This is a genomic window from Planomonospora sp. ID67723 (genome assembly GCF_015711605.1).
Lineage (GTDB): Bacteria > Actinomycetota > Actinomycetes > Streptosporangiales > Streptosporangiaceae > Planomonospora_A.
The window spans coordinates 1-54,733 of record NZ_JABTEZ010000004.1 but is presented as its reverse complement, the minus strand read 5'-3'; the positions used below and the strand labels follow the sequence as shown (position 1 = coordinate 54,733).

Here is a 54,733-nt window from a genome sequence, read left to right as displayed (position 1 = left end):
TTCCGGCGATCCCGGTGGCGCGGACATCGCGCTCCACGATCCCCAGCGCCTGCTCCAGCGTCGCCCACAGGCCCGGTTCGAGGGCGAAGGTCGGCTCGAACCCGATGTCGTCCAGAAGACGTTCACCCAGCCGGGCCAGGTCGGCCGCCGTCAGATCAGGAGCGGGGCGTTCGAGGACTTCCTGTACGGCGGCGGTGCGCCGGCCCCACTCCTCCACCAGGCAGGCCAACTCCACGACAGAGTCCGCATCGAGGTCGCCGGAGCGCAATGCCGCGTAGACGCGGCCGCCCACCTCGTCGAAGACCTGCCCGGGCTGCTCACAGGAGTGCATGGTGCAGTGTCGCCCACTGCCGGAAGCCGATTCAAACGGGAAACCCCACCCGGCGGCGATGACATCCCCGTGCTCATGAGCTGCGCGGTCAGACAGCGGCAGCGGAAGGAGACCGCGATCAGCCCGAACGTCCGCGTGGCCTCGTTCGAAGACATCAGCACCTTGCCGGACGAGCGCGAGGAGGGATGACGTCCCTATAGAGGTCGCATGATTGACACGGAGGACGCCGGCTTACGCGCTGCCCTTGCCGGGAGCTGCGGCCCGAACCGCCTCGTCTGCGCTGTCGTGGATCTCGAAGGCCCGGCGCAGACCGGTGGCCGTCAGGAACCGCGCCAGGGTGCCGTGTACACCGCTGAGCAGGAACCGCTTGCCCGCGGCCTGGCAGGTCTTCATGACCCCGATGATCCCGTTGACGCCCATCGAGTCGCAGAACGGCACCCCGGCCGTATCCAGCACCACCGCGGTCAGATCGCTCCGCTCCCACAGGGGCCGCAGGCTCTCGCGCAGGGTCGGCACGGTGCTGGGGTCCAGTTCGCCGGTGACGTGCGCGACCATCACGGCGCCGTGCTGGGCCAGGGAGACGGAGAAGGCGGAGCCGAAGCGTGTGCTCATCGCGGACTGCGTGCAGGGGACAGGGCAGGCATGCCCCCATTCCTACCAGTGATCCCCTGCTCTCATGCGCCTCGCAGTCGACGGCAGAGCCGTTGGACTGCGACATGTCTTCTGCTGTTGCCTCCGCCGGCGGAGATGACCGATCCCATCCATACGGCCGATGCCGACCGGCCGGGTCCGGCATGGGCGCGGGCGGGCGGTCAGCGGAGGCGTCGGCTCCACGCCGCGGCCGCCGCCTGGGTGGTGGGGTAGGTAACCAGGACCTTGTCCAGGCCGACCATGCGGAAGACCCGCGTGAGCCAGGCGGGCAGCGCGGCCAACGCGATCGTCGCATCCGCGGCCAGGGCGTGGTTGCGGGCGGCGACGAGGCTGGCGATGCCGCTGGAGTCGCAGAAGCTCAGGCGGGACAGGTCGACGACGAGCTGCTGGCCGGCCGTCAAGGTGATGCGCTTGAGCGTTTCCAGGACGCGGGGAGCGGTGTGGTGGTCCAGCTCACCGCTCAGCTGAAGCACCACACCGTGCTCGATGGGCCGGGTGGTGAGGGTCAAGCCGGTCACGGGGTCGTCGGCTCGTCGGCGGGCGGGTGCGCGGGCACGCTGAGCGCCAGGGCGGCGGTGTCGTCGTCGAGGCCGTCGCCGAAGCCGGTGAGCAACTCGGCCAGCGCGGCGATGGTCTCGGTCGCGGTGGTGGGCGCGAGCTTGACGGCGAAGGTGTGCAGGGCTTGGTCTCCGTAGCGGCCATCGACGGTGCCGGTGGTGGCGGTGTGGGCCTCGATCAGCCCGTCGGTGTACAGCAGGAGCGTGTCGCCGGCTGACAGCCGGATCGTCGTGGCGGTGAAGGTGGCATCGGCCAGCATGCCGATCAGCATGCCGTCGGGGGTGGGCTGGAAGTCGGCCGTGCCGTCGGCGCGCAGCAGCAGGCACGGAGGGTGGCCGCCGCCGGCCAGCGTGATGGCGAAACCGTCGCCGTCAGGGGTGAGAATGCCGAAGAGGGCGGTGCAGTACCGGGGGTTGTCGCCCCGGTACTCCTGGTGCAGGGCGGTGTTGAGGGTGTCCAGGATGGTCACCGGATCGGGGTCGTAGACCGCCGCCGCGCGCAGGGTGTAGCGGATCAGCGAGGTCATCGCCGCGGCGCCGGCGCCTTTGCCGCAGACGTCACCCAGGAAGAAGCCCCACCGCTCGCGACTCAGCGGGAACAGGTCGTAGAAGTCGCCGCTGACCTCATCACGGGAGGCGATGTGGTAGTAGGCGGCGGCCTCCAGACCGGGGACCTTCGGCAGCGAGGACGGCAGCAGGCTGTGTTGCAAGGTGGTGACCAGCCGCTGGAGCCGTTCCCGTTCCCGATCGGCCTCCTGGCGGGCGCGCAGCAGTTCGCGTTCGTAGGCGCGGCGGTCGGAGGCGTCGAAGATCGTGGTGCGGATCAGCCGCGGTTGGCCGTCGGCGCTGGTCTTGACCGTGGAGGTGACCAGCACCGGCAGCCGGCTGCCGTCGGCGGCCCGCAGTTCCAGGGCCACGCCGCCGATCTCACCCTGCATGTTCAGCAGCGGCGCGAAATGGGTCTCGTAGTAGAGCCTGCCGCCGACGGTGAGCAGGTCGGAAAAGGTCCGGCGGCCGACGAGGTCCTCGCGGGTGTAACCGAGCCAGCGCAGCAGCGTGGCGTTGACCTTGGCGATCTGGCCGTCCGGCAGCGTGGACAGGTAGCCGCAGGGCGCGTTGTCGTACAGGTCCTCGGCGCTGTCCTCCAGCAGCGTCGAGAACATCGCCGCCTCGGCGTGCGGGTCGTCCTCGGGAAAGGGTTGACCGGCTTCCCGCCCGGCCGCGCTCATCACCGCAGATCGGCGGGTTCGGCGGCGAAGGGGGCGATCGCCGCGGCGGCCTGCGGGGCGATCAGCGGGCCGGTGCGGCAGACACCGTTGGCCGGTTTCCGGCTCGGCTCGGGACGGCCCGGATCGCCCATGATCACTGGCACGGCCGCCGTAGACCAGCCCGGGTGGTTGCTGTCCATCGACCCCGGCAGCTCCTCGATGTCGGCCCGGCTGAACCCGCCCCCGTAGCTCTCATCGTCAATGTAACGCGGCGAGGAGACCGGCAGCACCGGCTCGACCGCCAGGTGTTCTGATCACAGCCGAACCCGTGGGCCGGCCTCGCCGTCGGCGCATCCGCCTGGCCGCTCACCGCCACGTTATGCCCGACACTCGCTCCCGCATTGCCCATGATCGCTCATCCTTGCATCCTCGCAGCAGGCGGAGCGCATCTATTCGATATCGAGGGGGATTCTTCACACCGCTCGGCGCCGGTGCTTCGGCAGGTACAGGACCGCAGGCACCGTCGGCGGCCGTAGCCTGCGCCTCCGGGTAGCCGCGGCGGTCGCGCGCTCGCGGAGCCGGTTCGGTGTCGGCTACGGTCCGTCACGCCCGAGCCGCCTTCGCGGCGTGTGAGGAACCGCTGTCCGTGATCGGGAGTCGTCAGGTTCGGGCTGTGGCTGCGTCGCCGTCCGAGCGGCGAGGCCGACCGCTTCCCGTTCTTCGTCGGCCTCGCCGCCGTGTTCACCTACTGTGCCCGTCCCGCGAGGTGGGATGACCCCCCGTCAGGTTCACTCCGCGGGGCGGTCCGCGAGCCCACGGTCGATCAGTTCCTCCAGCTGGGTGACCGCGGACCGCCAGTCGGCCGGTAGTTCATGGCATCGGGTGGCCTGCCGGCCGCGGTAGCTCAGCCTGTAGGCGAAATGGTCGGCGACCTCACAGCCCTTCGATGAAGAGCGCCAGGCCGATATGGCGTCCAGCTTGCGGCGCAGGGAGCGGAGTTCGTCGGCGGCGGCCTGGAAGCGGCCGGTTCTCATGGTGTCGCTGACGCGCACTTCACCGTCGCGGGTGACGGTGATTTCCCGATTGATTCCGGCGAAACCGCCGGACTTCTCATATGAGATCTGCGTCGCGGCGAGGCCGGTCGCGGTCGGCGCCGAAGTGTCGGCCCACGCCGTCGCGGACCCGGCCGTCATCGCCGCCAGGACGGTGGCGAGGAGCAGCTTCCTCACTCTTCTTTCTCCTTTCAGGGGAGGGATTCCCGGATTTCCTACCACGCGTTCCGTGAATTGTCGTCCGCGCGTCAAGAAAAAGGGCGTGCGTCATCGATGCGGTGAACAGCCGTCCGCCGCATCGATGACACCGGGATTATCGAGAGGCGCTCCGCTTCCGGAGCGGCTGCTCAGAAGGCGAAAAGGACGCCGCCGGTGGCGCGCACCGCCATACAGTGATTCGAATAAGTCTGCGTGTATCGCCGCTGCTGGCCCTTCCAGGTCCCGACGGCGGTGACGCGGACAGGGGCGTATTCCTTCGTGCACGGACCGGGGTCTTCGGGGATGGCGGCCACCTTGCCCCTGGCCCGGCGCAGCTGGTCGCAGGCGGTTGCGGCGGTGGTGTGCGTACCGCCGTCAGGTGCGCAGGTCAGGGTCGCGGACCTGGCCACGCCCAGCCCTTTTTCGGGCTCCACGGTCAGCAGGTAGGAGCCGGTGGGGCTACTCGGGGCAGCGGGTGCGGCCGTGGCCGGCGCAGCCCACAGCAGCGGCGCCGCCATCGCCGCGGTGAGCAGCGAGAGCCGCCCCAGGCGGGTGTTAACGGATCGTTCAATTCGCATCGGTGCCTCCAGTTGGTTCTGCCGCGGTCGCGGTCCCCGTTACGGCGGGGCGACGGGAGGATGAATTGTCGCCCTGCTCTTCGGAGGGAATATTTAAGGATCCATCGCCGGTAGGCGGAGATCCTTTCGGTTGGAGATGTTAGGACGGATGCATCTATCGGGCAACTCGACCGCTGTCCGAAAACGGCCAACTAGTTGATGTCTCAATGAAAAGGCACCCCATCATGCCCGGACATCCGGTCACCGGCGCTTGGCCATCGACAGCGGAACGCCCCCTGCGCTCACCGGGATCGCCCAGGTTGCACCTTCTATGAAAACTGGTAATCACGATCGACGGATTTCCACGACAGGGTTTTCCTCACCGCCCGCTTACCGCGTAAGTGAGATGGGTCACATTGCGCCGGAAGCATCGGATGCGCCGACCGGAACGGCCTCCCGCTACGGCGCGATCACAGAACTCACGATCACGCTGCGGCCGCCCAGTCACCATCGACAAGATGAAAAGACAGCATTTGTCGCTATTCGCAGGCGAGAGGACATCGATCTCGCGTCGGGCGATCCGGCTGCCGCGGGGTCCTGCGTCGCGCGGCCGGGAGCGATCGGTCCAACCCCTTCACCGGAGATCCTTACATGAGACGGCGTCCGTGCAGGTCGCGTCTGCCCACCCGTCAGATCGGGAGTCGCCGGTGGAGGGCCCCTATCGGGCGGAGGATCGGCTTTGGTCCACCCCCGCGCGGCGCTCATAGCGCGAGCGTGCGAGGCGATAGGCCGTGGACAGCAGCTCACGGGTCGCCGCCTCGGTACGCGAGCCCGGGTTCACCACGGCCAGCCAGCCGGCGGTGCCGTAAACGGGGTGCGCGATCACGGTGTCGGCGGCGCTGGGGTCGGCCCCGGTGGCGGCCGGTTCGCGTGGCGCGTGACCGGTCCACCGGATGAACGCCTCCTTCCCTGCGGAGATGTTCACGCGGAAGGTGTCCGGCCGGTCCAGCCTCGACGCCTCGTCGCCGGGGTAGTTCTTGGTCACGACCGTCGCGAAGGGCTGGGTCGTTGCCGGGATGACGCCGTCAGGCGAGTAGTAGAAGAACGTGTCACCCCAGCTGATCTCCGGCGAGCCGTCGCCGGGTGCCGGGCTGACGATCAGGACGCCGTCGAGGCCGTCTACGAAGCCGATGATCTCGTCTATGGTCATGTGCTCCAGCGTTGCATTAAGGTCCTTGTGGAGGCTTTGAGGCGAAGACTGAGGGGCTTCAGGGTGTCAGGTCTCAAATCAGGGGACATGCGTACCATCGATGTCGCGCGGCGTTCCGGATACTCCGTTCAGCAGGTGCGCAACCTCGAGCGCGACGGTGTGCTGCCGCCGGCGACGCGCACGGCCACGGGCTACCGGATCTACGGAGAGATGCATCTGCAGTCCGCGCTGGCCTACCGGGCCCTCGCAGCGGGCGCGGGTCCGATCGAGGCCAAGAAGATCGTTCGGGCCGTCCACCGATTCCCCGTCTCACAGGTCCTCGCCCTTCTCGACGCGGCGCACGCCCGGCTCGACGCAGAGCGCACGGAATTGAGGCAGGCCGAGGAGGCCACCCGGGCGATCTCCAGCGAGCCGATCGAAGACGTACGCGCATCGGACTCGATGAGCGTCTCCGAACTCGCCGCCGCCCTCGGCGTGCGCCCTTCGACCTTGCGGCACTGGGATGCGGAGAATCTTGTCGTCCCCGACCGCGACCCCGTGCGAGGAACGCGACGATATACGCCAGCCCAGGTGCGGGATGCACGGATCGTTCACCAACTGCGCAGGGCCGGTTACCGCATCGCACCCCTTCGGGCTCTCATGCCGGAGCTACGGCGCGCCCGCCGACTGGCGGATGTCGCCTCCGCGCTGGCTGCCAGAGACGCCGGCATCACGGCTCGCTCCAAAGCCCTCCTCGACGGTGCCGCCGCGCTCAGTGCCGTGCTCTCGCCGGCCATCTCAACACCCCGCGACCCCGCCGACGCGGGGTCCGCGTAGGCGCATCCCAGGCTCCTGGAGCGGAGGACTTCGTCGTGGTCGCCGTCCGCACCGTGTGAGTTCCGTGTGAGTTCCCTGTGAGCTTCGGCGCCGCCGGGGCCCGGCGCGGCCCGGCCACCGTCTCGGCGCCACCCCGCGGACCGGGCGGCTCACAGGAGACTCACAGACCCTCCCCGAGATCGCGCAGCCGCCTGTTCCAGGATCCGTCCCATGATTGAGTTACGGCGGTTGACCAAGCGCCACGGCCATGTCACGGCGGTGGGCGACCTGAGCTTCGACGTCAGGCCGGGCGTGGTCACCGGTTTCCTCGGCCCGAACGGCGCAGGCAAGACGACCACGATGCGGGCGATCCTGGGGCTCGACGCTCCGACGAGCGGCACGGCGACGATCCGCGGACGCCGCTACGCCGACCTTCCCGTGCCGATGCGGGAAGTGGGCGCGCTGCTGGACGCCCGCGCGGTGCATCCGCGCAGGAGCGTCTTCGACCACCTGCTGTGCCTGGCCCAGAGCAACGGCATCGCCCGCAGCCGGGTCGACGAGGTCCTCGGCCTCGTCGGCCTCGTCCAGGCCGCCGGCCGGCGTGCGGGCGGGCTGTCCCTCGGTATGGGCCAGCGGCTCGGCCTCGCCGCGGCCCTGCTCGGGGATCCGGCGGTGCTGATACTCGACGAGCCGGTCAACGGGCTCGACCCGGAGGGCATCGTGTGGATCCGCACCCTCATGCGCGACCTCGCCGCCGAGGGCCGGACGGTGCTGGTCTCCAGCCATCTGATGAGCGAGACGGCGCTGACCGCCGACCGCCTGGTCATCATCGGCCGCGGCCGGCTGCTCGCCGACACCGGGCTGGAGGCGTTCATGCGCTCCCACGCGCGGGAGAGCGTCCTGGTGCGCACCCCGGACGCGGAGGAGCTCGCCCACCGGCTGCGCGACGCCGGTGCGACCGTACGGCCGGGCGCGGAGGGCGCGCTGGCGGTGACGGGGATGGAGAGCGCGGCGATCGGAAAGGTCGCGATGGTCCACGGAGTGGTGCTGCACGAGCTGACCCCGCACCGGACCTCCCTGGAGGAGGCGTACATGGAGCTCACCCGGGACAGCATGGAGTTCGGCGCCTCCGAAGGAGGCGGGCGGTGACCGCGTCCGCCGCCGGTGTCCTGCGCTCGGAGTGGACCAAGTTCCGCACCATCCGCGCCACCGGATGCACGCTGGCCGGCGCCTTCGTGATCGCTCTCTGCTACGGCTATCTCTTCGGCACCGCGAACGGCAGAGCCTACCTGGGTGACTCTCCCGCGGAGCAGACGTCCTTCGATCCCCTGGACACCGCGTTCCGCGGCCTCGCGCTCGTGCAGCTGCTCGTCGGCGCCGTGGGCGTGCTGGCCGTCACCTCCGAGTACGCCTCGGGGATGATGCCCACCAGCGTGACGGCCGTGCCCCGGCGGGGGCGTCTCCTCGCGGGCAAGGCGGCCGTCGTCGCCGTGCTCCTGCTCCCCTGCGGAACGCTCATCGCGCTGGGATCCTTCGTGGTCAGCCAGGCGATGCTCACCGCTCAGGGTGCCCCGGGCGCCGCTCTGACGGATCCGGGCGTGCCGGGGGCGATCGCCGGCGCCGGCCTGTACCTGACCCTGATCGCCCTGTACGGCGTCGCCATGGGCTTCCTGCTCCGCAGGACGGCGGGAGCGATCGCTCTCGGATCCTTCCTGCTGATACTGCCCGCGATGTCATCGCTCCTGCCCGAGTCCCTGGCCAGGGCGATGCTGACCTACTGGCCGACCAGTGCGGGAATGCGCCTGTTCGCGGAGGCGCCGATCCCCGACGCCCTCCCGCCCCACGCGGGGCTCGCCGTGCTCGCCGTGACCGTGCTCGCCCTGCTGTCGGCCGCGTTCGCCCTCTTCCGCTCACGGGACGTCTGATGTCCGCGCGGGGTGCGCTCCGGGCGCATGCGCGGCGCACTCGGTCCTATCCTCGGAAAGGAACACGCCCGTCCTGAGGGAACCCGTCCTGAGGGAACCCGCCCTGAGGGAACCCGCCCTGAGGGAACCCGCCCTGAGGGAACCCGCCCTGAGGGAACCCGCCCTGAGGGAACCCGCCCTGAGGGAACCCGCCCGCAAGAGCATCGGCCGTCGGGGAGGAGTCGCATGGACGGACACCGGTTGCTGGTGGTCGACGACGAGCCCGTGGTGCGGGAACTACTCTCGGCCACCCTGCGCTTCGCCGGTTACACCGTCAGCTCCGCCGGCACCGGCTCCGAAGCCCTGGAAGCCGCCCGGCACGAGGCCCCCGATCTGGTGCTGCTGGACGTGATGCTTCCGGACCTGGACGGCTTCGAGGTCATCCGCCGCCTCAGGGAACTCCCCAGGCCGCTGAGCGCCGGCCGTCCGGGCCAGATCCCCGTGCTGTTCCTCACCGCGCGCGACGCCGCGGCAGACAAGATCAACGGATTGCGGCTCGGCGGCGACGACTACGTGACCAAGCCGTTCGACCTGGAGGAGCTGCTCGCCCGGATCCAGGCCGTGCTCCGCCGCACGGGGCTCGCGCCCGACGACCGGACGTTGAGGGTGGGCGACCTGGAGGTCGACCCCGACGGCCATCAGGTGTTCAGGACCGGCCGTCCGGTACGGCTGTCGCCCACCGAGTTCCGGCTGCTGCACTACCTGGTCCTGAACGCGGGGAGAGTGGTCTCCAAGACCCAGATCCTGGATCATGTCTGGCAGTACGATTTCGCGGGCGACTCCAGCATCGTCGACACCTACGTGAGCTACCTGCGGCGCAAGGTCGACACCGTCGAGCCCAAGCTCATCCACACCGTGCACGGCGTGGGATACGTGATACGCAGCCCCCGGGCACGGCAGTGAGCACGGCAGTGAGCACGGCCGTGCCGACGGGCGCCAGGAGGACGGAGCGGCGGCCCGGAGGACTCTCGCTCCGCGGCCGCCTCCTGCTGATCACGACGGTCCTGCTGGCGGCCGGACTGGCGATCAGCAGCACGGTTGCGATCGCCACCCTCCGATCCCACCTGGTCAGCCGGGTGGACGGGCAACTGGAGCCGCTCGCGGCGCTGCTGGCGCGCCTCTCCCCCGAGCTGGTCCGGCCGCAGCCGTCCCAGGAAGGCAGGCAGGCGCTGCGGCTGCTCCCCGGCACGGACCTCATCGATGAGGTCCATGTCACCTACCTCGCCCCGGACGGAACCGTTCAGGAACAGGTGAACACGGTGTCGCGGGATCCGGGGCGGGGCCCGCGGCTCCCGCGGCTCGACGCCGGGGCCGTCGCCAGGCTCGGCGGACGTCCCTTCGACGCCCCGGGAAAGGCGGACGCCGCGAACTGGCGGGTGATCGTGATGCCACGGGTCGCGCGGCGGCTGCCGCCGGGAGGCGTACTTCCCTCAGAGAGCGGCAACGTCGCCGTGGCCGCGTCACTGGGCGGGGTGAGGTCGACCCTCGCCAGGCTGGTCCTGGTCTGCCTGATCACGTCGGTCGCGCTGCTGGTCCTGCTGGCGGTCGTCGGCTGGTTCGCCGTGCGCGCAGGGCTGCGGCCGCTGCGCGGGATCGAGGAGGCCGCGGCCGCCATCGCCGGAGGCGACCTGTCCCGGCGGGTCCCCGGCCTGGCGCCGCGCACCGAAGTGGGACGCCTGTCGGCCGCGCTCAACGGCATGCTCGGCCAGATCGAGGCGGCCTTCGCCGCCAGGGAGGCGTCGGAGGCCCGGATGCGGCGCTTCGTCGCGGACGCCAGCCACGAGCTGCGTACACCGCTGTTCGGCATCAAGGGCTTCTCCGAACTGCACCGGATGGGCGGCCTGCCCGACACCGACTGGACCATGAGCCGCATCGAGAGCGAGGCGGGACGTCTGGCGCGGTTGATCGAGGACCTGCTCCTGCTGGCGCGCCTGGACGAGGGGGAGAGCGCCCTTCCGATGGACCTCTCCCTGATGGATCTCCGTACCCTCGCCGCCGACGCCCACCACGACCTGCAGGGGTTGGATCCCGCCCGCCGGATCACCTTGACCGGCCCGGACGGCGGTCCTCCCCAGGAGGCTCCGGTCCGCGGTGACGAGGCCAGACTGCGGCAGGTGACGGCCAATCTCGTCGGCAACGCCGTCGCCCACACCCCGCCGGGCACCCCGGTGCGGATAGGCGTCGGCACGGCCGGGGGCGAGGCCGTGCTCGTGATCGAGGACACGGGCCCCGGGATGACCGCCGACCAGGCGGCCCGCGCGTTCGACCGCTTCTACCGCGCGGACGACTCACGCAGCCGCGCCGCGGGGGGCGGCGCAGGTCTGGGGCTGGCCATCGTCCGGTCCATCGTCTCCGCCCACGGGGGGCGCGTGGAGGTGCGTACCGCTCCCGCCCGGGGCTCCGCCTTCCGGGTGGTCCTTCCCGCCGCCCCGGAGCCCGTCCGGTGGCGCGGGCCGGGACGGCCTGCCGCTGGGTGACGCGCTCGCGCATCGCCTCGGTGCCGCCGCCCCGGGCGCAGCGCCGGTGAAATCCTCAGGTCACTGCGTGTCCGGCCGATCGGCCACGGCATCACCCCCACCGCATGACGGGAGAGGCAATGGCAGGACGACCGTTGTTGATCCTGCTGTTCGCTCTGTCGGCGATCGTGGCCGCCATGGTCGCCGTCGTCGGCTGGCGGCGCCGGCACGCGGCCCCGGCGGTCGGCGCGCTGGCGTTCCTGGCCGCGGGGATCGCCGGATGGTCGGCAGCGGACGCACTGTTGACCCTGACCGCCGGCGCCGAGATCGCCCGGGTGCTGCAGGCGGTCAAGTTCCTGGCCATCGGCGCGGTTCCGGCGGGCCTGTGCTGCCTGTCGCTGGCCGTGGTCGACCGGCGCTGGCGCCCTTCGCGGCGCACCATCGTGCTGCTGGGCATCGAACCGGTGCTCCTGCTGGCCGCGATCGTCACCAACCCATGGCACTACCGGTTCTTCCTGGCCACCGACTGGGCCGATCCCTACGGCACCTCCACTCCCCAGGTGGGACCGCTGTTCTGGGCGCACACCTCCTACAGCTACCTGCTGCTGGCCGCCGCCGTGGTCCGGCTGATGCAAGCGTGGATCAAAGGCCCGCGTGCCCAGCGGGGACTGTACGGTGCCATCCTGGCCGGGGCTTTCGCCCCCATCGCGGCCAACGTCGCCAGCCTGGCCGGGCTGGTGCAGGTCACCGGACTGACCTCGGTGGGCTTTTGCGTCACGGCGGTCATCATCTACTGGACGCTGGTGCGCCGCTCCCTGCCCGAGCTGGTGCCGGTGGCCCGTGAACGTGTCTTCGACATGATCGGCGACGTGGTCGCCACCATCGACGCCTCGGGCCGGATCCTGGATCTCAACGCCGCGGCCGAGCGCATGCTGCGGCAGCTGGCGCACGATCTTCCCGATCGGCTCATCGGGCTGTCGCTGGCCGACATGTTCGGCGGTCTGCCCCCGGCCGGCGGCGGGGAGACGGAGGTGTCCCTCACCGACGGCGCGGGGCGCGAGGTGGATCTGAACGTGCGCGCCAGCGTGCTGCACGACCGCCGGGGCGGCCACGCCGGCTGGGCCGTCCTGGCCCGTGACGTCACCGTGCTCAACCGGCAGCGCCGCGACCTGGAACACGCCAACGCCCAGCTGCTCCAGCAGCGCACCGAGCTGGAGCAGAGCAACACCCGGCTGCACGACAAGCAGCAGGAACTGGAAGCGGTCAACGGGCGGCTGCACGACAAGCAACGCCAGCTGGAGCAGAGCAACACCCAGCTGCACGAAAAGTTGCGCACCATCGAGCTGCTCCGCGCCGACCTGGTCGAACAGGCCACTCGCGATGCGCTGACCGGACTGCACAACCGCCGTCACCTGATGGAGGGACTGCGGCAGACGATGGCCGCCGCCGTCGCGGGCGACCAGCCGCTGAGCCTGGCCCTGCTGGACATCGATCACTTCAAGCAGGTCAACGACCGCTACGGCCACCGCGCCGGCGACGAGGTGCTGATCGCTTTCGCCCGGCTGCTCGGTGGCGAGGTGCGCCGCAGCGACATCGTGGCCCGCTACGGCGGCGAGGAGTTCGTCGTGGTGTTTCCCGGCGCCAGCGCCGACCAGGCCCGAGCCCGCGTCAACGCGCTACGGGAGCGGGTCGCGGGCGAGAGCGTCCACGCCGACGGGCGTCTTCTGCAGGTCACTTTCAGCGCCGGCGTGGCCGCCCTGGCGCCCGGCCACAGTCCCGACGACCTGCTGCAGGCCGCCGACCAGGCGTTGTACGCGGCCAAGCACGGCGGCCGCAACCAGGTCCGCGTGGCTGGAGAGCCGGAGGCCGGAGCACCCCCCAGCGCAGCGTGAGGCGCCCCTGGCCACGTGCCGGCCGGGTGCACCGGCCGCGAGGTCGTGCTCCATCTGATCGGGCCCGGCTCAGATGGCCATCCGGCCGCCGTCGACGACGACGGTGGCACCGTGCACGAACGCCGCCCCCGGGCCGGCGAGGTAGACGGCCGCCCCGGCGATCTCCTCCGGCGTACCCGGCCTACCGGCCGGGAATGTGCTGGTGAACTCGTCGAGCCCGGCTCCCAGGGGCGCGGTGCCGGGAGTGCGGGTCGGGCCGGGTGCGATCGCGTTCACGTTGACGCCGGACGGCCCGAACTCGGCCGCCCACGCCTTGGTCAAAGACTCCAGCGCGGCCTTGGAGGCGCCGTACAGCACCATGGTGGACGTGCCGAGGTGGGCCGCGATCGAGCTGATGTTGATGATCCGGCCGTGGCCGCGCGCCGCCATGAGCGGGGCCAGCGCCGCGGTCAGGAAGAACGGCGCCCGCACGTTGAGGTTCATGGTGGCCTCGAACGTCTTCTCATCGGTCTGCGGGGTGTCCAGGAGCGGGTAGATGCCGGCGTTGTTGACCAGCACGTCGATCGGGCCGTGCGCCTTGGCCGCCTCGACCAGCGCGGCGACTCCGTCCGGCGCGCCGAGGTCGGCGATGACGGGCGAGGCATCCCCGCCCGCGGCGGTGATGCCGTCGACGACCTCGGTGGCGCGCGCCGCGTCGCGCCCGGCGACGAGAACGTGGGCGCCTTCCCGTGCGAACGCCTCGGCGATGGCGCGGCCGATGCCGGAGGTGGCGCCGGTGACCAGGGCACGGAATCCGGTGAGCTGCATGAGGGGACCTCGTTCCACAAGAACTGGACTGAACGGTCCAATCTAATCACAACTGGACCGTACGGTCCACTCCGGTGATAGAGTCCGAGGCGTGCCGGAAGAACCGAAGACCGCGCGTGGGCGGCGCACCCGGGAACGCATCGTGGCCAGCGCTGCCGGGCTCATCGAACGCCAGGGCGTCGAGGCCACCAGCCTCGATCAGGTGCTGACCGAGGCCGAGGCCAGCAAGAGCCAGCTCTACCACTACTTCGCCGACAAGCAGGCGCTCGTCCGCGCGGTCATCGCCTGGCAGACCGCGTCCCTCGTCGGCGGCATGGCGGAGCGACTGGCCCAGATCGACTCCTGGGCGGCCCTGGAAGCCTGGTTCGAGGCGCTCGTGGCCCACCAGGAGGCCCTGAACTGCCGTGTCGGATGCCCGATCGGATCACTCGCCGCCGAGCTCGCCGACACCGACGAAGCGGCGCGGCAGGACCTCGCTCGATCCTTCGACGGCTGGGCGGCGCAGCTGCACACGATGCTGGACCGGTTGCGGGAGCGCGGCCTGCTCCGGCCGGACGCCGACACCGCGCAGTCGGCTTACGCCGTGCTCGCCACGATCCAGGGAGGCCTGCTGCTGGCCAAGACGACCCGTGACCCGCAGCGGCTGCGTATCGCCCTCGCCGCGGCCGGTGGCTACCTGCGCTCGCTGGCGCCGGCACCCCGAGTGTGAACGGGCGCGAGGACCGGCGTCTCCCCCGAGCGCATCTCGCCGTATCGATCGGAAACGGGCACGCGGATGATCGTCAGCCTGCCGTGGTGAGGTGATGACGGCGGTGGTTCGGCGACCGCCGGTGCCCGGGTGCCGGGCGCACCGGGCGTTGTCGGAGGCGTTTGCCATGCTTGTCGCCATGACGGATTCCCGCCCGGCCCTCACCGCCGACCTGACCGGCCACGACCTGCTGCGCTGGTACTGGCGCAGGGACGAGCTGGTCGCCTTCGCCCGGCGGCTCGGCCTCAGCGCCGCCGGAGGCAAGCAGGAGCTGACGGCCCGCCTGGCTGCGGTCCTGGACGGGCACCCCCTTCCCGAGCCGCGCCCGGCTGCCCGCAGGCCGCGCACCGCCCCGCTCCCCGAACCCCTGACGCCGGAAACGCTGATCCCCGACGGGCAGCGCTGCAGCCAGCAGCTACGGGTCTTCTTCCAGCAGAGGATCGGCCCGGGGTTCCGTTTCGACGGCGTGATGCGCGACTTCATCGCCACCGGCGCCGGTCGCTCGCTCGGCGACGCCGTGGCGCACTGGCACGCGACGCGTGGCGTGCAGCAGCCACAGATCGGCGCCCAGTTCGAGCTCAACCGCTTCTTGCGCGACTGGCACGCCGCCCGCCCCGGAGCCGGTCGCCAGGCCGCGATGCAGGCCTGGCAGGAGTACCGGTCCCTGCCGGTCGACGCCCGGCCGAAGGCGTGAGCGGCCGACACGGCGCGCGGAGGCACCGGCGGAACATCGTCAGCGGCTTGAGCGCCGGTCAGCGCGGCGGGCCTGCTCCAGGTCCCGCACGCCGGCCAGCGTCTCGGCGAGCGCTTCGCGGTCGGCCTCGCCGAGAGGCACGTCGCGGACGCGATCCAGCAGCGCGTCGACACGCTCGCCGTCGTCCAGGCGCATCGCCAGCTCCGCCCGGTAGACCAGCGCTTCGACGAGCTCCGCGGCGGACGCGGAGTCCTGCACACGGGCCAGCGTGGCGTCGAGGATGCGTGCCGCCTGCCGGTGGTCGCCCCTGGACTCCCCCAGCACGATCGCGTTCTCCATCGCCTTGGCGATCCTGCTCTGCTCGGCACCGGCGATCCCGGACCGGTCCTCGTCCCGGGTCACCGGCCCGGAAGAGGGGAAGATGCGGATCCAGTTGCCCCCGGGGTCCACGACGGTGAATCCGGCCAGATCGCCGGTGTTCTTCCGTTTGCGGGGGCGCGTCATCCGGGGGATGCCGGATACCAGCAGCTTGCCGTACGCGGCCCGCATGCCGGCGGCAAAGGATTCGAACAGCGTGCCGGTGTCGGGGACGAAGACCAGGCAGGAGCCGTAGGAGTTGGCGGGGTCGAATCCGTCCAGCGCGAAGAAGTGCAGGGCGAGGTCCTCGCGCTGGAGCGCCGTGTAGGGGTTGGGGCGGGTCTGGCGGTAGGTCGGCTCGAAGCCCAGCGCCCGGTAGAACTCGACGATCTCGTCGATCGACCGGCAGGGGAGCAACGGAACGGTCACCTCGTCGGCCATGCGGCCTCCTTCTCCTGGTTTCGCGAGTGGGACGGCGCCTGCACGTCGAGCAGAGCGCGAATCCGGCGCAGCGCCTCGATGGCCCCCTCCATCTCGCCGGGCGGTACGCGCTCGGCGATCCGGTTGGCCCACTCGGCCTGGTGCCGCTCGACGTAGGCGAGCGCCTCGTGTCCCTTGGAGGTCAGCCTCATCAGCCTGGCCCGTCGGTCGCCGGGATTGTCCTCGAAGGCGACGAATCCGTCCGCCGCCAGCGACTCGGCGCTCTGCCGGACGCTCTGCCTGGTCAGCCCCATCGTTCGGGCCACCTGGGCGATGGTGCTCGGCCCGTGCTCGACCACTCCCAGCACCTGCCATCGGGCACTGGTCAGCCCAGCCGGCCGGGCCAGTTCGTCCCCAGCTGCGAGCAACACCCCGTTGGCCCGGAACACCTCGATGACCAGTTCGGAGAACATCAGCCCGGACGCGGTAAGACTCTCCATGCCATAATCCTGGCCATATCGACAGCTACCTGTCAATCTGGCCGGCGACGGCCGCGCCGAAGCAGAAGAGCTGCGACGGATCCTTTGGAGCTCATTGCAGAACACGCCGTAAGACCGTGGGCGGACGGGGAGAGCCGGGTCCGCCGTGTCGTTGCCTTTTATCGCGATCGTCGCAAAAGCCCCCCGACAACACTCACCCGTCCCTCTTCACAGGACGTAAGTGTTCTCTTACAGTACAGCCGCTCAAGAGAACGCCGAGGTTTCATCAGGGGCCTGGTTCCTCATACGGCCTCGTGTCCACCCCCCTTCAGGAGCCGCCATGAGCCCCACGATTCGCTCGACTGCGCCGTTCCCGGTCAACGCTCCGGCCTCCACCGGGCGAGATCCCGTCCGGAGACGGCTTCCCCGCCGGCGGGCGGCCGGGGCGACGGCCCTGGCGGTGGTCACCGTGATGGGCACGGTGCCGGCGGGCGGCGTCGGGCGGGCTGCGGCGGTCGCTCCGGTCGACACCAGGGTGCCTCGATCGGTCTGTGGGCCCGGCTCCATGCCGGAGACCGGCCTGCAGGGCCAGGTCCCGCTGGCCGATCGCGAAAGCGGACGCAGCAAGCGGGGCTACCGATGCAACCTGGAGCTGATCAGCCGGTACCAGGGGCAGGGACAGGGGACCGTCGGCGCGTCCTACGGCACGTGCCAGTATCTGGGGACGATCCTGCCGAGCGCGGCGACGGCCAGGCGGCCGGGCGTCAACGTCATCGACATGTCCGATCCGCGCCGGCCGCGGCTGACGGACTCGCTGGTCAGCCCCGCGACGCTCGGCGGGACCTGGGAGACGCTCAAGGTCCATCAGGACCGCGGGCTGCTGGCGGCGGTGTCGGTCGGCGCGCTGACCGGCGGGTTCTTCGTCTCGGTGTACGACGTCAAGACCGACTGCGCCCATCCCCGGCTGCTCAACGGGGTCCGCGGAACGAAGCTGACGATGCCCGGCCTGTTCCCCGGCCACGAGGCGAGCTGGTCACCCGACGGCCACACCTACTGGACCACGGGAACGGTGGGCGGCACCATCGCCGCACTGGACATGTCCGACCCGGCCTCCCCTCGGGTGGTCTACAACGGCACCACCGGCCTGACCAACCACGGTGTCGGCGTGAGTCACGACGGCAACCGGATCTATGTCGCCAACCTGCCGACCGGCGTCATCACTTTCGACGCCCGAGACATCCAGCGCCGCAAGCCGCGCCCGCAACTGCGCCGTATCTCCGAGACCACCTGGTCCGACGGCCTGGTCACCCAGCACGCCACTCCGTTCACCCGGCGGGGGCGGCCGTACCTGGTCGCAGTCGACGAGCTGGGTTCGGGCGGTGTGCGGATCCTGGACATCTCCAACGAGCGGCGGCCGGTGACCGTCCGGCAACTGAAGCTGGAGATCAACCGGCCCGAGCACCTGAAGCTGCGGGAGGCCGACACCGCCAAGAACGGGATCTTCGGCTACGACTCGCACTACTGCGCCATCGACCGCCCGTCCGACCCCACCGCGCTGGCCTGCGGCTGGGCGCAGTCGGGGATCCGGGTGTTCGACATCCGCGACCTGAGGCGACCCCGTGAGATCGCCTACTTCAACCCGCCCGCCCAGGTCGGCAAGCGCAAGCGCCTGCGCAACTCCGCGCACGCGTTCGTCCCCTTCGGCGCGTCGTTCTCCGACGTCCTGAACGGCTCCGGTGACGGTCCGCCGTTGTACACCGGGCCGATGGACATGACCGCGGACTGGTGCATGTCACCGCCGCGCTTCGACGGTGACCGGCTGTGGGTGTCGTGCGACGACAACGGGGCGCTGCTGCTGCGGTTCACCAACAACGCCTACCCCCTGCGATGAACGGCCGACCCATCTTCGGGCGGGTGTGCTCGGCCATCGCGTTCATGATGATCGGGGCGGGGGCGGTGACGCTCCTGCCCGACGACGGGCCGTCGCCGGACCCGCCCCGGGCGGCGGCCGCAGGTGCGGTCGACATCGGGTTCAGCCAGGACATGGTCGCCCACCACCAGCAGGCCGTCACGATGGCCCAGGCGGTACGCGGCCGAACGAGCCCGCCGGTGGCACGGCTGGCCATCGCGATCGAACTCAACCAGATCAAGGAGATCGGCCAGATGCAGGGGTGGCTGGCCCTGTGGAACGCCCCTCAGGTCCCCTCCGGCCCGCCGATGACCTGGATGAGCACGAGCCACCACGGCCATACCCGCCGCGCCGACGGAGTGATGCCGGGAATGGCCTCCCAGCAGGAGATCGACCGCCTGGGCGAGGCCAACGACCGGGACGTGGAGATGTGGTTTCTGAGGCTGATGATCCGTCACCACGAAGGAGGTCTGACCATGGCCACCGCCGCGGCCCGCCACGCCGAGCATCCCCAGGTGCGGGCTCTGGCCACGCTCATGATCGCCGAACAGCGCAAGGAGATCTCCGTGATGGCCGGTCTGCTCGCCGCCCTCGGCCGCTGATCCCTCCCGTCCGCCCGCCGCTGAGCGCCCGGGACCGGCGGGCTGCCGGGCCCTCCGGGCGGTCAGATCCCTTCGAGCAGTTCCCACCAGGGGTCGAGCAGCGGCGGGTCGGCGGTGTCGATCCGGTCGCCCGGGCGCGGGATCGCGAGCCGGACGTCGTGCGCCTTGGCCTCGTGCCGGAGCCGGTCGACGGGCTCGGCCCAGGGGTGCAGGGCGAGGGTGAAGGTGGCCCAGTGCACCGGAAGCAGCAGTTTGCCGCCCAGGTCGAGGTGGGCGGTGACCGCCTCCTCGGGGTCCATGTGGATGTCGGGCCAGCTCGGGCTGTAGGCGCCGATCGGCATGAGGGTGAGGTCGAAGGGCCCGTGGTCGGCGCCGATGCGGGCGTAGCCGTCGAAGTAGCCGGAGTCGCCCGCGTAGAACACGCGCTTGCTCGCACCCGCGACCACCCACGAGCCCCACAGGGTGTCGTTGCGCTTGAAGGCGCGGCCGGAGAAGTGGCGGGCCGCGGTGGCGACGAAGCGCAGGCCCGCCACGGTCGCCTCCTCCTCCCAGTCGAGCTCGACGATCCGCTCGGCGGGCACGCCCCAGCGCTCCAGGTGGGCGCCGATGCCGAGCGGGACCAGGAAGGGCGCGCTCTGCGCCGCGGTGAGCGCGCGGACCGTCGCCCGGTCGAGGTGGTCGTAGTGGTCGTGCGAGATCACCACGGCGTCGATCGCGGGCAGGTCCGTCAGCGGCGCCGGGAGGGGGTGGAGACGCCGAGGACCCGCGAAGGGGAGGGGCGAGACGCGGTCGCTCCAGACCGGGTCGAACAGCACGCGCCGTCCCTCGATCTCCACCAGCGTGGTGGCGTGGCCGTACCAGATGACGCTCAGGCCGGTCTCGGAGGGCGGGACGGCCGGGGCGGTCACCAACGGGACCGGCCCGGCGGGCTTGCGCCCGTCACGGTTGAAGATCATGTCCCGGATCAGCTTGGGGAGGCTGCCCACCGGCGGCGCGTAGGAGCCGGACACGCTGTTGTGGAAGACGCCGTCGCGGAACTGCGGTGAGCGCAGCACGCGCTCCAGCCGCTCCCCCGCGGCCTTGCCGCCGAGCTCCGCCGGGACGTTCCGCAGCGCCCACCCGGCGGCGGCCAGCGCCAGCCCGCCCGCGACCAGCCGCCCCGCCGATCCCCTGTCCGCCATCCGGCACGCTCCTTCAGTCTCGGCCCCCGGTCCCCCCGGCCCACTCCGTCCAACTGATCACCAGGCTCGGGTGTTCCCCGGGCGGGAGTGGGTTTCCTCACGGAGGACGCCGGCCGCCCCGCCCGCGAGTGACCGGGCCGTCGCTCCACCGGTCCACACGGCCCGGTGGAGCGACCTGCGGACGACGGGCGGCAGGACTCCGGCGCCGACTACGCCAGGTGCCGCTCCACGGCCTCGACCTTGGCCTCCATCCGGCCTCCCCGCCCCTCGCGGATGTCGGCCTTGAGGACGAGGCTGACCCGCCCGCAGCGGGCCTCGACCGCCGCGACCGCGTCCTTGACGACCGCCATCACCTCGTCCCAGCTCTCGCCCTCGACCGTGGTGAACATGGCGTCGGTGCGGTTCGGCAGCCCCGACGCCCGCACGACCCGCACGGCCTCGGCGACGATCTCCCCGACGTCCTCACCCGATCCGATCGGCGTCACGCTGAACGCCACGAGCACCGACATGTTCTGTTCCTTTCCGCCTGAGACCCTCTCGATCCCTTACAGTACGGCCGTCCCGCCTACCTCCTTGATGGCGCTCCTTACCGAGGTCGGGTGTCAGCACCGTCCGGAACCTGCTGGGGCCTGTATCAAAGCCTGCTGTGGCGGCCCCGCCGTTCTGAAGTTCGTGTGCGCGTAGGAGATCGACAACGAACGAGGTCTCCGGCAAGAGGGTTGATCGACCAAGGACGACCTGAACACCGGAGACCTCGTGGCCGCCATAGCGGCGACGAGGCGGTTCGGCCTGACCGATGCGCAGCGGACGGTACTGGAACCGCTGCTGCCTGCGCCGAAGCGCTCAGGACGGCCGTCGCGCCTTCGCCGGCGCTCCGCCGCGTTGCGGGGCCTTTCCGCGCTCCGGTGACACCCGCTGTCATGGGCGACAGGTCGCACACGAGATCGCCACGGCATCCGACAACCAGGGATCTTCCTGGAACGTGTGTCGCGGGCGTATCGAAAATCGCATACGCCACTGCAACGGTCGCGCGTATTAAGTACAGGAATGAACCAGAGCGCCTCACTGTCAGCGCCAGATTCGTCGACCGGGAGAGGAGCGTGATCATGGATTCGGATGCCGCACGTGATATCGACCGGCGTCGGCTGGTCAAATGGGGCGGATTGGCGACCGCCGGCGCGGTGGCCGCCGTGCCGCTGATGGGCGCTGGGATCGACCAGTACCCGTCCGGGCACGACCGGATCCCGCCCGGCGCCCGGCCCGGCGGGGCCTACGACCGGTACGTGGCGCGGCTGGCCGCCGAGGGCAAGTTCTCCGGCGTGGTGATGCTGTCCCACCGAGGCCGGACGGTGCTGTCACGCAGCTACGGCATGGCCGACAAGGAGAAAGGAATCCGCAACCACGAGGGCACCGCGTTCACCCTCAGCTCGGCGGGCAAACCGTTCAACGCGGTGGCCATCCTGCAGCTGGCGCAGCAGGGGAAACTGAAGCTGACAGACACGGTGGGCGACCTGAAACTGAAGGGCTTCGCCAGGGACGTCGCCGGGAAGGTGAGCATCCACCACATGCTCTCCGGCACTTCTGGGATGAACACCCCCGAAGAGGACATCCAGCGGGTCTTCCAGAGCCGAGACGAGGTCCACGAGTACCGGGAACGGTGGGCGCGGCAGTCGAAGCTGGTGGGCACACCCGGCGTTCCCAACGCGTTCCACGCCGGTGCCGAAACCGTCATTCCCGCGCTGATCGTGGAGGCCGTGAGCGGCAAGACCTATTGGGACTACGTCGAGGAGAACATCTTCCGGCGTTGCGGCATGACAGGCTCGGCGTTCTACACCAGGCCGCAGTGGCTCACCGACAAGCGCATCGCGCACCCGTACATGACGCTGGCCGACGGCAGCCATGTGGATGCGGTCCGCAATCTGGACAAGGGCAGCCCTTTCCCGTACATGCTGGGCAGGAACCCGGGCCGCGCCTTCATCGACGCCCTCGGCGACGGCGGCTTCGCCACCGCACCGGACCTGATCCGGTTCGCCCGCGCGCTGAGCGACGGCACGCTGCTGGACCGGCCCTGGGCCGACGTACTCACCGCAGCCAAGATCCCCCTGGGCCCGGCCTCGTTCGGCACATACGGGCCTTCGGCCGAAATCATCGGCGGCCAGTGGGCGATCCAGCGCGCCGGCGGCAACCCGGGTGTCTGCGCCAACTGGAGCATCTACCCGGACACCGGCTGGGTCGGCGTCATCCTCGGCAACTGCGACAACGTGCCGCTGGTGGAGATGATCGGGCGGGAGCTGCAGGCCGTCACCGGGGCTTCGCCCGGTGACGGGGGCGGTGGCTGAGGCGGTCTGGCGGCAGACGCGAAGAGCAGGGACCTCCTGGGCCCGGCATGCCGAGACCGGTGCGCCACTCGGGTGTGGATTACTGTGCTGTTCAGCGGGGCTTCGTCGTTTGGCCCAGTAGGGCTGGACGATTCGACCTGTTCGATCGCGAGCCCGGTTGCCCGTCAACGTCGACAGCCGGCTCCGGGGCTGGTCGCAGCCGAGGCGCCCGACGACGCCCGGATTCCGTATATCGCGGATGTATGGAAAGTCGCATACGCCACCGCAACAGTCCTCCGCCTCTAATGGGGGCATGAACAACCACGCCGCACCCCCGTCAGCACCGCCCCGTCGCACACGCAGGATCGTGCTCGCCGGCCTGGCGATCCTCGGCCTGGCGAGCGTCGCATTCGCCGTGCGCCGGCCGCTCATGATGTCCGCTCCGCAGTGCATGGCGGGGCGGTGGCACGGCTGCTACGACACGGAGAACGGCGTGTTGCTCATGATGCTGGTCGGGCTGCCGTTCGCAGCTCTGGTGGTGTGGGCTCTGGCGCGCCGTCGGCGTGCTGTCGGCGGCACATCGACGTGGCGGATGTCGCTGGCCGAGGTGGGGATGGTCTACGGGACGGTGCCGTTCGTATGGATGACCATGATGCCCGGCCCGGGGGCCGGCATCGTCCCCGGCCGGATGAGCCTGATCCCGCTGCGAGACCTGCTCACGATGGGGCCGATCGGGATCGGCGGCAACCTGCTGATCTTCGCGGCGCTGGGGTTCTTCGCCCCGATGCGGTTCGCCGCGCTGGCGTCCGTGCCGCGGATCCTGGCGCTCGGGGCAGGCTGCTCGGTCCTGGTCGAAACCGCACAGTACGTCCTGCGCCTGGACCGGGTGTCCTCGGTGGATGACGTCCTGGTCAACGCCGCAGGCGCCGCGCTGGCCGGGCTGGCGTCGCGCCCCTGGTGGCGGACAACGACGGAGGCGCCATCGGACCGCCCCTCCCCCGCTCCGGCACCGGCACCGGCACCGGCACCGGCGAGCTGAGTCGCGTGTCCGTTGCGCAGACGTCGACACTATTTTGCGCTGACCATAGGCTTCCAGCATGCGGGTACTGATCGTGGAGGACGAGCCCTACCTGGCCGAAGCCGTCCGTGACGGTCTGCGGCTGGAGGCGATTGCCGCCGACATCGCCGGCGACGGCGACTGCGCCCTGGAACTGCTCAGCGTCAACTCCTACGACCTCGCGGTCCTCGACCGCGATATCCCCGGCCCCTCCGGCGACGAGGTCGCCCGGCGCATCGTCGCCTCCGGCAGCGGCATCCCGATCCTCATGCTCACCGCTGCCGACCGGATCGACGACAAGGCCTCCGGGTTCGAGCTCGGCGCCGACGACTACCTCACCAAACCGTTCGAGCTGCGGGAACTCGTCCTGCGGCTGAGGGCGCTCGACCGCCGACGCGGGCACGCCCGGCCCCCGGTCCGCGAGATCGCGGGCCTGCGGCTCGACCCCTTCCGCCGGGAGGTCTTCCGCGACGAACGCTACGTCGCGCTCACCCGCAAGCAGTTCGCCGTGCTGGAAGTCCTCGTCACCGCCGAGGGCGGGGTCGTCAGCGCCGAGGAGCTGCTGGAACGGGCCTGGGACGAGAACGCCGACCCCCTCACCAACGCCGTGCGCATCACCGTCTCCGCACTGCGCAAACGGCTCGGCGAACCATGGATCATCGCCACCGTGCCCGGCGTCGGCTACCGCATCGACACAGCACTCGGCACCGGGCGGGAGGAAGACGACCGTGGATAGGGAGCCCGGTTTGAGCGTCCGCCTCAAACTGACTCTCAGCTATGCCGGGTTCGTCATGCTGGCAGGTGCCTTGCTCCTCGTCACAGTGTGGGTGTTCCTGCTGCGTTACGTACCCGAGGTGATCGGCAACCCCGAGATGTCCGAACCCAACCGCTCCCGCCTCCCTGTCCCCGTGATGTCCGTACCGAACCGCGCCGACCTGCTCTGCGCCTTCGCCCCGAGAGCAGCCGCAGTGCTGGCCTTTCTGCTGATATTCGGCCTACTGGGCGGATGGATTCTCGCCGGCCGGATGCTCGCGCCGCTGACCCGCATCACGAATGCCACACGCATGGCCGCGGACGGGTCACTGTCCCACCGGATTCGCATGGAGGGCCACGAAGACGAGTTCCGTGAACTCTCCGACGCGTTCGACTCGATGCTCGAACAGCTCGAGTCCCACGTCGCCGAGCAGCAGAGGTTCGCCGCGAACGCCTCCCACGAACTGCGCACCCCGCTGGCCATCAGCCGGACGCTCCTCGACGTCGCCCGCAAAGACCCCACGCGGCACCGGGACGAACTCATCGAACGCTTGCACGCCGTCAATCAGCGGGCGATCGACCTCACCGAGGCCCTCCTACTGCTCAGCCGCGGCGACCGCAGACACTTCACCCCCGAGGGCGTCGACCTCTCCCTGATCGCCGAAGAAGCCGCCGAAACGATGCTCCCCCTCGCCGAACAGCGCCGAATCACGCTCGACGTCACCGGCGGGACGGCCCAGACCAGCGGCTCCGCCGAACTCCTGGCGCGGATGGCGACGAACCTCGTCCAGAACGCCATCATCCACAACCTCCCCGCCAGCGGCACCGTGACGGTCCACACCGAAGCGCACAGCGGCACCAGCGTGCTGCGGGTCGAGAACACGGGTCGCCCGCTCCCACCCGACCTGGTACCGACCCTCACCGAACCCTTCCAGCGCGGAACAGAACGCGTACGCACCGACGAACACGTCGGCGCCGGCCTCGGCCTCGCCATCGTGAACAGCATCGTCCGCGCCCACGACGGGACCCTCGACCTCGCGCCCCGCCCCAACGGCGGTCTCCTCGTCACCGTCCGGCTTCCCGGCACGCCGTAGGCTCGTCCCCGAGCGGGCCTCGTCCGGGCTGGCCGATGAGGTGGTCATCTCGCTGGCCGCCAAGGGCCCGGCCACCGGCGAGCTTGGCTGGGGCCTGGATGGCGGTGCCGGCGCCAGACTCGCGCACAACGCCCGGCACAGCGCCGCCAGCCCGGCCTCGATAGCGGATGTCCTTCTCCAGCGCCTGGACCGGCCGGTGCTCACCCCTCCGTATCCGCTTGTTCGTCAGCTCCGCGAACCACCGCTCGACCAGGTTGAGCCAGGACGCGCCGGTCGGGGTGAGGTGGGTGCGGAAACGCGGATGCGCCTGCGACAGGCCGAGCTGTCGGGCCATCGACCGCGTCGACCGGTGCGTGGCGTTCCTCGACGGTCAGTTCCAGCGGTGCGAGCTTCGGCCCCGGACGCGACAGCGACATGGCGACCCTGAGCGGACTTGAGACTCAGCACACGAGGAGTGCGTAGCGGCCGGTAGCGGCGTCGGCGTTCTTTCACCGGGGGTGCCAGTCGAGGTCCACGCGGCCGGTGACGCCCATCCGGTCGGTGAGGGCGCGCAGCCCGGTGTAGTCGCGCACCAGCCGCCGACGCGACGGGTCCGAGCGGCAGTCCGCGAGTATCGTGCGGCTTCGCGGGATCCGGGTGAGGTCCATGATCCAACGCCATGCGAGGTAGTCGTTGGCGGCGAAAGCGTCCAGACCGCGCGCGAGCATGTCGAAGAAATACGGCCGGCGCCGAACGTCGAGATGGTGATACACGGTCGCTGCCAGGACTCCCCGGCCGAGGCGGACAGGCGCGCATGTTCGCGTACGGTGTACGGCGCCGGTAGATCCAGACCGGATGCGGTGAGGTTGCGTCGCCGCCGGGTCCGTGCGCTGGCGTTGAGATGCATCAGGGTGTGATATTGCTCGTCCACCATGGCTTGCGCGACGGCCTGGCGCAGCGACTCCCCGCGCACGCCCGGATACGCGCCTTCCAGCACGAGGCCGAAAGCCGCATTGACCACCTGCTGCTCGGCCAGCGGCGCGTTGTGTTTGACCGCGGCTCTGCGGTGCCAGTTGCCGGCCAGTCGCCGGATGACGGCGTTCTCGACTGGATCGGCCGGGTCGTATGGGGGTGTGCCCGGCAGGAGACTCTCGGGGACGTACGGCGGCGGCCGCCAGGAGAGGCCGTCCGTCATCTACCGCCTCCGTCGATCTGGCCGTCAGAGCGGATGGCGGCGGCCTGCCTGGGCCGGGTCTGGGGGAGTTGGACGGTGGTCAGCTGGGGCACACCGCCACCCGGGTGCTGCAACCTGTGGAACAGCTCGCCGAGCGGTGCGATCACGTTTTTCTCGATCCCGTGGTAGGTCGTGAGCTCGGAGAGCGGGACCCGCCGCAGGAACCAGCGGCCTTGCAGGTCACAGCCGATCTCGGCGCCCCGGAATCCGCCGGTGGTCCAGCCGTTTGTTTCCCGTTCACGGGTCCGTTCGAGCCGGAAGTAAAGGAAGATCTTTTCGGCGGTCACCACCGCCTTCTCGTGGAGATCCGCCGGGGACGGCTCGCATACGCCGAACCAGCATTCGGGTTCGGCGTCGTCGAGGTAGGCATCGTTGAAGCCCAGCCAGGGCCAGACGAAGGCCAGCAGCCGTGCCTGCCCCATCGGGCAGTCGTCGACCGCGGTGCCGGGCGGAACGGTCGTCGGGTCGAGGTAGAAACGCCCCAGCCACGTCGGCAGCCACAGGTAGAAGGGATAAGAACTGTCGTCCGAGAGCAGGTAGCTGTTGGCATTGGAGAACAGCGCCTGACCGCCGATCGGCTGAAGCCCCACTCCGTATTCGGGGATGGAGAAGCGGACGTTCAGCACCTCGAAGAAGGAGCGTACGTCACAGAAGTACTCCTCCATTTGGCGGTAGCCGTTGATCGCACGGCTAGGCGTGTGATGCCTGAACGTCATCCTCGGTCCCGTCTTCTTGGCCATATCGGCATGTTGCGCGGACAGAATAGCTACTCTCCGTATTTAAGCTGATACACTACGTGTTGTCCGGCTTGCTGGCAAGGCGAGAGTGAAGCGCTGCGGCTTCGACGGATGGGAAGGGCCTATGTGGGACATCGCCGTCGTGGGGGCCGGAATCGGTGGCTGCTACCTCGCCTACCGGCTGGCCGGTCAGCGTGTGGCGCTTTTCGAGGCCTCTCGGCGTGTCGGGGGCCGGCTCTGCTCTGCGCCGCTGCCCGGAGTGCCGGGGGCGGCGGCCGAGTACGGAGCGATGCGCTTCGACGCGACCGAGCACGTCCTCGTCGACCTCGTGCTGCATCTCGGCCTGCAGGAGGAGGTCTTCCCCTTCGACTTCGGACGACCGGAGAACCTGACCTACATCCGCGGCGTACGGCTGCGCGAACACCAGTTGCATTCGGGTGCGCAGACGCTCCCTTACCGGCTGCGTCCGGAGGAACTGGGGCTCGCCCGCGACGGGCTTGTGGATCTGGTCGCCGAGCGGGCGATGCCCGGCTTCTCGGCGATGCGCGCGGAGTCGGCCGGTTGCAGGGGAAGACCGGCCGTTCTGGCGGTGGAGCGCTATCGGCAAGCCCGGCGCGCGGCGAGGTGGCAGGGCCGTCCGCTGCACGAGGTCCCCTGGACGGAACTGACCGAGGCCGTGCTGAGTCCCGATGCCGCAGCGCTCCTGGAGGACAGCGGCGGTTACGACGGCCGAGAATCGGCCGGTAGCGCGGCCTACCACCTGGACGCCATGTTCCAGACCCCGCCGGAGGGCGGATACCTCGGGCTCCGCTGCGGGTTCCAGGAAGTTCCGCGCTCCTTGCACCGCCGCTTCACCCAGGCCGGCGGCCTCACCTTCTTCGGGCATCGGCTGGTACGGCTGGAGCGCACCCGCACCGGCGGGTACCGGCTGTGGTTCGACGGGGACGATCAACGTGAGGTGCTGGCACGGGCCGTCCTGCTCGCCTTACCCGCTCACGCGGTCGAGTGTCTGGAATCAAAGGCTCTGCCCTTCCATCACGCCGCGTTCCGCCACGGCTTGGCGAGCCTGCACCGGGTACCCGCGGCCAAGCTCTTCCTCACCTACCCGGTCGCCTGGTGGCGCCGGGCCGGCGTGGCAAGAGGGCGCAGCACCAGCGACCTGCCGGTCCGGCAGTTGTGGTATTGGACCACACCGGACGGCGACGGCCCGGGAGCCCTGCTGGCCGTGTACGCGGACGGCGCCGCCCACCGGTATTGGAAGGCATTGGCCGACGATCTCGGGCCAGCAGCGAGCAGAAGGCCGGGACCGGCCTCTCCGCGCCTGGTCGAGCGAGCCCACGACATGCTGCTGGAGCTCCACGGCCTCACCACGGCACCGCGGCCCGCCGCCTCCCGTTGGCAGGACTGGTCCGGTGATCCCTACGGCGGGGCATGGCCGGTGTGGCGCCCGGGGTACGACGCCGACGCGGTGATCCCGGTCATGCGGCGGCCGCTGCCCGGCGAACCGGTGTTGTGGATCAGCGACGGCTGGACGCCGCGGCCCGGATCGGTCGAGGGAGTACTGGAAGCGGCGGAACGTGTCCTGCACGAGGAATTCCGTCTGCCGCGCCCTGTGTGGCTACGCCCGGACGCGGTGTGCTGGGATGTGAGATGAAGGGGAGAAGCCCATGGCCGCCACGTATGCGTTGCTCGAAGGTCCAGCGCTCGCAGAGCATCTGAACGGCGTCCCCGCGGTGGCCGCGCGTCTCGGCGGACGGCCCGGCGACTGGCGCGTCCGGGAGATCGGCGACGGCAACGTCAATTATGTCTTCGAGGTGCGCGGACCGGCCGGTCGGATCTGCGTCAAGCAGGCCATGCCGTACGTCCGTGTGGTCGGCGAGTCCTGGCCGCTGACCCCTCGGAGGACCTACTACGAATATCGGGCGCTGCAGGAACACGGACGCCTGGTCGCCGCCCGCGTCCCGGAAGTCCTGGGCTACGACCCGGAGAGGAACCTCCTCGCCCTGGAGCACCTCGCACCGCACGTCGTCCTGCGCCACGGGCTGTTGCATGGAGTGCGCTATCCGCGGCTGGCCCGGCAGCTCGCCGAGTACTTGGCCGGATCGATGTTCGGCACCTCCGACCTGGCTCGCCCGGCGGTGGAGAAACGGCGGCTGGCCACCCTATTCGGCGGTAACACCGAGATGACACAGATTATGGAGGACATGGTCTTCACCGAGACCTACCGGGAACACTGGCGCAACTCCTGGACCCACCCGCAGTTGGACGCGGCAGCCGACCGCCTGCGCAGCGACACCGGACTCAAGATCGCTGCATCACGGTTGAAGCTGCGCTATCTCACCTGCGCCCAGGCACTGCTCCACGGCGACCTGCACACCGGATCCATCCTGGTCACCGAGGACGACACCCGGGTCATCGACCAGGAGTTCGCATGCTTCGGCCCGATGGGCTTCGACCTCGGCACTCTGCTCGCGCACCTGCTGATCGGCCACCTCGCCCGGGCCGGCCACCAGCCCGCCGATGCAGAGCGCAACGAGTACCAGGAGTGGATCCTGGAGGTGATCGAGGAACTGTGGCACGGTTTCAGCCGTCGTTTCCTCCAGCTGTGGGAGCGGAGCGCGGACGGCGACGCCTACCCGCGCGCCCTGTTCGCGCACCCCGCGGACTTGGACACGGAACGCCGACGGTATGTGGACCAGGTCTGGGCCGATACGCTCGGTTTCTGCGGCACCGAGATCCTCCGGCGGATCTTCGGTCTGGCACACGTTGTGGAGCTGCAGAGCATTCCCGATGACGACATCCGGGCCGCTTGCGAGTTGCGCTGCGTCAGCCTGGCCACTGATCTGCTCACCAGGCCCACGGCATATCCGACCGTCGAAGCGGTCACCTCCGCTGCCCGATCCGTGTGAAGCCGCACCCGCCGCCGGCCCGGTTCCGGCCCGCGAGGAACGGAAACGTACTCGAAGGCAAGTCAGAGCCTTGACCGGAGGCGGACTCCCAACCCATGGGAACGAGACTTCTCCTTCCCATGCTGGCCGATCCCGTCTACCGCGGCTGGGCCGGCCGTTCCGATGCGGGTGGTCGTCGAGAGCGTAGGGGGACCGACGCCCGCCCGCATCGGCCCTCCATCCGTCGGGCACCGTTCCGGCAGCCTGCCCTTCGACGCCGTCCGGCTCGGCTGAGCGGCCCGCATCCCGGAGCGGCTGCCGGGAATCCGGGGATGGCGGCGGGGTCTCCGGCCTCTGCCGCCGACCCCTACGAACCGAGCGCCGGAGCGGCCGTCACCCGGTCGCCCCGCCGTACGGTGCCGGGCCGGGTGACCCGCATGATGATCCCGAACTTGTTCTCGTGCTCCTGGATGAGCCACTTCTGCAGCTCGGGCCAGCGCTCCCGGCCGTCGGGGTCCCAACTGGGCACGGCGCACCTGATGCACGGACCCGCGTGGTCGCCGGTCACCGTCAGCTCCGTCTCCCCCACCGAGAGCACGGTGCCGGCCGTCCAGCCCTCCTCGGCGAAGGCGGGGGCGTCGAGATCGAGGTGCAGGTTGGGCCGGAACCTGCGTAGATCCACCGGATCGCCCAGCTCCTCCTCCAGCGCGGCCCGGGAGGCCTCGGTGGTGACCAGCACGGTCGGCCCCCGGTCCTGCTGCCCGTCGGCGGCGTGCAGGCGCAGCGGGACGCCCAGCGACGCGGCCAGCGCGCCGGCGAGTCCGGGGTCGTCCCATTTCCAGTCCGTCCCGTCCGGCGCCGTCAGCACCGGCGCGTCTCCGCCGTCGTACCCGCTCCGCCAGTGCAGCATCTCGGCGCGCTGCCGTACGGTCAGCCGCTTGCCCGCGTGGTTGTCCCGCTCGTCGATCAGCGCGTAGGCACGGTCTCCGGCCATGCCTCGCTCGTCGAGACGCGCCTGCTCCACCTCCTCGCCCCGCAGTGACTTCACCGGCCACCGCAGCACCCGCCGGACACTCCCCTGATACGTCGTCATGCCCCAAAAATAGCGATCCGCCATCCTTCCTGCGGCACGGCTACGGGCCGACTGCTGTGCGCGGAGAGACCGGGCCCGGCAGGTGCGGTCGTTGTCGCGGTGAAATGTCAGTCTTCACGCGGAACGGACATGTGGTGTCCTGTCCGTGGCGCGCGGACGTGGTGTCAGTCGTCCCGTACAGCGCCTCTGGGTACGGCGAGGGCCTGTTTCAACAGCACCGTCGGATAGGTGCTCGTCTCCTCCGGGACAGGCGGTGAGGGCGCTGTCCCGGAGGGGTTCGGTCAGAGCCTCCGATAGTAAGACGGCGACCGGAAGCGGGGTGCACCCGAGCTTCTCGTAGAGGGCTCCGGCGGGTGCGTGGAAGGGATCGCCCCCGGTACCGATCTCGACCACATCGGCTCCGAGGGCCCGCATCTCACCGAAGGCGTGCTCGCACAGCGCGATACCCGCGTGGCGCCGACGGTGCTCGGCGGAGACGGCGAGGTGTGTGACGGTTCCGTTCCTGCGGGCCGGGTCGACGCTCCAGGCCACGTAGACGGTCGATGTCACGACGCACGGTACGCGGGCTGGCCTCCAGCCGCTCGGCCGGCAGCGCCCCCGGCCAGTCCCGGCGCGTCTGGAGCAGCGAGAGCAACGCCAGCAGTCGCGCTGAGGTCTTCGGCACGTTTCCCATCTTGCCCGCAGTAGCGGCCACATCCTGACCGCTACCCCTGCGACTGTTGTCCCGCATCAGGCGCTGCACCGTATCCAGAACCGATAGGAACGACATGTCCGTCAAGTCAGTCACTCATCTGAACTTCCGGGGCGACGCCCGCGCGGCGCTGGAGTTCTACCAGTCCGTCTTCGGCGGTCACCTCGCCGTCGTCACGTACGGGGACGCCGGGAACTCGCAGGACCCGGCCGAGGCAGACCAGGTGATGTGGGGCCAGGTGGTCGCGGACGACGGCTTCCACGTGATGGCCTACGACGTGCCCTCGCGGCTGCCGTGGGACCGGGGTGAGAACTCGTTCTTCCTTTCCCTCCGCGGCGAGGCCACGGAGGAGATCATCGCGTACTGGGAGAAGCTCTCCGACGGGGCGACCATCGCACAGCCGCTGGGACCCGCACCGTGGGCTCCGCTCTACGGCATGCTGACCGACCGCTTCGGCGTCGTCTGGGTCGTGGACGTCGCGAGCGAGTACAACGGCTGAGCAGCGACCGCGTACGGCTCACGTGATCAGCGGGGTGGCCCGCGCCGGGCCGAACACAGCGCCGAGCTGGCAGCACAGAGTGAACAGCGAGGAGAGTCCGAGGCCGCCGTAGCATCCGCCGGACATCGCGGGAGGGGCGGATTTATCGGACGGCCCCGATCCGGTATCGGGCGCCGCCACCACAGCAGAAGTAGTAGTCCTTGGTCACATCCCCTTCGAGGATGACCCTGCCGATGAGGTCGTTGGGGTCGAGGTCGTCCACCTCGATGAGGCGGAGCGCGGCCTGGGGGCGGACGCACTTGTCGACCTCGACCCGCTGGCCTGCGGCCATCGACACGTAGCGCCCGGATGGCCAGATCTTGACGCCATCGGCCTCGAGGTACACCTCGTCGCGGCCGTTCTCGCTGATCGTGAGGGCCCGGATGCCGTCGAGGAACACGTTGCCGCCGCAGGTGAGCGCGGCGGCCTTCTCCCGGGCCGAATCACCGGCGGCGATCGCCGCCGGGGTTGCGGTGAACGCGAGGCCTCCGGCCACCGCGGCCACGGCCGTGAGCTTCGACAGTTTCCGCCAGGTGCGCATGTCAGTTCCCTTCCGCCGCCTCAGCGCGGCGTTCTCCGCTGTCGTTTGCGTGGACGTGGCGGCCTGGGCCGCCGTGGACGCTTTATCCCTTGCCATCGAGGTTGCTCCCCTCCCCCATCACGCCGGCGATTGCCACCGGGCGCTGGGTGGAATGTGCGTACTCCTGATGAGGCGCGAGCCAGGCGGTCAGCTTCTTCGGATCCGTTTCGGATCGGCTTCACCGCTCTCCGGGGGCTGCGGCGTCTTCGACTTCGACGCTACGGTGAAGGTGGCCTCCTCAACAGGTCCAAGCACAGCACTCCCAACCCGACCAAGTTGGAGTGGGCGATGGAGCTGTTCATCGATCCCGACGATGACCGCGGCGTGACCCGGCAGCTGTACGAACAGATCCGTGACGCGATCCTGAGCGGAAGGCTGGGCCCGGGCGAGCGCCTGACGCCGTCGCGGGCTGTGGCCGCCGAACTCGGCATCGCCCGCTCGACCGTCACCGACGTCTACGGATCCCTGGCCGCGGAGGGGTACATCGAAGGCCGGGCCGGCGGCGGTACCGCCGTCGCCGGCGGGCACCAGCCATACCCGCAGAGCCCGTCGCCCGGTGCGCTCGCCCCGACCCCGCGCAGCGCGGCGCTTCGGCGCTACGACGACGCCCCGCAGGCCGAGGCCGTCTTCGATCTACGGCCCGGCCGGATCGACGCACACCTGTTCCCCGCCGTCGCGTGGCGCCGGTGCGTGCTGTCCGGCCTGCGGCAGGCCTCGGTCCAATACGGCGACCCCGCCGGCACCGCCGACCTGCGCGCCGCGTTGTCGCGCTGGCTGGCCAGCTCGCGGGGCATCACCGTGACGCCGGGGCAGGTGGTGGTGACCGCAGGCACCGGGCACGCAGTCGACCTCGTGGCCAGAGTCCTGCTCTCCCCCGGAGACGTGGTCGGCGTGGAAGAGCCCGGATACCCGCCGGTGCGGGAACTGCTGCGCTCCCACGGCGTCGACGCGGTAGGCGTGCCGGTCGACGAACACGGCATCGTGGTCGACGCGATCCCGTCGGGCGCGCGCCTGGTGTACGTCACACCGTCGCACCAGTACCCGCTCGGCGTGGTCCTGTCCCGCCGTCGCCGGCTGGAGCTGCTGCACTGGGCCGGCCGACACGGCGCGGCCATCGTGGAAGACGACTACGACAGCGAATTCCGGCACACCGCGCGCCCGCTCGAACCCCTGCACCGCCTCGACCGCGACGGGCGTGTGATCTACGTCGGCACCTTCAGCAAGATCCTGAGTCCCGCGTTGCGGATGGGATTCCTGGCCGCCCCCATGACGCTGGTGCCGGCCGTCCTCGCTGTGCGTCAGGCAATCGACTGGTGCCCTCCGCTGGCCTTCCAGGAGGCACTGACCGTCTTCGTCGACGGAGGCCATCTCGGCCGTCACCTGCGGCGGGTGCGTGCGGCCTACACCCCCCGCTTCCACCGCATCTACCGCGAACTGCTCGACCGGCTCCCGGCGGGTTACCGACCGCTGCCGGCCCACGCCGGTCTGCACCTGGCCGTGGTCGGTCCGGGCGCGGCGTCGCAGGACGACCCGTCCCACGCCCTCACGCGGCACGGCGTCCTTGTCGGCTCCCTGCACCGCACCTACCAGGACCCCGGATCGGTCACGGGATTCCTCGTCGGATTCGGCGCCCTGCCGACCGAGCGGACCGCTGCCGCGATCGACGCCCTCGTCACCGGCCTCGTCGGCTGACGTGAAGGGGGTCACTTCGCTGGAGCGCGCACAGGCCGTGCCGGCCCCGTTCTCCATCGCGATCATCATGGCCAACCGCCCGGAGCGCGAGACGTCGGCGCACGTCATCGCGATGGCAGGCGCCAAGGACAGGGTCGCCCGCCTGCCTGTGGGCCGGCGTTCGCCGGCTCCGCGCCGGGAATGACGGTTCAGCGGGGCCGGTGACCCTTCCTCCCCCGGCCGGTTTGCGCGCCCCGGCGACCCGACCCGCCCGGAGCGGGACTCCACGGCTGCTTCCGCGCCTTCCCCGGAGCAGGTGCGGAGGTACGGCCCCGCGAGCTGTTCACCGTACGTCCACGGACAATGCCGATGAAGTCCTCCACCAGATCAGTCGTCGCCTCCGTGGGCCAGGCCAGTGCGATCTGCGACTGCGGCGCTTCCACGACCGGCCGGTAGGTCAGATCCTTGCGGTGATACAGGCGCGCCAGCGACTGCGGGACCAGCAGCAGCCCGGCCCCCGCCGCCACCAGCTCGATCGCCTCCGCCGTCGTGTCCGGACGCGTGAAAGCCGGCAGCCCCGGCAGGGCCGTCCACTCAAGGGTGTCGTCCATCGGATGGAACACCTCGTCGTCGGCGAGATCGGCAACAGTCACCTCGTCGGCGGCGGCCACCATGTGATCCTTCGGCACCACGACCATGGTGGTCTCGACATAGAGAGGGATCACGCTGAGCCCTTCGCGGTCCACGGGCAGCCGCACGAACCCGGCGTCGGCGCCGCCGTCGCGCAGGAACTCCACCACCTCGTCGGCGGCAACGGAGGCCAGGACGAGTGGCACGTCGGGCACACGCTCGGCCCAGACGTTGACCCATTTGGCGGGCGTCACCCCGGGCACGTAAGCCAGCCGGAACTCCCTGTCAGTCACCTCCTCAGGGTACCGATGTCAGGGGAAGCGGCTTCGCGCCATACCCTTGACACCATGACCAAGCTCAAGACCACTCAGACGATGAAGCCCGCGACCGCGGCCAAGAAGCTGGGTGTGCTCCTCTCGGCCACTCCCGCCGAGTTCCAGGAGGGAGTCGTGTCCAGGGATGAGCTGAACGCGCTGCAGGCCACTCCGCCGGCCTGGCTGGCTGATCTGCGGCGCAACGGGCCGCACCCCAGGCAGGTCGTCGCCGTGAAGCTGGGCATCTCCAACTCGGGCCTGGCCAGGGGCGGCATCACCGGGCCGCTCACCACCGCCGAGATCGACGCCATCAAGGCGGAGGAGCCCGAGTGGCTGAAGCACGAGCGGTCGCTCCAGGCCGAGGTGCGCAAGGAAGCGCAGCGCCTCAAGCAGCGATAGTTCGACGGAGGGTGCCGGCCAGAGCGTCACCACCCACGCCCGCAACCCTGACTCCCCGCGCCACCGCCGAACATGATCCCTTCGCCCGTCGGCGCAAAAAGGCGTGGATGGAGCGCGTATTTGGCCGCTGACCTCCCCACGCTGCCTGCCGCACCCTGAGATGCCGGCGTTTCGGCATGAAACGCCGGTCAACAGAGGGAGAAACGGCATGCGGTCTCACAAACTCATACTCGCGCTCGCGCTGACGGCGGGCCTGTCCGTCTCGGCGACTGTGTCCGCGGTCTCGCCCGCCAGCGCGACGACCACGGCCGCCACGTGCCGGGTGGAACTGAACTACGTGGACGCCTACGACGTGGATGAGAACAACGGCGACGAGATCCGGATCAACCTCGCCGGGTACATGTACCCCGGCGGCAACCAGTACGTCGCCATGAATAACGGTGACCGCGCCTATTCCGGCAACTTCGCCAACCCGACCACCACCATCGGCACCACCGGATCAGCACTGTTCAGCCTGCGCGAGGTCACCCCGCCCGCCGTCGGCCAAGGCAAGCAGCTCGGCTCGGTCACCGCGTGGGGCTCCACCTGCGCCACGCTCGCCACCGGACAGATCACCTACATCCCGCAGCACATCTTCGGCGGCGACTACTGGTACTACATGAGCCTGGTGATGACCGGCCTGTAGCCCTCGGGTTCGAAGGCCCTGCCGGGTCCGCGAGGCGGGAGCTTCACCGGCCCCGACGCCAGGCAGCACCCCCCGTGTCCAGGTTCCCGGCATCTCAGCCCCATCGTGACGGCCCCACCGACGCCCCGGCCGTCGTGGTCGACTACCTCGCCGAGCAACTCGGCCTGGATTCCGCCGACCTGAAGGGCCGCGGGGACAAGGAGGCGCGCTGGGACCACCAGATGCGCGCCGCCCAGCTCGCCGGACTGCTGAACCTGGAGACCACAACCGCGGCAGGTGTCCGGTGGGCGTGCTCGGCTCCGACGTCATCGGAGAAGCGCCACGGTGGCGCACACAGGGGAGGCGAAACAGTGAATGTGGTTGCGGCGCGTGTGTCGATCGCGGCGGTGTTCACCTACCAGGTGTCGCTCTTCGTCGCCGTCCTCGACGAGGTACGAGGCCCGACAGGGCACTTCGTCACGGCGTCGGCGCCCCGGACTGCCGGCGCCGTGACGGAATGCCGACCCGGTGGGTTCACCGCCGACGACACGGACCCGCCTGGCGCGGGGCGGCTTCAGTCATCACGCCCGGCACCGCGATCGGGTGCGCTCATGTCCCCCGTTCCGGGCGTGCCATCGGCGAGCCCGTAGCGCAGGTACACGGTGCCCTTCGGACTGGCTACCGGCGGTTCGAGGAGTGTGACGTTCGTGGGCACCGCGCCGCCGTCGAACACCTTCTTCCCGACGCCGAGCACGATCGGGTGCACCCAGAGGTCGAGACGGTCGAAGAGCTTCTCGCGCAGGAGGGTCTGCACCAGATTCAGGCTCCCGACGACCTTCACGTGCTCGTGCCGGTCACGGATCTCGCGCACCGCGTCGGCCAGATCCGGGCCGAGCTGCGTGGATCCGGCCCACGAGAGGTCGGGCCTGCCGCGGGAGGCCACGTACTTCGGGACGCTGTTGAAGAGCGTGGCGATCTCGTTGTCCTCGCCGCCCTTCTGGTGCGGCCAGTAGGCGGCGAAGACGTCATACGTCCGCCGGCCGAGCAGGAGGGCGTCCGTGCCCTCGTACGCGGCACCGATCTGCGCTCCGGCGACCTCGTCCAGCAGGGGCGCCTGCCAGCCGCCGAACGGGAACCCCACCGGGTCCTCGTCGGGGCTGCCGGGCGACTGCCCGATGAGGTCGAGGGTTGCGAACAGCTCGATGTGGATGAGGCCCATGCCTTACTCCTGTTGAGTTGGTTGTCTCGGTCGGGGGGAGACCTGTGGGCGTCGGCGGACTCATCGCCGCGACGGCACCCGGCTTCATACTCGTCGACCGTCTCGCCCGGTGCATCGGTCATCACCCCGTCCCGCGGTCAGCGTCCTTGCGACGCCCGGCAGCGGGGCTCGGCAGGTGCGCCTTGGTCCGGGCCCGCACGTCCGATTCCTCGAACAGCACATGCCGACCGATCTCGAAGCGCGCAGCACGGTGCCCTGCTTATGCCACCAGGCCGGGACGCCGCACCGGCACTCCCACTCACGATAGATCATCAGGCCGCGTCCAAACCGGGTGGCCGCCCTGCATCCAGCGTCACCGCAGGTCACCGACGCGGTCTACGGCTGTGGTGCCGGGAGGACCCGTCCCCTCGACGCAATGAGCCACCGCCGGTGCCGATGTCGGCGGGAGCCTGCCCGGCACCGATGGATGTCGTACCCTGGCATCTCCTCTCAAGATCTCGACTTCGGGAGCCGCCGTGATCACGCATATCGGCGTGGCCGTGCTTTACGTCAGCGATCAGCAGGAGTCCGTGGACTTCTATGTCGAAAAGCTCGGTTTCAAGAAGACCACCGACGCAGAAATGTTCGAGGGAACGCGCTGGATCGAGGTGACTCCGCCGAACGGCCAGACATCGATAGCCATCCACGACGCCGCGGCATTCGGCAAGCAGCCCGGAGAGGGGGCCTACCTCACCTTCACGTGCGACGACATCCAGGCGACGGTCGGTGAACTCCGGAACGCGGGGGTCACGGTCACAGACCCGGTCGAAGAACCGTGGGGCACATATGCGCATGTAGACGGTCCGGACGGCCACCGGATCCAGATCCACCAGAAATAGCCGGCCGCAGTACGCATCAGCGCTCTCCGAGTTCACCTTGAGTCACCGATCACCGGAAGCGGGTCAGAGCCTGAACCCGTCGGCTGCTTGCGCGGAATCGATGTCAGCGACTCCCGCCCTCGGCGGGGCCGGTTGCCCGGCCGAGGGCGAGGGCCTGCGCCGTCATCGTCAGCATGACCGTGATCACGGCATCAGGCGGGAAGCAGTTCGGAGATGAGCTTCTCGATCCGGGTGCGGATCTCGTCACGGATGGGCCGTACGGCCTCGATGCCCTGGCCGGCCGGGTCCTCCAGCTTCCAGTCCTCATACCGCTTGCCGGGGAAGAACGGACAGGCATCCCCGCAGCCCATGGTGATGACCACGTCGGAGTCCTGCACGGCCTCGGTGGTGAGCACCTTGGGCTTTTCGGCGGTGATGTCGACGCCGACCTCGGCCATCGCTTCGACGGCGACGGGGTTGATCGTCTCGGCCGGCGCCGACCCGGCGGAGCGGACCTCGATCTTGTCCGCGGCCAGATGGGTCAGCCAGCCGGCGGCCATCTGGGAGCGTCCGGCGTTGTGCACGCACACGAACAACACGCTGGGCTTGTCGCTCATCTCTTGCAATCCTCTCCGTAGGCCGCCGGATGCGGCGGGTGAAGGCGGCTCCGGCCGGTCACGGCCGCGGCGCCGGATGCGGCATGACCGCCTCCTGCTCCCGGCCCGCCGGGGCGCGGCCGAACAATCCGGCCACCAGCAGCAGACCGATCACCCCACCGGCCAGTTGCGCGGCGACGAAGGCGGGCACCGAGGCCGGGGCGATACCGGCGAAGGAGTCGGAGAAGGCCCGCCCGACGGTGACGGCGGGGTTGGCGAAGCTGGTGGAGGAGGTGAACCAGTAGGCGGCGCCGATGTAGCAGGCCACCGCCACCGGGGCGAGCGCGCCGCGACCGGAACGCACCAGGCAGAAGATGACCAGGACCAGGCCGGCGGTGGCCACCACCTCGCCCAGCCACAGATGTCCCGCGGCCCGCTCGGTCGCCGCCCAGCTGATCGGCGCCCTGTCGAACATGGCGTTGGCCAGCACCGCCCCGCCGATCGCGCCGCCGGTCTGGGCGATCGTGTAGGCGGCCAGCTCGCGGGCGGCCAATCCGGTGCCGGTGCCGCGTGTCTGCCACCACTCGGCCAGGGAGACCACCGGGTTGAAGTGCGCGCCGGAGACCGGTCCGAGAACGACGATCAGCACACCCAGGCCGAACACCGTGGCCAGGGCGTTCTCCAGCAGCTGCAGGCCGACATCCTGCGGGGACAGGGTCTGGGCCATGATTCCGGAGCCGACCACCACGGCCACCAGCAGTGCGGTGCCCAGGAACTCGGCCAGCAGCCGGCGCGGCAGCGGGATCACGAGACCGCTCCGGACACGCCGGCGGGCAGGCTCAGCAGCGCCGACAGCTCGGCCAGCCGCTCGGGCACCACCCGGTAGTACACCCAGGACGCGCGCCGCTCGGAGGTGAGCAGGCCGACGTCTTTGAGCACTTTGAGGTGGTGGCTGATGGTGGGCTGGGACAGATCGAAGGCCGCACTCAGGTCGCACACGCACGCCTCGCCGTCGACGTGGCTGGCCACGATCGACAGGATGCGCAGCCGGACCGGATCGCCCAGGGCCTTGAACACCCGCGCCACGGCACCCGACTGCTCGGCGCCGATCGGCTCACGCGCCAACGGCGCGCAGCACTCCAGCAGCTCCATCGAACTCCCTGCTCAGCGTCTTGGCCTGGCGGGTTCACCCGCCGTCTATATTGACACACATCGATGGCCGGATCGACAGCGGGCTCGGCGGCCGGACCGCTCACGCGACCGGCATCTCCAACGCGGCCGGCAGCGGCAGGAAGGTGGCGATCTCGGCCTCGGCAGAGGCACCCGGCGGGCCGGGGTTCACACCGCTGGAGGAGCGTGGCGGGCCAGCTTGACCGCCGAGACCAGGAGGACGACGGCGAGGACGGGGATGAGGACCAGGTCGGGGATGACGCCGAGCAGCAGCCCCCCCAGCAGTGCGCCGGTGATCGAGCCTGCGGCCATGACCGCGATGAAGCGCGGGCTGGCGCCCAGGACGGCGAAGCTGCCATCGCGGCTGTAGCGGGCGAAGGCGACCAGCATGGTGGGCAGGGACACCAGCAGCGACAGGCTGCCGGCGGTCTTGATGTCCACCGGATACAGCAGCACGATCGTGGGGATCAGCAACTCGCCGCCGGCCACGCCCATGATCGCCGCTACCACGCCGATGCCGAACCCGGCCACGGCTCCGATGACCGCCTGAAGCGGGCCGGGCAGGGTCGGCGTGCCCAGAGCGGTGGTGTGGGTGAGCACCAGAGCGCCGGCCATGAGCACCATCAGGGCCGCCAGCACCTTGCACAAGGTCGCACTGCGCATCCGTACCGCCCAGGACGCCCCGGCCCAGGCCCCGATCAGGCTCCCGGCCAGCAGGTTGACCACCACACTCCAGTGCGCGCCCAGGTCCGCCGCCGAGACGGCGCCCAGGCGGGCGGGCAACGCGGTGAGCACCACGATCAGGCTCATCGCCTTGTTGACGATGACCGCCGACAGCGCGGCGAACCCGAACACCCCGATCAGCAGCGGCAGCCGGAACTCCGCACCGCCCAGGCCGATCACCCCTCCCAGCACGCCCACCGCCGCCCCGGCGGCGAACACCAGCGGCGCCGAGCGCACCGCACGGGCGGGCACCAGGCCGTCGTCCACGCTCCCCTCCCCCTTCCGTCCAGCGTTCGCACCCTACGGCCCTTGGGGGTGAGCGGTCCGTACCGGGCTCCGGCCTCGGCACGGTCCGGCCTGTCCCGGCGGCGCGGCCAGCGGCCGCCCACGGCTGCTGGGCCTCGGGCGAGCAGGGCCGGCTCGCCCGGCTCGCCCGGCTCGCCTTCACCCGGGAGTAGTCCGCCGCGACCGCCGTCCCCGGGAAGGGCGATCATTGCTGCATGAAGGTACGCATGCCCCGCACCCCCGCCGAGGCCGAGGCGATCCAGGACGAGCTCCGGCCGCTGCTGGACCTGACCGGGCCCGGTCCCCTCCGGCCCGCCACCGTCGCCGGGGTGGACGTGGCCTACGACGGTGACCGGCTGGCGGCGGCGGTGGCCGTGCTCGACGGGGCCACGCTGGAGGTCCTCGAGGAGGTGACCGTCACCGGCCGGACGGCGTTCGAGTACGTCCCGGGCCTGCTCGCCTTCCGCGAGCTCCCGGCCCTGCTCGACGCCCTGGAGCGCCTGACCGTCGTCCCGGAGCTGGTCGTCTGCGACGGGTACGGCCTGGCCCACCCCCGCCGTTTCGGCCTGGCCTGCCATCTGGGCGTGCTCACCGGCCTGCCCGCGATCGGCGTGGGCAAGACCGCGTTCGTCGGCGCCTACCGCGACCCGGCGCCGGAAAGGGGCTCCTGGACGGAGCTGACCCTGGACGGCGAGGTCGTCGGCCGGGTCCTGCGCACCCGCGACGGCGTCAAGCCGGTCTTCGTCTCCGTCGGCCACCGGACGGACCTCGAGACGGCCTGCCGCAACGTACTCGACCTGACCCCCGCCTACCGGCTGCCGGAGACCACCCGCGTCGCCGACCGCCTTTCACGCGCCACGCTCGCCGGCGATCGGTGAAGCCGCCCCGACCACTCGGTAGAGTCACACGAGTCATGAGAGAACACACGATCACCGCGCTCTGGGAGGAGATCCCCGACGACGCCGACGACCTGGTCCTGGTCCGCGGCGGCTTCCGGGTCTACCTCTGCCTGTGCGGGACGCAACTGCGCGACCGGACCGCGGCCGAGCTGCACGCCATGGAGACCGGCCAGTGCACCACGTGCCTGGGTTCCAAGACCGAGGACATCGTGCCGGGCTACAGCCAGGGCTGCACGTCCTGCGCGGGGAGCGGCCGGCGCAGGACGCAGCTGCAGTGGCAGCTCGCCCACGCCGAGGCCGAAACAGCGATCGGCGTCGAGGCCGTCCGGGCGGTGATCGCCCCGCTGGCCGGGCCGTTCCGCCTCTCCGAGGTCGCCGACGCCGTGCGTGACGCCCTCGGCCTGCCGGTCGGCCGGCTGCCCGTCGGGCCCCGGGTCCGCGACATCCTGCGCGGGCTGGAGGCCTCCGGCGAGCTGGTCATGGTCTCCGCCCCGGACGAGCTGCTCCGCGGCACCTCCGTGGTGCTCTACCGCGACCCCTCCTGGGAGCACGTTCCCCGGTGAGCGGTCTCCAGCAAGGACCGGTCAGCGCTCCTGGAGTACCTCGGCGACCGGGCGCCGGACACTCACGGTCTCGTCGAAGGAGAAACCCAGCCTGATGATCATCTGCGGATAGTCTCCCGAGCAGAGCTCCTGACGCAGGAACTCCCGCAGGTGGAACATCTCCAGCGCCTGGGTGTGGAAGGCCGCGTCGGTCCCGTGGGCGGAGGCGTGCAGCAGGGCGCGCTGCATCGCCTGCCCCGCCGCGACCCAGTCCTCGCGGGAGTCGCCGCGCGTGGTCAGCAGCACGACCACCCCGGTGGATGCGGACATGGACTGGTCGTTGTCGTTGCCCCACGGGTGGCCGTGGGCGTAGTCCCGCTGGGCGAAGTGCGGGCTGGTGCGCTCGGCCTCCCTCGGGTAGCTCCCCGCCGGGACGCCGTCCTTGCGGGAGCTGTCCGGCGGGAGGGCCCAGCGGATCCCCTCCAGGCTGAACGCGCGGTCCTGGGACTGCACGTCCTGGGCGGCGCAGGTGAGCGCCGCAAGCACCCGGACAGCCGCCGGTGACCGGACCGGCGTCAGTTTCGCCCCCTCGGCACCCGCCTGGAGGACGAGCGCCTCGACGAGCCGGTCCGGCACGGGCAGCTCGGTGAACCCCGCCCGGTGGGTGCGGCGGCGCTCGATCTCGGCGCGGAGCATCCGGGTGTGCTCGTCGGGTTCGCCCCTCTCCCCCAGCCGGACCGTCGCCACCAGGGACGGGCGGTCGGGGTCGGGCAGCACCCGCACCAGCGGTTCGTAGCCGAACCCGCGCAGCGTGAGCCGTACGGTGAACAGGGCCGCGCCGCAACTGATCAGGAGCTCCCGGCCCGCCGGGTCGCTGAGCGTGAGCTTCCTGTCGGCGTCGGCGCGCAGGGCGATCTCCCCGTCCTCGATGACGAAGGTCCACGGCTGGGTGTTGTGCACCGACGGCGCCCGCACGGCGGCCTCCACCGCCGCACGGAGCGCGAAGGCGGCCTCCCCACCGAGGTGGGCGGTGAACTGCGTGCTCTTCATGATCTGCCTCCTCCCCGTCAGGATTTCCCGGCGGACCCGCGAGCGACAGACGCCGAAGGTCCCGGGCAGGAGGGCCTTACGGCCCCTCCCGCGCGAGCGGGGCCGCCGTCCCGCCCGCCTGCGACCTCCCCGTCGCCTCGCGGTGGTCGAAAGTCCCTGCCGGCAGGGACCTGCGGCCTCTGCGCGGAGCCCCGGTGGATGATGGGATGGCAGGAGAGCGAACGCCGGAGGGAGCCGTGGCCATGCTGGTCCGCGAAGTCATGACCGATCAGGTCATCACGGTCCGCCGTACCGATCCGGTACGGCAGGCCGTCCGGGTGCTGTACGCGGCCGACGTCACCGCCGCGCCCGTCCTGGACGAGGACGGACGCCTGGCGGGCGTCGTCAGCGAGATGGATCTGCTGCGCGGGGAGTTCCAGCGCGACCCCCGGGCGAGCGCCCGGGCCGTGCTGGGACACGGCGAGCCCGTGCCGTTCCTGGTCGAGGAGGTCATGACCGCCGAGGTGGCGACCGTGACCCCGGCCACCGACGCGGTGACGCTGATCGACCTCATGGTCGGCAAGAGGGTCAAGAGCGTGCCGGTGGTCGAGCACGGGCGCCTGGTGGGCATGGTCAGCCGCCGCGACCTGCTGGCCGTGCTGGCCCGGTCCGACGAGGACCTGCGCGCCGACGTGCTCGCCGCGCTGCACGAGCACTACCCTTCCGGGCCCACGTGGGAGGTCTCCGTCCGGGACGGTGTGGCGGAGCTGCACGGCCGCTGCGGCGAGCACGCCGACCGGATCGCCGACCTGCTGGCCCGCACCGTTCCCGGCGTCGTCCGGGTCAGGCACCCGGCGGGTTAGAGTCTGCCGCCCCGGAGGAGGTCCGGAAGTGAGAGGAACTGCTCGGCGGGGCCGCGACGACGACGCGTCGTTCGACGCGGTGATGGCGGGCGCCTCGGGGTACGTCTGTAGTACCCGGTGCATGCGGACGTCAGGCGGCAGCGATCACCGACAGGCCGCACGGTCCCAGTCCCAGCATCTGGGAGTGGAAAGCCCGGGAGTCGAATCCGGCACCCAGCCGCCGACGCGCGGCCTCGCGGGCGTCGTGCCAGACTCTGGCGCCGTACGCGTAGGTCAGCGCCTGGCCCGGCCACGCCCTGCCCCGCAGCACGGTGAAGTCGAGCATCGGCTCGGCGATCGTGGAGTGCGCGCGGAGGAAGGCCGCGGTCCGGTCCCGCGTCCACGGCTCGCCGGAGATCATGGGCAGCCTGGTGTGGGCGCCGACGTCGGCGAGGGCCACCGCGAGGTTGGCCCGCAGACCCATCAGGTAGCCCAGCGCGGGCGGCCCGTCGAGCGCGCCGAGCTCGAACATGAGACCCTCCGCGTACACCGCCCAGCCCTCCGCGTGACCTGGCACGTGGGTGTGCCGCCGCCAGACGGGCAGGGCCGGATCGAGGACAGCGGCCCCCATCTGGAGGTGGTGTCCCGGCACGCCCTCGTGGTGCACGACCGTCACCTGGCTCCAGACCGGGACGGCCGGTTCACCGGACGAGGGCCAGATCACCCGGCCGGGGCGGGAGAGGTCGGCGGTCGGCGGCAGATAGCGGATCGGGCCCCCCTCTCCTGACACGACCGCCTCGACCGCCTTCAGCTCCACCGGCACGTCGATCACGTGGCGGCCGACGAGATCGGACGCGAGGTCGAGCCGTTCGCGAAGCCAGCCCTCCAGCCGGTCGGCACCGATCTGCCAGGCCGGGTCGGCGTCGAGGTGGGCGGCGACCTCGCGCGGGTTCGCGCCGGGTCCGAACTCCCCGGCCAGGGCCAGGGTCTGCGCCTCCACCTCATGCAGGCGCTCGGCGAGCCAGGCGTAGGTCTCCTGCACGTCGATATCGACCCCGAGGAAGTAGCGGGCCGCCATGCCGTAGGCCTGCGGACCCGCGGTGTCGTCGTCGACCGCGCGGGGCAGCGCCCGCCGTTCCAGGCCGTCCGCGAAGTCCGCGTACGCGGCGGTCGCCGCCTCGGCGGCGGCGGCGAGCGCGCGGCCGAGCGCAGGCGAGCCCGCGGCGCCCCGGGCCGCCGCGTCCGCGGCGAGATCGGTGAACATCGCATCGGTCGACCAGGACCGGGCGATCAGCGCCACGACCTCGGCCTGCTCCCGCGCCGGGGGCCGTCCCCTGCCCGCCTCCTCCACGATCATGCTCAGGTAGCCGTCCAGGGCGGCGGGTACGGCCCGCAGCCGGGCCTCCAGGTTTCGCGCCCCGGCTTCGCCCGCGGTGTCGGCCTGGCCCAGGCACTCGCGGATCAGCATGGGCGGGCTGACCACGACGTTGAGCGACGCGGCCAGGCCGGAGCCCAAGTAGGCCGCCTCCGCCTCCAGCCGCTCGCGCAGGATCGCGGCTGCCGGAGCGTCCTGTACGGCGGGCAGGGCGTCGAGCCCGGCCAGAGTGGCCTCGCACAAGGACAGCCGCTCGGCCCAGCCGTCGGGCGAGTAGTCCGGCAGGGCGTCGTCGAACCCCGTCGTTCCGGACAGGGTCGCGCGCACGGGGTCCAGACGGCACTGCGCTTCGTGGTGCGCATCGGCCAGCCGGTCGAGCGGGGAGTCCTGAATCATCGCGAGCCCTTCAGTACGGTGGCCGGGGCGGCCGATCGGACGGATCTGTCGAGGAGGGCGTAGAGCGGACCCGTCATCGCCGTGGTCACCAGCGTCATGACCGCCAGGGCCAGGAACAGCGGCGCCGTCAGGATCCTCGCCGTGTATCCGGCCTGCAGGACGACGAGCTCGGTCAGCCCGCGGGTGTTCATCAGCACGCCGAGCTGCAGCCCCGCCCGGTGGGAGAGTCCGCCCAGCCGACCGCCGAGGTACCCGCCGCCCACTTTGGCGAGGATGCCCGCCACCGTGACCACGCCGATCGCCATCCACGGGAAGGTCACCGAAGGGACGGCGAAGACCGTGACACCGACCACGACGAAGAACACGGGCACAAGCATCCGCCCCACCCGCGCGACCCGATGCGCGGCCTCACCCCAGGGCGAGCCCTCACCCGCCGAGTTCCCGCCCGCCGGCAGGGCGAATCCGACCAATAAGGCTCCGAAGATATCCGTCATCCCCCACTGCCCCATGGCGGCGGAGGCGCCGAGCGCGCAGGCCGCGGCAAGCGTCGCGGCCAGCCGGGGAAATCGTCTGCCGAACCCGACCGCCCCGTCGCGGGCCAGTTCCCGGTGCGCGAGAACGGCGGCCGCACCGCCCCCGACGGCCAGTGCGGCGAGGGCGGCCACCTTGCCCGTTCCTTCCCCTTCGGTCAGGCCGATCGCCACGGACAGGAGAATCCACGCGACCGCATCGATGATCACCGCGGAGGCCACGGACAGGCGGGCCACGACCGTGTGCATGATCTCCCGGTCGGTCAGGATCCGCGACAGCACGGGCACCGCGGTCACGGCGAGCGAGATCGCCACCAGCAGCACGAGGGCCGGGTCTGGTGCCGGCCCGCGCAGCTCGGCGTCGCCGCTCCAGATGATCCACCCGGCCAGCAGGCAGCCCACGACGAGCGGTAGTCCGAGCGATCCGGCCACCGCCCACCACAGGGAACGCCCGTGCACGGTGATCGATCCCGCCCGCAGTTCGTGCGCGACCCCCACCAGGAACAGCAGCAGCCCGGCATGTCCCACCGCCCGCACCGCGTCCAGCGGTCCGGGCGGCAGCAGGGCCGCCGTGAACTCGGGCCCGCCGACCGCGAGCAGCGCGGGGCCGGCGAGCAGCCCCACCCCCACCTCACCGATCACCACCGGCTGGCCGAGCACGCGGGCAAGCCTCCCGCCTACGAAGGCGACCCCCATGCTGACCAGCAGAATGGCCGCAACGTGCCCGAACCACAAAACGGCATCCCCGAGCTCCACAGACAATTCCCCTCACACCGCCCCGGTCGTCCGGGCGGACTCCATGACTGAATTCACCTACACCGCCTCGACCGTCTGGACGACCAGGACTGCGACCGCCGCTCGGGAGGCGACGCCGAGCTTGGCGAAGACCCGGGCCAGGTGGGCCTCGACGGTTTTGTCGGTGACGCCGAGCCGCTGGGCGATCTGGCGGTTGGTATAGCCCTCGCTGACCAGCGTGGCGACCTGGGTCTCCCGCTTGGTCAGCAGGCCGAGCCGGGCGGCCGCGCCGCGCGACCGTGGGGTGTGCTCGAGGAGCCTGCTCCGCTCCTGGCGAGCCTGCTCCAGCAGGGATCGCGCCTGAGCCTGCTCGAACAGGACTTCGGCCCGATCGAGCTCGTTCTCGGCCTGCACCTGCTGTCCGGCCGCGGTGTACGCCAGGCCCGCCATGAGCCGCGCGCGCCCGGCGTCGATGTGGCGCCCCAGCCTGGCGAAGGCCGACGCCGCGGTCGTGGCCCGCTCGGCGGCCAGGCCGGGGACGAGCTCGACCAGCGTCCGGGACTGCGCCAGCAGGGCGAACGCCTTGCCGCTCGCCGCGCCCCGTTCCGCCGCCGCCTCCGCCCGGTCGGCCCACATCTCGGCCCGTTCCGGCCGCCCGACCGCCAGCTCGGCCCGGGTGAGCATCTCGAATACCTCGGGCCTTGCGGCCGCGACCACCCCCGGCAGCTCGGGGCCGCCCCCCACGAGCTCGATCGCCTCCAGGCAGCCCTTCGCGTCACCCGCCAGCAGCCGGGCCTCGGCCAGTGCCAGCCAGGCGAACGTCCACCACCGGCCCTTGACCCACCGGCCCGTCTCCGTCGCCTGGCCGCCGGCACGGAGCGCCGTATCGAGGTCTCCGCTCGCGGCGGCGAGCTGGCACTGTACGGTCAGCGCCATCGTGCGCAGGTCGTCGCTGCCGGAGAGCTCGGCCAGCTCCAGTGCCTCATCGACGAGTTCGGCCGCCTCCGGCAGCCAGCCCAGCGTCATGTGCAGCCGGGCCAGGGCGACCAGCAGCCGCGGCAGGCCGGAGGCGGAGCCGGAGGAGCGGGCCAGGTTCAGTCCTCGGTTGAGATGACGCTTGGCTCTGATGTAGCGGTCGTTGAAGATCTCTCCCCAGCCCACCCAGATGACGGTGTCGATCCTGCGGGCGAGCTGGTCGTCGGACAGGTCGTCGACCATCCGCGCGGCCCGGGAGAGCGTGGTCTCGCTCTGCTCGAACCGGCCTATGACGCTGCCGACCAGGGCGACCAGGGCGAGACCGGCGGCCCGCAGCACCGGGTCGGGATGGCTGTCCACCGCGGTCACCAGCTCCTTGAGCTGCTCCTGCTCGGCGACGCCCACCTCGCCGAGCAGGGCGGCGGCGACGAGTTCCAGCTTGAGGGCGGCCGTCTCGGGCACGCCCCCGGCGGGGAAGCCCTCCAATTCCTTGAGCAGCAGGGCGCGCGCCTTCCGGTGGCGGCCGAGCAGCCGCTGCATCATCGCCCACATGGCCACCGCATGCACCCGCCGTACCTTCTGGTCGTGGGGCAGGCGGCGGACGACCTCGTGGAGTGTGTCCCCGCTCTCCTGGAGCCGCCCGCCCGCGGCGAGCGCCTTGGCGAATGCGGTCATCAGATCCACCTGCCGCCAGGAGACCTCCGCGGAGTCGGGAAGGAGGCGGAGCGCGCTGCGCAGCCAGTTGGCCGCCTCGGCGGGCGCTCGGGAGACCATCCTGCTGGCGGCCTCGACAAGCGTCGCGGCCGCCTGCTCGTCGCCTACGTTGGCGACCAGCTCCACGTGCCGCGCGCGGGTCACCACCGAGTTCTCCCCGTCCCCCAGCACGCTGGCAGCCCTGGCGTGGGCGGCCAGCCGCCAGGCCACACCCGTCGTCTCGTAGACCACCTGGCGGACGAGCGGGTGCCGGTAGGAGAAGCCGGCGGGTTCGGTCTCGCGGATCAGGTCGCGTCGGGTCAGCGACGCGAAGATCTCCCGGACCTCGGGCAAGGGGAGCTGGACCAGCTCGGCCACCAGAGGCGGGCCGAACTGGTCGTCCACCACCGCCGCCGCCTGGGCCACCAGGAGCTGCTGCGGTGAGAGCCCGGCGAGCTCAGCGCGTACGGCCGCCGCCGCCGTCGTCGACAGCCCGCTGGGCTCGTCCCGCCCGGCGGCCAGCCCCTCCAGGTAGAAGGGAACGCCGCCGCTGGCTTGGTACAGCGTGCGGCGTTGGGTTCTGCTCAAGCACGGCCCGAGCAGCTCGTGGGCCTCCCTCTCGCTCAGCGGGCCGAGTTCGAGGGAGGCGAGGCGTCCCGCACCGGCCAGCGCCGCACGCAGGAAGGGGGGAAGCTGCCGGGGGCGGTGGGCCACGGCCATGAGCACGGGCCCGCGCGGCGGGTCTTCCAGCAGATGGGCGATGAGCCGGGCGGAGGTCTCGTCGGCCCAGTGCACGTCGTCGAAGATCAGCACCAGGCCGTCGGGCTCGGCGAGTTCCTCGAAGAGCACGCGCACCTCACGGAACAGGGCCGCGCGCCGAGGCTCCGGCCACGGCTGGGTGGCCGGTCCGACCAGCGTGGGGAAGACCCTCGACAGGACGTCGGCGAGGCCGGAGCCGACCCATCGCTGCGGGCTGTTCCCCAGCCGTCCCGTGTGGTCGTCGACCGCGCTCATCACCATGCCGAGCGGCCTGTGGTGCTGCTGCTCGCAGGCGCGGCTTGCCAGCACGACCTGACCGCGGATTCCCGCCCCCCTGGCGAACTCGGTCAGCAGCAGCGTCTTGCCCACACCGGGATCACCTGCGATCTCGACGCCCCTCATCGTTCTGTCATGCAGGCCGTCGAGCGCCTGCATGAGAACCTCAAGCTCTCTCTTGCGGCCGATCATCGTCCGCTCTACTCCCCGCATCCCTGGTCCAGCCCTATCACTCCATCAGACAGCTAAAGCGATTCTCGCGACGCGCTGTCAATCGAGATGGAAATCACACGGCCACCTGCCGCGCCCCCATGGAAATCAGTACCACAAGATCTAACTCCGGGATCATGCATGACATCTTCAGGCTTGTCAATGAAGATTAGCGGCGACGTCGGATGATGACTCAAATAGATGGCCGCCATTACGCGGAGTCATTAATCAATGCTTCAACCTTCATCACCGAAATGCTTCTTCCTGCAGAAACACCCGCTTTGGGCCCACGCCCGCAGGCGGCCCAGAAGCCGGTCCGGACTCCTCAGGGTTTTCCCTAACTACTCCCCGGCCCGACCCCCCGCTACGCTGACCGCGACGTCGGCTGCCCACCAGAAGATGCCGCAGCCCATCGAATTCCATGACTGAAGAATTCGGATCATTCACGTTTTCACGATGTGAGCGCTGCCGGTCGCACGGTCGGCTGAACACGGCCGAGTAACGAAAGGAACCAGATGCGCGATCTGAAAGAATCATCCGGAATTATTCGCGACCCGCAGGCGATGAGGCAGAGGATCGCGGAGGACGGATACCTTTTCTTTCGCGGACTTCTCGATCCGGAGCCGATCAGGGGACTCGCGCTCGACACACTTTCCGCACTTCAGGCCGAAGGGTGGCTGAAGGACGGCTTCCCACCGGACGAGGCCCCGCTGGAGCCGCCGGCCCGGGATTTCAAGAACGCCAATTTTTTCGGCGGCTACATCGCGCTGCAGCGGCACGAGTACTTTCACGCGCTGGTCCACCAGCCCGCCCTGACCGCGGTGATGCGCGACCTGATCGGTGACGATGTCTTCTCGCACCCGCGCAAGGTCGGCCGGATGGTGTGGCCCACCCGCCTGGGCACGACGCCCGGCATCTACGCCCACCAGGACTTCGTGGTCGAGGGCGTGCCCGACATGTTCACCTCGTGGATCCCCTTCGTCGACTGCCCGCGGGACCTCGGCGGGCTGGCGATCCTCACCGGGTCCCAGAACGAGGGCGTCGTGGCGCGCCTGCACCGGGTGGACCTCGACGACGACGCCTGGGCCACCACGGACTACCGAGTCGGGGACGTGCTGATCTTCCACTGCCTCACGGCGCACGCAGCGCTGCCCAACACGACAGAACGGCTGCGCCTGTCAGGGGACTACCGCTGGCAGTCGGCCGCGCAACCGCTCCCCGCCGACGCGCTGCTCCCCCACATGCACGGCCCGGTGCCCGGCTGGGACGAGCTGTCGCGCGACTGGTCGACGGGCGAGTGGGTCGACGTGCCGGAAGCCGTGCGGACGGTGGAACGCGCCGGGGGCGAGATCCCCGAGTTCACCGCCTCGCGGTATGTCCGGATCCCCCCGCAAGGGCAGCGCGACAGGGAGCACGTCGTGCTCGCCGGCATCTTCAACAACATGCAGGACTCCTTCCGCCCGGAGAAGGCGGTCGGGGAGGACGCGGTGATCGAGTACCGCCTCGTCTCGGAGTCCGGCACCCACCGCTGGCAGATCCAGGTCTCGGGCAGCCGCTGCCTGGCCGTGCCCGGTGGCGAGGAGCGCGCCGACGTCAAGATCACCACGACGCTCCGCGACTACTTGATGATCACCGGCGGCAAGGCCGATCCCGTCGACGCGTTCGGCAGGGGAGCCCTCTCCGTCGACGGCGATCTCTCGATCGCCCTTGGTCAGCTCGAATGGTTCCGGGATTAGGGGAATGACAAGATGACGAGTTTCCGGCCGAGCACTCTGGTCGACATCATTCGCCACCGCGCACACGAGAGCGGCGGCGGAAAGGCCTATCTCTTCCCCACCGACGCGAGTTCGGGAGAACTGACCTACCGCGAGCTGGAGCGCCGGGCCCGGGCGCTGGCCGTCGGCCTGCGGCAGATGGCGGAGCCCGGCGACCGCGTCCTCGTCATGTGCTCCCCCGGCGCCCACTTCGTCGTGGCGTTCGCCGCCTCGCTCTACGCCGGGCTCATCGCGGTTCCCGTGTACCCGCCGACCAACAGCCGCAGCCTGTCCCGGCTGCTGGGGATCGTCGACGACGCGTCGCCGAGCGTCCTGCTGGCCGACGCGCCGGTGCTCGCCCTGGTCTCGGCGCAGGCCGGGGAAGGCCCGCTACGGGGCCTGCGCCAAGTGGCCGTCGAGGACTTCGCGTTCGCCGCCGACGAGGAGCTCACCGGCCCGCTGCCCGTGCCGGGTGACATCGCGTTCCTGCAGTACACGTCCGGGTCGACCGGTGATCCCAAGGGCGTCGTGGTGACGCACGGCAACCTGATGCACAACTCCTCCGTCATCGCCTCGCGGATGGGCGTGACCGAGGAGTCGGTGTGCGTGAGCTGGCTGCCGCCGTACCACGATATGGGGCTCGTCGGCGGGATCCTGCAACCGCTGTACCGGGGGTTCCCCGCCGTCCTGATGACGCCGCTCGACTTCTTGCAGCGGCCGCTGCACTGGCTGGAGCTGATCTCCCAGTACGGCGCCACGGTGAGCGGTGGACCCGACTTCGCGTTCGAGCTGTGCGTGCGGCGCTTCCAGGAGGGAACGACGGCCCCACTGGACCTGAGCACATGGTCGATCGCGTTCTCCGGCTCCGAGCCGATCAGGAAGCGGACGTTCGACCAGTTCGCCGCGTGCTTCGCGTCGTCGGGATTCCGCCCTGAGGCGTGGTACCCGTGCTACGGCATGGCCGAGACGACCCTGTTCATCTCCGGCGGCCCGGCCGGGGCGCCGACCGTCACCGCGCGGACCTCCGTCAGATCCCTGGAGGAACGTTCCTTCGAGCCCGACGAGGCGGGCGACACCTGGCTGGTCGGATGCGGCGGTCCCGCCCCCGAGCTGGACGTGCGGATCGTCGACACCTCGACCTTCGAACCGCTGCCCGACGGACGCATCGGCGAGATCGTCGTGGCGGGCGAGAGCGTGGCCGCGGGCTACTGGAACGACAAGGGGCAGGAGGCGTTCCAGACCAGGTTGCCGGGAGTCACCGGCGACTTCCTCCGGACCGGGGACCTCGGCTTCCTGTGGCAGGGGCAGCTGTTCGTCACCGGCCGGGTGAAGGACGTTCTGATCATCAGGGGTCGCAACCACTACCCGCAGGACATCGAGGACTGCGTGACGCGCGCCCACCCGACGGTGCGTCCGCGCGGCGTCGCGGCCTTCACCGTCGAAGTGGACGGCAGCGAGCAACTGGTGGTCGTCGCGGAACTCTCCCCGAGCCATGACCCGGCGCGGATCGAGGAGGTTCGCTCGGCCATCAGGCAAGCCGTGGCGGAGGAGCACGGCCTGTCCCTGCACGCGGTGACGCTGGTCCGCAGCAGATCGGTGCCGAAGACCTCCAACGGGAAACTCCAGCGCGGCCTGTGTCGCCGGCTCTTCCTCGAAGAGAAGTTGCCCGTCTTGCCGGTGGCGCAAGCCGGAGAGGACGTGGCCTGATGACCGAGATCGTTTCGTCGCTCGACGCCGCAGCCATCGAGGCTTACCTGCGGGCGGCGGTCGGTGAGGCGTTGGACATCCCCGAGGATCGGGTCGCCACCGACCGGTCGCTGGTCAGCCTGGGTTTCGACTCCCTGATGGCGGTCACCCTCCAGCACCGCGTCGAGACCTCCCTGGGCGTGTCGCTTCCCGTCGCCGACATGCTCGCCGGGACGCCTCTGGCCGATCTGGCCCGCCAAGCGGCTTTCATCATGCAACAGGATGAACGACCTGCTGTGGGTGAGGGGGACGAGGCCGGTCCGCGCGAGGAGGAACGGCCGACGCCACGTGGAGGGGAACGGTCGGCACTGTGGGAGGGTGCGCGGCCCGAACGGATCCCGCTGTCATCGGCCCAGCAACGGCTGTGGTTTCTGGATCAACTCACCCCCGGCACCACCACCTACACCGTGGCCG

The 54,733-nt window shown here is 70.6% G+C and carries 56 protein-coding genes and 3 pseudogenes (1 of these 59 cut by a window edge); 28 read left to right on the top strand and 31 right to left on the bottom strand.

All coding sequences use genetic code 11. The annotated features are described in order from the left end of the window. The 8 genes from HS041_RS26805 to HS041_RS26770 form a co-directional block, all read right to left on the bottom strand. Positions 1-331 carry the 5' portion of a hypothetical protein gene (locus HS041_RS26805; protein ID WP_196443629.1) on the bottom strand. The gene continues 305 nt to the left of window position 1, outside the view, so the window shows 331 of its 636 coding nt (coding positions 1-331); its start codon is at positions 329-331; its stop codon lies beyond the left edge, outside the window. Positions 332-562: 231 nt separating this feature from the next. Beyond that, positions 563-943, bottom strand: a complete 381-nt coding sequence (locus HS041_RS26800) for an anti-sigma factor antagonist (RefSeq protein WP_196443628.1) — start codon at positions 941-943, stop codon at positions 563-565. 200 nt (positions 944-1,143) lie between these two features. Continuing rightward, positions 1,144-1,500, bottom strand: a complete 357-nt coding sequence (locus tag HS041_RS26795) for an STAS domain-containing protein (RefSeq protein ID WP_196443627.1) — start codon at positions 1,498-1,500, stop codon at positions 1,144-1,146. Continuing rightward, complete coding sequence (locus HS041_RS26790; protein ID WP_196443626.1) at positions 1,497-2,768, bottom strand: PP2C family protein-serine/threonine phosphatase; 1,272 nt, start codon at positions 2,766-2,768, stop codon at positions 1,497-1,499. The genes HS041_RS26795 and HS041_RS26790 overlap by 4 nt, the downstream gene beginning before the upstream one ends. Then, positions 2,768-2,947, bottom strand: a complete 180-nt coding sequence (locus HS041_RS26785; protein ID WP_196443625.1) for a hypothetical protein — start codon at positions 2,945-2,947, stop codon at positions 2,768-2,770. Before HS041_RS26785 ends, HS041_RS26790 begins: the two co-directional genes overlap by 1 nt. Before the next feature lie 588 nt (positions 2,948-3,535). Then, a complete protein-coding gene (locus tag HS041_RS26780; protein WP_196443624.1) occupies positions 3,536-3,976 on the bottom strand; it encodes a hypothetical protein in 441 nt (146 codons plus the stop codon). A 170-nt stretch (positions 3,977-4,146) separates the two neighbouring features. Continuing rightward, positions 4,147-4,575: an SSI family serine proteinase inhibitor gene (locus HS041_RS26775; protein ID WP_196443623.1), complete on the bottom strand. Its 429-nt coding sequence runs from the start codon at positions 4,573-4,575 to the stop codon at positions 4,147-4,149. A 697-nt stretch (positions 4,576-5,272) separates the two neighbouring features. Continuing rightward, a complete protein-coding gene (locus tag HS041_RS26770; protein WP_196443622.1) occupies positions 5,273-5,764 on the bottom strand; it encodes a DUF6194 family protein in 492 nt (163 codons plus the stop codon). Between the two features lie 87 nt (positions 5,765-5,851). Between HS041_RS26770 and HS041_RS26765 the strand changes: the two genes are divergently transcribed. The 6 genes from HS041_RS26765 to HS041_RS26740 all read left to right on the top strand — a co-directional run bounded on the left by HS041_RS26765 (position 5,852) and on the right by HS041_RS26740 (position 12,871). Continuing rightward, positions 5,852-6,580, top strand: a complete 729-nt coding sequence (locus tag HS041_RS26765) for a MerR family transcriptional regulator (RefSeq protein ID WP_196443621.1) — start codon at positions 5,852-5,854, stop codon at positions 6,578-6,580. Positions 6,581-6,790: 210 nt separating this feature from the next. After that, positions 6,791-7,708: an ABC transporter ATP-binding protein gene (locus HS041_RS26760; RefSeq protein ID WP_196443620.1), complete on the top strand. Its 918-nt coding sequence runs from the start codon at positions 6,791-6,793 to the stop codon at positions 7,706-7,708. Next, positions 7,705-8,484: a hypothetical protein gene (locus tag HS041_RS26755; protein WP_196443619.1), complete on the top strand. Its 780-nt coding sequence runs from the start codon at positions 7,705-7,707 to the stop codon at positions 8,482-8,484. Before HS041_RS26760 ends, HS041_RS26755 begins: the two co-directional genes overlap by 4 nt. A gap of 225 nt (positions 8,485-8,709) precedes the next feature. After that, positions 8,710-9,426: a response regulator transcription factor gene (locus tag HS041_RS26750; RefSeq protein WP_196443618.1), complete on the top strand. Its 717-nt coding sequence runs from the start codon at positions 8,710-8,712 to the stop codon at positions 9,424-9,426. Between the two features lie 8 nt (positions 9,427-9,434). Next, positions 9,435-11,000 (top strand): sensor histidine kinase, encoded by a 1,566-nt coding sequence (locus HS041_RS26745; protein WP_196443617.1) that lies wholly within the window; start codon positions 9,435-9,437, stop codon positions 10,998-11,000. 119 nt (positions 11,001-11,119) lie between these two features. After that, positions 11,120-12,871 (top strand): diguanylate cyclase, encoded by a 1,752-nt coding sequence (locus HS041_RS26740; RefSeq protein WP_196443616.1) that lies wholly within the window; start codon positions 11,120-11,122, stop codon positions 12,869-12,871. 69 nt (positions 12,872-12,940) lie between these two features. Here the strand turns inward: HS041_RS26740 and HS041_RS26735 are convergent, their stop codons facing one another. Then, positions 12,941-13,678: an SDR family NAD(P)-dependent oxidoreductase gene (locus tag HS041_RS26735; RefSeq protein ID WP_196443615.1), complete on the bottom strand. Its 738-nt coding sequence runs from the start codon at positions 13,676-13,678 to the stop codon at positions 12,941-12,943. Between the two features lie 91 nt (positions 13,679-13,769). Here HS041_RS26735 and HS041_RS26730 point away from each other — a divergent pair, with 91 nt between their 5' ends. Then, positions 13,770-14,387 carry a TetR/AcrR family transcriptional regulator gene (locus tag HS041_RS26730; RefSeq protein ID WP_196443614.1) on the top strand — a complete coding sequence of 206 codons (618 nt, stop codon included), beginning with the start codon at positions 13,770-13,772 and terminating at the stop codon, positions 14,385-14,387. Between the two features lie 178 nt (positions 14,388-14,565). Continuing rightward, positions 14,566-15,120: a DUF6434 domain-containing protein gene (locus HS041_RS26725; protein ID WP_196443613.1), complete on the top strand. Its 555-nt coding sequence runs from the start codon at positions 14,566-14,568 to the stop codon at positions 15,118-15,120. 39 nt (positions 15,121-15,159) lie between these two features. Here the strand turns inward: HS041_RS26725 and HS041_RS26720 are convergent, their stop codons facing one another. Together HS041_RS26720 and HS041_RS26715 are read right to left on the bottom strand one after the other, a co-directional pair. Beyond that, positions 15,160-15,918 carry a DUF8817 family protein gene (locus HS041_RS26720; protein WP_196443612.1) on the bottom strand — a complete coding sequence of 253 codons (759 nt, stop codon included), beginning with the start codon at positions 15,916-15,918 and terminating at the stop codon, positions 15,160-15,162. After that, entirely contained in the window at positions 15,903-16,397 is a 495-nt protein-coding gene (locus HS041_RS26715) for a MarR family winged helix-turn-helix transcriptional regulator (RefSeq protein WP_196443611.1), read from the bottom strand. The genes HS041_RS26720 and HS041_RS26715 overlap by 16 nt, the downstream gene beginning before the upstream one ends. A 319-nt stretch (positions 16,398-16,716) precedes the next feature. Here HS041_RS26715 and HS041_RS26710 point away from each other — a divergent pair, with 319 nt between their 5' ends. Together HS041_RS26710 and HS041_RS26705 are read left to right on the top strand one after the other, a co-directional pair. Next, positions 16,717-18,267: an LVIVD repeat-containing protein gene (locus HS041_RS26710; RefSeq protein WP_196443610.1), complete on the top strand. Its 1,551-nt coding sequence runs from the start codon at positions 16,717-16,719 to the stop codon at positions 18,265-18,267. Continuing rightward, a complete protein-coding gene (locus tag HS041_RS26705; protein WP_196443609.1) occupies positions 18,264-18,887 on the top strand; it encodes a DUF305 domain-containing protein in 624 nt (207 codons plus the stop codon). Before HS041_RS26710 ends, HS041_RS26705 begins: the two co-directional genes overlap by 4 nt. A gap of 62 nt (positions 18,888-18,949) precedes the next feature. Here HS041_RS26705 and HS041_RS26700 read toward each other — a convergent pair whose 3' ends face one another. Continuing rightward, positions 18,950-20,068, bottom strand: coding sequence for an MBL fold metallo-hydrolase (locus tag HS041_RS26700; RefSeq protein WP_196443608.1), 1,119 nt, complete (start codon positions 20,066-20,068; stop codon positions 18,950-18,952). A 209-nt stretch (positions 20,069-20,277) separates the two neighbouring features. Then, positions 20,278-20,577 (bottom strand): MTH1187 family thiamine-binding protein, encoded by a 300-nt coding sequence (locus tag HS041_RS26695; RefSeq protein ID WP_230879809.1) that lies wholly within the window; start codon positions 20,575-20,577, stop codon positions 20,278-20,280. Between the two features lie 597 nt (positions 20,578-21,174). On the opposite strand from HS041_RS26695, the gene HS041_RS26690 reads away from it, so the two are divergent. From HS041_RS26690 to HS041_RS26675, 4 genes are all read left to right on the top strand, one after another. Then, entirely contained in the window at positions 21,175-22,407 is a 1,233-nt protein-coding gene (locus HS041_RS26690) for a serine hydrolase domain-containing protein (RefSeq protein WP_196443607.1), read from the top strand. 292 nt (positions 22,408-22,699) lie between these two features. Continuing rightward, a complete protein-coding gene (locus HS041_RS26685; protein ID WP_196443606.1) occupies positions 22,700-23,425 on the top strand; it encodes a VanZ family protein in 726 nt (241 codons plus the stop codon). A 58-nt stretch (positions 23,426-23,483) separates the two neighbouring features. Continuing rightward, positions 23,484-24,179, top strand: a complete 696-nt coding sequence (locus HS041_RS26680; RefSeq protein ID WP_196443605.1) for a response regulator transcription factor — start codon at positions 23,484-23,486, stop codon at positions 24,177-24,179. Positions 24,180-24,189: 10 nt separating this feature from the next. Further along, positions 24,190-25,290, top strand: a complete 1,101-nt coding sequence (locus HS041_RS26675) for a sensor histidine kinase (RefSeq protein ID WP_230879808.1) — start codon at positions 24,190-24,192, stop codon at positions 25,288-25,290. Positions 25,291-25,453: 163 nt separating this feature from the next. On the opposite strand, the pseudogene HS041_RS40500 reads toward HS041_RS26675, so the two are convergent. The 4 genes and pseudogenes from HS041_RS40500 to HS041_RS26660 all read right to left on the bottom strand — a co-directional run. Further along, positions 25,454-25,576: pseudogene (locus tag HS041_RS40500) on the bottom strand (IS630 family transposase); the annotation flags it as partial. 202 nt (positions 25,577-25,778) lie between these two features. Beyond that, positions 25,779-25,997 (bottom strand): hypothetical protein, encoded by a 219-nt coding sequence (locus HS041_RS38675; protein ID WP_230879807.1) that lies wholly within the window; start codon positions 25,995-25,997, stop codon positions 25,779-25,781. Between the two features lie 50 nt (positions 25,998-26,047). Continuing rightward, positions 26,048-26,464 (bottom strand): annotated as a pseudogene (locus tag HS041_RS40495) (diiron oxygenase); the annotation flags it as partial. Beyond that, on the bottom strand, positions 26,461-27,243 hold the full coding sequence (locus HS041_RS26660; RefSeq protein WP_196443602.1) for a hypothetical protein: 783 nt from the start codon (positions 27,241-27,243) through the stop codon (positions 26,461-26,463). The pseudogene HS041_RS40495 and the gene HS041_RS26660, both read right to left, overlap by 4 nt. 121 nt (positions 27,244-27,364) lie before the next feature. On the opposite strand from HS041_RS26660, the gene HS041_RS26655 reads away from it, so the two are divergent. Together HS041_RS26655 and mtnK are read left to right on the top strand one after the other, a co-directional pair. Then, a complete protein-coding gene (locus HS041_RS26655) occupies positions 27,365-28,894 on the top strand; it encodes a flavin monoamine oxidase family protein (RefSeq protein WP_196443601.1) in 1,530 nt (509 codons plus the stop codon). Positions 28,895-28,907: 13 nt separating this feature from the next. Next, complete coding sequence (gene mtnK, locus HS041_RS26650) at positions 28,908-30,149, top strand: S-methyl-5-thioribose kinase (RefSeq protein ID WP_196443600.1); 1,242 nt, start codon at positions 28,908-28,910, stop codon at positions 30,147-30,149. A 346-nt stretch (positions 30,150-30,495) separates the two neighbouring features. Here the strand turns inward: mtnK and HS041_RS26645 are convergent, their stop codons facing one another. The 3 genes and pseudogenes from HS041_RS26645 to HS041_RS26635 form a co-directional block, all read right to left on the bottom strand. Beyond that, complete coding sequence (locus HS041_RS26645; protein WP_196443599.1) at positions 30,496-31,221, bottom strand: MOSC domain-containing protein; 726 nt, start codon at positions 31,219-31,221, stop codon at positions 30,496-30,498. A gap of 114 nt (positions 31,222-31,335) precedes the next feature. Further along, on the bottom strand, positions 31,336-31,752 hold the full coding sequence (locus HS041_RS40490) for a GNAT family N-acetyltransferase (RefSeq protein ID WP_196443598.1): 417 nt from the start codon (positions 31,750-31,752) through the stop codon (positions 31,336-31,338). Then, a pseudogene (locus tag HS041_RS26635) lies at positions 31,745-31,885 on the bottom strand (HTH domain-containing protein); the annotation flags it as partial. The pseudogene HS041_RS26635 and the gene HS041_RS40490, both read right to left, overlap by 8 nt. A gap of 103 nt (positions 31,886-31,988) precedes the next feature. On the opposite strand from HS041_RS26635, the gene HS041_RS26630 reads away from it, so the two are divergent. Then, on the top strand, positions 31,989-32,411 hold the full coding sequence (locus HS041_RS26630) for a VOC family protein (protein WP_196443597.1): 423 nt from the start codon (positions 31,989-31,991) through the stop codon (positions 32,409-32,411). 142 nt (positions 32,412-32,553) lie between these two features. Here HS041_RS26630 and HS041_RS26625 read toward each other — a convergent pair whose 3' ends face one another. After that, the gene (locus HS041_RS26625) at positions 32,554-32,991 is read right to left on the bottom strand and encodes a hypothetical protein (RefSeq protein ID WP_196443596.1); all 438 of its coding nucleotides are present in this window, start codon (positions 32,989-32,991) and stop codon (positions 32,554-32,556) included. Between the two features lie 327 nt (positions 32,992-33,318). Between HS041_RS26625 and pdxR the strand changes: the two genes are divergently transcribed. Further along, entirely contained in the window at positions 33,319-34,722 is a 1,404-nt protein-coding gene (gene pdxR / locus HS041_RS26620; RefSeq protein WP_196443595.1) for a MocR-like pyridoxine biosynthesis transcription factor PdxR, read from the top strand. Position 34,723: 1 nt separating this feature from the next. Then, a complete protein-coding gene (locus HS041_RS26615) occupies positions 34,724-34,906 on the top strand; it encodes a hypothetical protein (protein WP_196443594.1) in 183 nt (60 codons plus the stop codon). Between the two features lie 4 nt (positions 34,907-34,910). Here HS041_RS26615 and HS041_RS26610 read toward each other — a convergent pair whose 3' ends face one another. Then, positions 34,911-35,624, bottom strand: a complete 714-nt coding sequence (locus tag HS041_RS26610; protein ID WP_307845484.1) for a LysR family substrate-binding domain-containing protein — start codon at positions 35,622-35,624, stop codon at positions 34,911-34,913. A gap of 54 nt (positions 35,625-35,678) precedes the next feature. Here HS041_RS26610 and HS041_RS26605 point away from each other — a divergent pair, with 54 nt between their 5' ends. Together HS041_RS26605 and HS041_RS26600 are read left to right on the top strand one after the other, a co-directional pair. Beyond that, entirely contained in the window at positions 35,679-36,044 is a 366-nt protein-coding gene (locus tag HS041_RS26605) for a DUF5997 family protein (protein WP_196443593.1), read from the top strand. 208 nt (positions 36,045-36,252) lie between these two features. After that, entirely contained in the window at positions 36,253-36,729 is a 477-nt protein-coding gene (locus HS041_RS26600) for a hypothetical protein (protein ID WP_196443592.1), read from the top strand. 553 nt (positions 36,730-37,282) lie between these two features. Here the strand turns inward: HS041_RS26600 and HS041_RS26595 are convergent. Next, positions 37,283-37,927, bottom strand: a complete 645-nt coding sequence (locus tag HS041_RS26595) for a dihydrofolate reductase family protein (RefSeq protein WP_196443591.1) — start codon at positions 37,925-37,927, stop codon at positions 37,283-37,285. Between the two features lie 515 nt (positions 37,928-38,442). On the opposite strand from HS041_RS26595, the gene HS041_RS26590 reads away from it, so the two are divergent. Next, positions 38,443-38,805, top strand: a complete 363-nt coding sequence (locus tag HS041_RS26590) for a VOC family protein (RefSeq protein WP_196443590.1) — start codon at positions 38,443-38,445, stop codon at positions 38,803-38,805. Between the two features lie 191 nt (positions 38,806-38,996). Here the strand turns inward: HS041_RS26590 and HS041_RS26585 are convergent, their stop codons facing one another. From HS041_RS26585 to HS041_RS26570, 4 genes are all read right to left on the bottom strand, one after another. Further along, positions 38,997-39,401 (bottom strand): arsenate reductase ArsC, encoded by a 405-nt coding sequence (locus HS041_RS26585; RefSeq protein ID WP_196443589.1) that lies wholly within the window; start codon positions 39,399-39,401, stop codon positions 38,997-38,999. Between the two features lie 58 nt (positions 39,402-39,459). Next, positions 39,460-40,188 (bottom strand): aquaporin, encoded by a 729-nt coding sequence (locus HS041_RS26580; RefSeq protein WP_196443588.1) that lies wholly within the window; start codon positions 40,186-40,188, stop codon positions 39,460-39,462. Further along, positions 40,185-40,532 carry an ArsR/SmtB family transcription factor gene (locus HS041_RS26575; protein WP_196443587.1) on the bottom strand — a complete coding sequence of 116 codons (348 nt, stop codon included), beginning with the start codon at positions 40,530-40,532 and terminating at the stop codon, positions 40,185-40,187. The genes HS041_RS26580 and HS041_RS26575 overlap by 4 nt, the downstream gene beginning before the upstream one ends. 186 nt (positions 40,533-40,718) lie before the next feature. Then, entirely contained in the window at positions 40,719-41,540 is an 822-nt protein-coding gene (locus HS041_RS26570) for a sulfite exporter TauE/SafE family protein (RefSeq protein WP_196443586.1), read from the bottom strand. A 233-nt stretch (positions 41,541-41,773) separates the two neighbouring features. Between HS041_RS26570 and HS041_RS26565 the strand changes: the two genes are divergently transcribed. Together HS041_RS26565 and HS041_RS26560 are read left to right on the top strand one after the other, a co-directional pair. Next, a complete protein-coding gene (locus HS041_RS26565; RefSeq protein ID WP_196443585.1) occupies positions 41,774-42,436 on the top strand; it encodes an endonuclease V in 663 nt (220 codons plus the stop codon). A 35-nt stretch (positions 42,437-42,471) separates the two neighbouring features. Next, positions 42,472-43,020, top strand: a complete 549-nt coding sequence (locus tag HS041_RS26560; RefSeq protein WP_196443584.1) for a hypothetical protein — start codon at positions 42,472-42,474, stop codon at positions 43,018-43,020. Positions 43,021-43,041: 21 nt separating this feature from the next. Here HS041_RS26560 and HS041_RS26555 read toward each other — a convergent pair whose 3' ends face one another. After that, on the bottom strand, positions 43,042-44,049 hold the full coding sequence (locus tag HS041_RS26555; RefSeq protein ID WP_196443583.1) for an Acg family FMN-binding oxidoreductase: 1,008 nt from the start codon (positions 44,047-44,049) through the stop codon (positions 43,042-43,044). Positions 44,050-44,255: 206 nt separating this feature from the next. Here HS041_RS26555 and HS041_RS26550 point away from each other — a divergent pair, with 206 nt between their 5' ends. Continuing rightward, positions 44,256-44,891 (top strand): CBS domain-containing protein, encoded by a 636-nt coding sequence (locus tag HS041_RS26550; protein WP_196443582.1) that lies wholly within the window; start codon positions 44,256-44,258, stop codon positions 44,889-44,891. A 130-nt stretch (positions 44,892-45,021) separates the two neighbouring features. Here the strand turns inward: HS041_RS26550 and HS041_RS26545 are convergent, their stop codons facing one another. From HS041_RS26545 to HS041_RS26535, 3 genes are read right to left on the bottom strand one after another with little or no spacing between them, the layout of a single operon-like run. After that, positions 45,022-46,641 (bottom strand): DUF885 domain-containing protein, encoded by a 1,620-nt coding sequence (locus HS041_RS26545; RefSeq protein WP_196443581.1) that lies wholly within the window; start codon positions 46,639-46,641, stop codon positions 45,022-45,024. Next, positions 46,638-47,927 (bottom strand): cation:proton antiporter, encoded by a 1,290-nt coding sequence (locus tag HS041_RS26540; protein ID WP_196443580.1) that lies wholly within the window; start codon positions 47,925-47,927, stop codon positions 46,638-46,640. The genes HS041_RS26545 and HS041_RS26540 overlap by 4 nt, the downstream gene beginning before the upstream one ends. Positions 47,928-47,984: 57 nt before the next feature. Beyond that, complete coding sequence (locus HS041_RS26535; protein ID WP_196443579.1) at positions 47,985-50,801, bottom strand: helix-turn-helix transcriptional regulator; 2,817 nt, start codon at positions 50,799-50,801, stop codon at positions 47,985-47,987. A gap of 581 nt (positions 50,802-51,382) precedes the next feature. On the opposite strand from HS041_RS26535, the gene HS041_RS26530 reads away from it, so the two are divergent. From HS041_RS26530 to HS041_RS26520, 3 genes are all read left to right on the top strand, one after another. Continuing rightward, positions 51,383-52,555: a phytanoyl-CoA dioxygenase family protein gene (locus tag HS041_RS26530; protein ID WP_196443578.1), complete on the top strand. Its 1,173-nt coding sequence runs from the start codon at positions 51,383-51,385 to the stop codon at positions 52,553-52,555. A gap of 12 nt (positions 52,556-52,567) precedes the next feature. After that, positions 52,568-54,280 (top strand): fatty acyl-AMP ligase, encoded by a 1,713-nt coding sequence (locus tag HS041_RS26525; RefSeq protein ID WP_196443577.1) that lies wholly within the window; start codon positions 52,568-52,570, stop codon positions 54,278-54,280. Beyond that, a partial coding sequence (locus HS041_RS26520; protein WP_196443576.1) for an acyl carrier protein occupies positions 54,280-54,733 on the top strand: 454 nt, incomplete at its 3' end. The genes HS041_RS26525 and HS041_RS26520, both read left to right, overlap by 1 nt.

What these genes read in the sequence shown, in the direction of transcription:
- HS041_RS26760 (WP_196443620.1), top strand. Translation starts at nt 6,791, where the DNA reads ATGATTGAGTTACGGCGGTTGACCAAGCGCCACGGCCATGTCACGGCG.
- HS041_RS26605 (WP_196443593.1), top strand. Translation starts at nt 35,679, where the DNA reads ATGACCAAGCTCAAGACCACTCAGACGATGAAGCCCGCGACCGCGGCC.
- HS041_RS26735 (WP_196443615.1), bottom strand. Translation starts at nt 13,678, where the DNA reads ATGCAGCTCACCGGATTCCGTGCCCTGGTCACCGGCGCCACCTCCGGC.
- HS041_RS26625 (WP_196443596.1), bottom strand. Translation starts at nt 32,991, where the DNA reads ATGCGCACCTGGCGGAAACTGTCGAAGCTCACGGCCGTGGCCGCGGTG.
- HS041_RS26785 (WP_196443625.1), bottom strand. Translation starts at nt 2,947, where the DNA reads ATGGACAGCAACCACCCGGGCTGGTCTACGGCGGCCGTGCCAGTGATC.
- HS041_RS26695 (WP_230879809.1), bottom strand. Translation starts at nt 20,577, where the DNA reads ATGTCGGTGCTCGTGGCGTTCAGCGTGACGCCGATCGGATCGGGTGAG.
- HS041_RS26560 (WP_196443584.1), top strand. Translation starts at nt 42,472, where the DNA reads ATGAGAGAACACACGATCACCGCGCTCTGGGAGGAGATCCCCGACGAC.
- HS041_RS26710 (WP_196443610.1), top strand. Translation starts at nt 16,717, where the DNA reads ATGAGCCCCACGATTCGCTCGACTGCGCCGTTCCCGGTCAACGCTCCG.
- HS041_RS26585 (WP_196443589.1), bottom strand. Translation starts at nt 39,401, where the DNA reads ATGAGCGACAAGCCCAGCGTGTTGTTCGTGTGCGTGCACAACGCCGGA.
- HS041_RS26750 (WP_196443618.1), top strand. Translation starts at nt 8,710, where the DNA reads ATGGACGGACACCGGTTGCTGGTGGTCGACGACGAGCCCGTGGTGCGG.
- HS041_RS26690 (WP_196443607.1), top strand. Translation starts at nt 21,175, where the DNA reads ATGGATTCGGATGCCGCACGTGATATCGACCGGCGTCGGCTGGTCAAA.
- HS041_RS26595 (WP_196443591.1), bottom strand. Translation starts at nt 37,927, where the DNA reads ATGGGCCTCATCCACATCGAGCTGTTCGCAACCCTCGACCTCATCGGG.
- HS041_RS26600 (WP_196443592.1), top strand. Translation starts at nt 36,253, where the DNA reads ATGCGGTCTCACAAACTCATACTCGCGCTCGCGCTGACGGCGGGCCTG.
- HS041_RS26525 (WP_196443577.1), top strand. Translation starts at nt 52,568, where the DNA reads ATGACGAGTTTCCGGCCGAGCACTCTGGTCGACATCATTCGCCACCGC.
- HS041_RS26720 (WP_196443612.1), bottom strand. Translation starts at nt 15,918, where the DNA reads ATGGCCGACGAGGTGACCGTTCCGTTGCTCCCCTGCCGGTCGATCGAC.
- HS041_RS26550 (WP_196443582.1), top strand. Translation starts at nt 44,256, where the DNA reads ATGGCAGGAGAGCGAACGCCGGAGGGAGCCGTGGCCATGCTGGTCCGC.
- HS041_RS26565 (WP_196443585.1), top strand. Translation starts at nt 41,774, where the DNA reads ATGAAGGTACGCATGCCCCGCACCCCCGCCGAGGCCGAGGCGATCCAG.
- HS041_RS26645 (WP_196443599.1), bottom strand. Translation starts at nt 31,221, where the DNA reads ATGACGACGTATCAGGGGAGTGTCCGGCGGGTGCTGCGGTGGCCGGTG.
- HS041_RS26530 (WP_196443578.1), top strand. Translation starts at nt 51,383, where the DNA reads ATGAGGCAGAGGATCGCGGAGGACGGATACCTTTTCTTTCGCGGACTT.
- HS041_RS26700 (WP_196443608.1), bottom strand. Translation starts at nt 20,068, where the DNA reads ATGGCGGACAGGGGATCGGCGGGGCGGCTGGTCGCGGGCGGGCTGGCG.
- HS041_RS26775 (WP_196443623.1), bottom strand. Translation starts at nt 4,575, where the DNA reads ATGCGAATTGAACGATCCGTTAACACCCGCCTGGGGCGGCTCTCGCTG.
- HS041_RS26715 (WP_196443611.1), bottom strand. Translation starts at nt 16,397, where the DNA reads ATGGAGAGTCTTACCGCGTCCGGGCTGATGTTCTCCGAACTGGTCATC.
- HS041_RS26655 (WP_196443601.1), top strand. Translation starts at nt 27,365, where the DNA reads ATGTGGGACATCGCCGTCGTGGGGGCCGGAATCGGTGGCTGCTACCTC.
- HS041_RS26630 (WP_196443597.1), top strand. Translation starts at nt 31,989, where the DNA reads ATGTCCGTCAAGTCAGTCACTCATCTGAACTTCCGGGGCGACGCCCGC.
- HS041_RS38675 (WP_230879807.1), bottom strand. Translation starts at nt 25,997, where the DNA reads ATGCTCGCGCGCGGTCTGGACGCTTTCGCCGCCAACGACTACCTCGCA.
- HS041_RS26685 (WP_196443606.1), top strand. Translation starts at nt 22,700, where the DNA reads ATGAACAACCACGCCGCACCCCCGTCAGCACCGCCCCGTCGCACACGC.
- HS041_RS26740 (WP_196443616.1), top strand. Translation starts at nt 11,120, where the DNA reads ATGGCAGGACGACCGTTGTTGATCCTGCTGTTCGCTCTGTCGGCGATC.
- HS041_RS26680 (WP_196443605.1), top strand. Translation starts at nt 23,484, where the DNA reads ATGCGGGTACTGATCGTGGAGGACGAGCCCTACCTGGCCGAAGCCGTC.
- HS041_RS26725 (WP_196443613.1), top strand. Translation starts at nt 14,566, where the DNA reads ATGACGGATTCCCGCCCGGCCCTCACCGCCGACCTGACCGGCCACGAC.
- pdxR (WP_196443595.1), top strand. Translation starts at nt 33,319, where the DNA reads ATGGAGCTGTTCATCGATCCCGACGATGACCGCGGCGTGACCCGGCAG.
- HS041_RS26800 (WP_196443628.1), bottom strand. Translation starts at nt 943, where the DNA reads ATGAGCACACGCTTCGGCTCCGCCTTCTCCGTCTCCCTGGCCCAGCAC.
- mtnK (WP_196443600.1), top strand. Translation starts at nt 28,908, where the DNA reads ATGGCCGCCACGTATGCGTTGCTCGAAGGTCCAGCGCTCGCAGAGCAT.
- HS041_RS26770 (WP_196443622.1), bottom strand. Translation starts at nt 5,764, where the DNA reads ATGACCATAGACGAGATCATCGGCTTCGTAGACGGCCTCGACGGCGTC.
- HS041_RS26535 (WP_196443579.1), bottom strand. Translation starts at nt 50,801, where the DNA reads ATGATCGGCCGCAAGAGAGAGCTTGAGGTTCTCATGCAGGCGCTCGAC.
- HS041_RS26555 (WP_196443583.1), bottom strand. Translation starts at nt 44,049, where the DNA reads ATGAAGAGCACGCAGTTCACCGCCCACCTCGGTGGGGAGGCCGCCTTC.
- HS041_RS26790 (WP_196443626.1), bottom strand. Translation starts at nt 2,768, where the DNA reads ATGAGCGCGGCCGGGCGGGAAGCCGGTCAACCCTTTCCCGAGGACGAC.
- HS041_RS26575 (WP_196443587.1), bottom strand. Translation starts at nt 40,532, where the DNA reads ATGGAGCTGCTGGAGTGCTGCGCGCCGTTGGCGCGTGAGCCGATCGGC.
- HS041_RS26705 (WP_196443609.1), top strand. Translation starts at nt 18,264, where the DNA reads ATGAACGGCCGACCCATCTTCGGGCGGGTGTGCTCGGCCATCGCGTTC.
- HS041_RS26660 (WP_196443602.1), bottom strand. Translation starts at nt 27,243, where the DNA reads ATGGCCAAGAAGACGGGACCGAGGATGACGTTCAGGCATCACACGCCT.
- HS041_RS26545 (WP_196443581.1), bottom strand. Translation starts at nt 46,641, where the DNA reads ATGATTCAGGACTCCCCGCTCGACCGGCTGGCCGATGCGCACCACGAA.
- HS041_RS26765 (WP_196443621.1), top strand. Translation starts at nt 5,852, where the DNA reads ATGCGTACCATCGATGTCGCGCGGCGTTCCGGATACTCCGTTCAGCAG.